Genomic DNA, 55290 nt, shown 5'->3' on the forward strand with positions numbered 1-55290 from the left:
CCGGGGGCCTGAATCTACTGCACAGGGTCAATTGCCCTTCGGGTGGACTCCTGCTCGCCCGGCATCAGGGTGTGGTCTCCCTGACCACAAGGATAAAGGTACAAGGGTGGACCTTCAGGTCCACCACCAACACCTGCCACCTCGGCCACCGGACTCAGTCGTCCGCCTCGTACCCCAGGTTCGGCGCCAGCCAGCTTTCCATCTCGCGCTTGGACATGCCCTTGCGCTTGGCGTAGTCCTCCACCTGATCCTGGTAGATGTTGCCCAGGCCGAAGTAGCGTGCCTCGGGGTGGCCGATGTAGATGCCGCTGACGGCCGCGGTGGGCACCATGGCCTTGCTCTCGGTCAGCTCCAGGCCGATACGCTGCTCCGGCTCCAGCAGTTCCCACAGCAGGTCCTTCTCGGTGTGGTCCGGGCAGGCCGGGTAGCCGGCGGCCGGGCGGATACCGGCGTACTTCTCCTTGATGAGGTCCTCGTTGGCCAGCTCCTCGTCCGGTTGGTAGCCCCAGTACTCCTTGCGCACCCGCTCGTGCAGATGCTCGGCAAAGGCCTCGGCGAGGCGGTCGGCCAGGGCCTTGACCATGATGCTGTTGTAGTCGTCATGGTCGGCCTCGAAGCGCTTGATGTGCTCGTCGATGCCGATGCCCGCGGTGCAGGCGAACGCGCCCATGTAGTCCGTCTTGCCGCTCTCCTTCGGCGCCACGTAGTCGGACAGCGCCTGGTTGGGTCGGCCTTCGGGCTTTTCGTTCTGCTGACGCAGGTGGTGCAGGGTGGCCAGTTCCTCGGTGCGCGAGTCGTCCGTGTACAGCACGGTGTCGTCGCCCACGGCGTTGGCCGGCCACAGGCCGAACACGGCGCGCGCGGTGACCCACTTCTCGTTGACCATCTGCTCCAGCATCGCCTTTGCGTCCTCGAAGAGTTTGCGGGCGTGCTCGCCCACTACCTCGTCCTCGAGGATCTTGGGATAGCTGCCGGCCAGTTCCCAGCTCTTGAAGAACGGCGTCCAGTCGATGTACTTCGTCAGCTCTTCCAGCGGGTAGTCGTCCAGGACCTGCACCCCGAGCTGCTTGGGCGCCACCGGTTCAAAGGCGTCCCAGTCCACCGGCGTACGGTTCTCCCGCGCCTTGTCGATGGAGATCCACTTCTGCTTCTTCTGCCGTGCGGCGTGCTGTTCCCGGACCTTGTCGTACTCTTCCTTGAGCTTGCCCACGAACTCCTTGCGCCGGGTTTCGCTGAGCAGGTTGGAGGCCACGCCCACGCCCCGCGAGGCGTCTTTCACGTAGATGACCTCGTTGGAGTACTGCGGATCGATCTTCACCGCTGTATGCACGCGCGAGGTGGTGGCGCCGCCGATGAGCAGGGGCTGCGTCATCTTGCGCCGCTCCATCTCCTTGGCCACATGCACCATCTGCTCCAGCGACGGCGTGATCAGGCCGGAGAGGCCGATGATGTCCACGTCTTCCTTCTCGGCGGTGTCCAGGATCACTTCCGCCGGCTGCATGACGCCGATGTCGGTGACCTTGAAGTTGTTGCACTGGAGCACGACACCGACGATGTTCTTGCCGATGTCGTGGACGTCGCCCTTCACCGTGGCCATGAGAATGTGCGCGGCGGGCTTGTCGCCTTCCTTCTTCTCGGCCTCAATGTAGGGCAGCAGCACCGCCACGGCCTTTTTCATGACGCGGGCGGACTTCACCACCTGCGGCAGGAACATCTTGCCGTCGCCGAACAGGTCGCCCACCACGTTCATGCCGTCCATGAGCGGCCCTTCGATCACCTCGATGGGACGGTCATAGGCCTGGCGGGCCTCTTCGGTGTCATCCTCGACGTAGTCGACGATGCCCTTGACCAGCGCGTGTTCCAGCCGTTTTTCCACGGGCTGCTCGCGCCAGGACAGGTCCTCTTCCTTCTTCTTGCCGCCCTGGTTCTTGTAGCTCTCGGCCAGGTCCAGCAGGCGCTCGGTGGCGTCTTCGCGGCGGTTGAGGATGACGTCCTCGACGTGCTCGAGCAGTTCCTTGTCGATGTCGTCGTAGACCTCGATCTGCCCGGCGTTGACGATCGCCATGTCCAGCCCCGCCTTGATGGCGTGGTACAGGAAGGCCGAGTGCATGGCCTCGCGCACGGCATTGTTGCCGCGGAACGAGAACGACAGGTTCGACAGCCCACAGGAAACCTTGGCGTGGGGCAGGTTCTCCTTGATCCAGCGGGTGGCCTCGATGAAGTCGATACCGTAGTTGTTGTGCTCCGGGATGCCGGTGGCCACCGGGAAGCAGTTCGGGTCGAAGATGATGTCTTCGGCCGGGAACTCGGCCTTTTCCACCAGCAGGTCGTAGGCGCGCTTGCAGATCTCGATGCGGCGATCCAGGGTGTCCGCCTGGCCTTCCTCGTCAAAGGCCATGACCACCACGGCAGCGCCGTAGTGCTTGAGCTTCTCGGCCTGTTCCAGGAACGGCTCTTCGCCTTCCTTCAGGGAGATGGAGTTCACCACCGGCTTGCCCTGGGTGCACTTCAGACCGGCTTCCAGCACCTCCCAGTTGGAGGCGTCGATCATCAGCGGCACCCGGGCGATGTCCGGCTCCGCAGCCACCAGCTTGAGGAAGTCTTCCATGGCCTGGACGGCGTCGATCATGCCCTCGTCCATGTTGACGTCGATGATCTGCGCGCCGCCGTCGACCTGGTCCTTGGCCACTTCCAGGGCGGTGTCGTAGTCGCCTTCCTTGATCAGCCGCTTGAAGCGCGCCGAGCCGGTGACGTTGGTGCGCTCGCCGATGTTGATGAACGAGGCGTCGGCGCCGGCGTTGAACGGTTCCAGCCCGGACAGGCGCATGGCGCGCTCGACTTCCGGCACCTTGCGCGGCGGCAGATCCTGGGTGGCCTCGCGCAGCGCCTTGATGTGCTCCGGCGTGGTGCCGCAGCAGCCGCCGATGATGTTGACGAAACCGCTCTCGGCGAAGTCCTTCACATACTTCGCCATCTCTTCCGGGGACTGGTCGTATTCGCCGAATTCGTTGGGCAGACCGGCGTTCGGGTAGATGGCGACGTAGGTGTCCGCCACTCGGGAGATCTCTTCCACGAACGGGCGCATCTGCTCGGCGCCTAGCGCGCAGTTCAGTCCCACCGTGAACGGGTTGGCGTGGCGCACGGAGTTCCAGAACGCCTCGGTGGTCTGGCCGGAGAGGGTGCGGCCGGAGGCGTCGGTGATGGTCCCGGAGATCATCACTGGCAGGCGGTAGCCGAGTTCCTCGAACAGCAGTTCGGTGGCGTACACCGCCGCCTTGGCATTGAGCGTGTCGAAGATGGTCTCGATGAGGATCATGTCCGCACCACCCTCGACCAGGCCACGCCCGGCTTCCAGGTAGGCGGTGCACAGCTCGTCGAAGGTGACGTTGCGGTAGCCGGGGTTGTTCACGTCCGGCGAAATGGAGCCGGTGCGGTTGGTCGGCCCCAGAGCGCCCGCCACGAACCGGGGCCAGCCGGGGTTCTCGGCTTCCGCGGCGTCGCAGGCCTCGCGGGCCAGGCGCGCGGATTCCACGTTCAGCTCATGGACCAGGTCTTCCAGGTGGTAGTCGGCCTGGGCGATGGTGGTGGAGCTGAAGGTGTTGGTCTCGACGATGTCGGCGCCGGCGGCGAGGTTGTCCGCGTGGATCTCGCGGATGATGTCCGGGCGCGTGAGCGACAGGAGGTCGTTGTTGCCCTGGAGGTCACCGGGGCGGTCCTTGAACCGCTCGCCGCGGAAGTCTTCCTCGGTCAGGGGATACTGCTGAATGCTCGTCCCCATGCCGCAATCCAGGAACAGAATTCGTTCGTTGATCGCCTGTTTGAGCTTATCGATTTGGGTAGTCATTCGGTCTCAAGTGGTTGCGATGGAAACTCATCTCAGCCGGGCATTATAACGTGAGACTTCGGAGTAACGAGAGGGTGGGTCGCGAAAGCCCCGCCATACGGGGGTTGAAGGGCTCGGGGAGGGCGCCGTGGGGCGGTTCTGGCGGTTATTGAATTCTATTCATAGTTTTGTTGAGAATTATTGGATTCCGCCCCGCCGTGTTCCGCGCAGACGACCAGATGACGGAAAAGTGCCCGCTGTTCGCGTTTCTGCGGAAGATATTCCGGATGCCACTGCACGCCCAGCATGAAGGGGGCGTCGGGGTGTTCGATGGCCTGCGTGATGCCGTTGTCCTCGTGGGCCACGGGCAGGAGCGAGTCGGCCGGGCTGCGGATGGCCTGTCGGTGGAGAGAGTTCACGTGACAGTAGGTCCGTCCCAGGGCTTTCGCCAGTTGGCTATGGGGGCGGATGCGCACGGCCTTCTGCGGCCAGATGGTCCAGAGGTTGGGCGTCTCACTGTAGTAGGCCCGCAGGTCCTGGTAGAGCGTGCCACCGCAGACCACGTTCAGCAGTTGCGCCCCGCGGCAGATGCCGAGCACGGGCAGCCCGCGGTCCAAAGCGCCCTTGAGCAGGCGGGTTTCCAGGTCGTCACGGTCGGTGTCGCCGCCCATGGCGGTCTTGGTGCTGAGCAGGCGTCGCAGCAGCCAGAACAGCGGGAACAGGGCCAGGGTGGCCAGAAAGCGCGGCAGACTGCGGCTGCTGTGACGCAGGCTACGCATCGAAGGCGTGGCTGGTTCCTCGCCGTACAGGCTCGGGTCCACGTCGGCGCCGCCGCCGATGATCACCGCATCCACCGCCTCCACGGCCATGGGATGGGCAGGCGTAATGCGCACGGCACGACCTCCGGCCATCCACACCGCGAAACGCGTACATAGCCAGGCGGCAGTGCCGCCCCGGTTGGGGCCTGTTACACCAACAACTGGCTTCATTCCGTCAGCCAGCCCGCTGTCTGCTGCGCCCAGTCCTGATCGACCCGGGCGATACTCGGCGGGCGGCGTTTGAGGTAGGCGACGCTCATGCGTGCCATGCGTTCGGGGCGCGCGGCCAGCCACTCCACCATGACCCAGCCGTTCCACTCGGCGGCCAGGGTCCACTGCTTCTCGTCCACCCGGCAGTTGGGGAGCCGGTAGTGGAAGGCCGGTCTCGGTTTGACAAGGGCGGCGTCAGGCACACCGCGAACGGCCCTGTCACCGAGCAGGTGGCGGAACAGCGGCAACATGTCCAGGACCCGGTTGCGGGTAGCGTTGTAGGTGAGGTAATCGTCAACCAGTTGCTCCAGGTCCGGCGTGTAGCCGGGGTCGAGCACCAGCCGCCGGTAGGGGTGGGGGAATTCGTTGATGTACGGCGTGATCCGGCGGCTCCAGTCGATCTCCCCCTGAACATGCAGCCAGTCGTACAGCAGGAAGAAGGCCCGCAGAATCGCCGTCAGGTGGTCCGTCTCCAGCGATGCCGCTTCGGGGTTCAGGTGCAGGCCGAATGCGTAGAACACGGATGCGCGCGTGCCGCGGGCGTCGCTGTCCTGCAGCGCAACGCGCAGGGCTTCCAGTTCGTGCACCTCTGGGAACGGTATCGGTGGCGTGACGATCTCGTGGGGCACGACGGTGCCAGCGACCCGGGCCAGCAGGTCGTCGACCCGGTCCCGGTGCAGGGGCTCGTCGAGATTGAAGCCGAGACCCTCAAGCAGTTGCAGGTAGCTGCCGTCCTTGAGCAGCGCCGTATCGATCTCGGTGGTGAAGGTGCCCCAGCGGGTGCCGGTGATCCGGTGCGAGAAACGGCTGTCGCGCACGATGTCGCCGCCGTAGAGCGCGGCGACCTTGGCGGAGATGGTTTCCAGGTCGAGGCCGGCGAACTCCAGTTCCACACCGAGACGGCGGATGTCGCCGCTGGCCGTGGTCAGCGCAGCGGGTAGCGGAAAACTCATGCCCGGCTCCTTGGCCTCGGGGTTGCGGGATGAACGAACAGGATGGATTCTGAACGCCTACACGATAACCCGATCCAATCCACTTCGGAACCGGCGCATGACGCGGCCGGGACGTGGTTGGTGCGCGCAGCCCAGGAGGCGACATGAAACTGGAAACACAGGCCATTCACTCTGGTTATTCCCCGGATCCCACCACGAAGGCGGTGGCCGTACCCATCTACCAGACCACGTCGTACGCGTTCGACGATACACAGCACGGTGCCGACCTCTTCGACCTCAAGGTGGAAGGAAACATCTACACCCGTATCATGAACCCCACCAACGCCGTGCTGGAGCAGCGCGTGGCCGAAATGGAAGGCGGCATCGCCGGTTTGGCGGTGAGCTCGGGCATGGCGGCCATCACCTACGCCATCGAGACCATCACCGAGGTCGGGGACAACATCGTCACCACCAGCCAACTCTACGGCGGCACCTACAACTTCTTCGCCCACGCGCTGCCGCGCCGTGGCGTGGAGGTGCGGTTCGTCTCCCATGACGACCTGGACGGCATGGCCGCACAGATCGACGACCGGACCAGGGCCGTCTTCTGCGAGAGCGTGGGCAACCCGTCGGGCAACGTCGTGGACGTGGAGCGCCTGGCCGCGCTGGCCCACGAGCGGGGCGTGCCGCTCATGGTGGACAACACTGTGCCGAGCCCCTACCTGTGGCGGCCCATCGAGCAGGGCGCGGATATCGTCATCCATTCGCTCACGAAGTACATGGGCGGGCATGGCACCACCGTGGCCGGCGTCATCGTGGACTCCGGCAACTTCCCCTGGGCGGATTACCCGAAGAAGTTCAGCATGCTGAATGAACCGGACCCGTCCTACCACGGTGTCGTTTACACCGAGGCGCTGGGGCCGGCGGCATACATCGGCCGTGCCCGGGTGGGGCCGCTGCGGAACACCGGTTCGGCGCTGTCGCCCATGAACGCGTTCCAGATTCTCCAGGGCATCGAAACGCTGCCCTTGCGCATGGATCGCCACTGCGAGAACGGCCTGAAGGTGGCGCAGCACCTGGAGGCGCAGGATCAGGTCACCTGGGTGAAGTACGCCGGCCTGGAGAGCAGTCCGGATCACCGTCTGGCGCAGAAGTACATGAACGGGCGTGCGGCCGGCATCCTCAGCTTCGGGGTCAAGGGCGGAGCCGAGGCGGGGGCGAAGTTCATCGATGCCCTGCAGCTCATCACCCGGCTGGTGAACATCGGTGACGCCAAGTCCCTGGCCTGTCATCCGGCCACCACCACCCACCGGCAGCTGAACGACGACGAGCTGGAGCGGGCGGGTGTGACCCGCGACATGGTGCGGCTGTCAGTGGGGTTGGAGCATATCGACGACATCATCGACGATATCGATCAGGCCCTGACCGCGGCGAAGTGATCGGGAAGACCGATCAGCTCGGGCGGGTCACGCCGTGACCCGCTCGAACTCGGTGGACTTGCAGCCCGGGCACGGGGGGATGTGTCCGGCTTTCTCGAAGTGCATGGTCTTGCCACAGCTCAGGCAACGCAGCTCCCCGGGGCTGGTTATTTCTCCGGTGTGGTAGCGGGCCTCCGCCTGCCACTGGCGGTTGAGCTCGATCCACTCGAGTCGGGTGCTGTCGGCGATGGTGCTGAAGCGGTCGTACAGCCAGGAGCCGATCAGCTGCATGTCCATGCGGAACCAGTCGCGCAGGTCGTCGCTCTTGTCGTCGCGGGTAAGAAAGCTCGCGGCGTCTTCCACGTCGCGCTTTAGGTAGTCGCTGATGCGCTCCGCTTCCTCGGCCGAGAGTTCACCGAACTCCACCGCCTTGCGGCGGGCGTGCTCCAGGGCCTGGCGCAGCCGGGGCCGGGCGTCCTCACCGGCCTGCTCGAGCGCATCCGTCACGCGCTGAAGCATCTTCTCATAGCCCTCGAGCTGGCGTTTGTCCTGCGGCTGCCTGTTGTCCGTCATGCCGGTCTCCTGCGTGTGAGTCTCTGCCTCCTAGATTGCAGGGCCGTGGCCGCTGTCACAAGTGCCGTCGGCCCCGGGCATCGGCAGTTGCACCCCGATTGCCGTATACTTCCGCCTTTCCCCGCGATCAAGCCGAAGACCACGAGCCACAACATGAGTATGGACGACGCCTACAAGCCGGAGATCATCGAAGCCGACGCGCAGCGTTTCTGGGACGAAAACCGGACGTTCCAGGTCACCGAGGAGCCGGGGCGCGAGACCTTCTACTGCCTCTCCATGTTCCCGTACCCCAGCGGCAAGCTGCACATGGGGCATGTGCGCAACTACACCATCGGCGACGTCATGACCCGCTACCAGCGCATGCAGGGGCGCAATGTGCTCCAGCCCATGGGCTGGGACGCCTTCGGCCTGCCTGCGGAGAACGCCGCCATGCAGAACAACGTGCCGCCGGCGCAGTGGACGCGGGAGAACATCGCTGCCATGCGTGGGCAGCTCAAGCAGCTCGGCTTCGGCTATGACTGGTCGCGAGAGTTCGCCACCTGTGACCCGTCCTACTACAAGTGGGAGCAGTGGCTGTTCACGCGTCTGTATCGCACGGGGCTCGCCTACCGTGCCGTGGCCACGGTGAACTGGGACCCGGTGGACCAGACCGTGCTCGCCAACGAACAGGTAGTGGACGGCAAGGGCTGGCGCTCCGGTGCCACCGTGGAGCGTCGCGAGATCCCGCAGTGGTTCCTGCGCATCACCGACTACGCGGACGAGCTGCTGGACGCGTTGGATGACATGCCCGGCTGGCCGGAGCAGGTGCGCGCCATGCAGCGCAACTGGATCGGCCGCTCCGAGGGCGTGGAGCTGGCGTTTGCCATCCACGGCCGCGAGGAGACCCTGAGCGTCTACACAACCCGGCCGGATACGCTGTTCGGCGTGAGCTACATGGGGCTTGCTCCGGAGCACCCGCTTACCCGCGAGCTGGCGGAGAGCAACCCGGAGATCGCCGCCTTTGTGGAGGAGTGCAACAAGGCCGGCGTCGCCGAGGCCACCGTCGCCACCATGGAGAAGAAGGGGCTGGATACCGGCCTGCGCGCTGTTCACCCGCTCACCGGCGAAGAGATCCCCGTGTGGATCGCCAACTTCGTGCTCATGACCTATGGGTCGGGGGCCATCATGGCCGTGCCCGCCCATGACCAGCGTGACTGGGAGTTCGCCACCAAGTACGGCCTGCCCATCCGCCCGGTGATTGCACCGGCCGACGGCGGCGAGCCGGACGTGAGCGCCGAGGCGTTCACCGACAAGGGCGTGCTGGTCAACTCCGGGGATTACACCGGCATGACCTCCGATGAGGCGTTCGAGGCCATCGCCGGCTGGCTGCAGCAGCGCGGCATTGGTGAGCGCCAGACCAACTACCGCCTGCGCGACTGGGGCGTCTCGCGCCAGCGCTACTGGGGCGCGCCCATCCCCATCATCAATTGCCCCACCTGCGGCCAGGTACCGGTGCCGGACGACCAGCTCCCAGTGGAGCTGCCGGAGGACGTGCAGTTCGACGGTGCCGGCTCGCCGCTCAAGCAGATGCCCGAGTGGTACCGCACTACCTGCCCGCAGTGCGGCGGCGCGGCGGAGCGTGAAACCGACACCTTCGATACCTTCATGGAGTCGTCCTGGTACTTCGCCCGCTTCGCCTGCGCGGACAACGACGGTGCCATGCTGGATGACCGCGCCGGCTACTGGCTGCCGGTGGATCAGTACATCGGTGGCATCGAGCACGCCATCCTGCATCTGCTCTATGCGCGTTTCTACCAGAAGGTGATGCGCGACGAAGGGCTGACCATCGCCGACGAGCCCTTCACCAACCTGCTGACGCAGGGCATGGTGCTGAAGGACGGCGCCAAGATGTCGAAGTCCAAGGGCAACACCGTGGACCCGCAGGCCCTGGTAGAGCGTTATGGCGCCGATACCGTGCGACTGTTCGCCATGTTTGCGGCACCGCCGGAGCAGTCTCTGGAATGGTCCGATTCCGGTGTGGAGGGCGGCTACCGCTTTCTCAAGCGCCTGTGGCATCTGGTGCGCAATCACACCGCCCAGGGGGCGGCCCCGGCGCTGGATGTGGCCGGCCTCACCGACGCGCAGCGGGATACCCGGCGCAAGGTGCACGAGACCATCCGCAAGGCCAGCGAGGACATCGGCCGCCGTTTCACCTTCAACACCGGTATCGCCGGGGTCATGGAGCTGGTGAACACCCTCTACAAGGCCATCGACGATGACAGCGAGCAGGGCCGCGCCGTGATGCAGGAGGGGCTGGAGGCGTCGGTGCTGATCCTCGCGCCCATCGTGCCGCACATCTGTCACCGGCTCTGGCAGGCGCTGGGCCACGACGATGCAGTGGTGGATGCCGCCTGGCCGCAGGTGGACGCGGATGCGCTCACCCAGGACACGCTGGAGATCGTGGTGCAGGTCAATGGCAAGCTGCGGGGCAACATCCAGGTGCCGGCAGACGCTGAGCGCGATGCCATCGAGACCGCCGCTCTGGACGAGCCCAACGTGCAGCGTTTCATCAGCGACAAGACGGTGCGCAAGGTGATCGTTGTCCCGGGTAAACTGGTGAACGTCGTCGCCAACTGACCCTCAATCGCGGAGGTTCCATGCGTAGCCTGCGGCGCATCCTGATCGTGATGCTCATCCTGGCGCTGGCCGGGTGCGGCTGGCATCTCCGTGGCTCCGCGCCGGGCACGGCATCCCTGGAAGGCGTGTCCGTGGTGGTGGACAGTCAGATCGGGCAGGGCGAGCTGATCCGGGAGCTTCGCCGCACGCTGGCGGCCGCCGGTGCGGATGTGCGCAACAGTGGCGACGGCCCGCGGCTGGTCATCGAAAGCGAAAGCCGTGACCGGCAGCAGCTCAGTGTTGCGGCCGGAGGCGACACGGAAGAGTACGAACTGCGCTATCGGGTGCGCTGGTCCATCCGCGACGGCGATGGCGAGACTCTTGCCGGTCCGGACACCTTCGAGCAGATCCGTGAATACCGTTTTGACCGCGCTGCCGTGCTCGGCAGTTCAGAGCGCGAGGAGGCGCTGCTGGAAGAGTTGCGCCGCGACGTCGCCTTTCTGCTGACCGAGCGCGTGCAGGCAACCCTGGGCGAATGAGATGCGTCTGAAGCCTGAGCAGGTCGCCGATACCCTGGAACGCAGCCTGCCGCTGGTCTGGCTGATCACCGGCGATGAGCCGTTGCTGGTCGGCGAGGCCATGGACGCGGTGCGCGTCGCAGCCCGGCAGGCCGGGCACACGGAGCGGGAGGTGCTCGAGGTGGAAGCGGGGTTCGACTGGCAGCGCCTGGCGGCCGCCGCGGACAACCTGTCCCTGTTTGGCGATCGCCGCATCATCGAACTGCGCATGCCCACCGGCAAGCCTGGTCAGGCGGGGGCGCGTGCGCTCAGTGACTACTGCGCCCGTGCGCCTGAGGACACGGTGCTCATGATCTCCGCGCCCCGGCTGGATGCAGGCACGCGCAAGGCCGCCTGGGTGAACGCCATCGACACCGCCGGCGCGGTGGTCCAGGTCTGGCCGCTGGAGCAGCGCCAGCTCCCCGGCTGGCTGGAGCAGCGGCTCCGTCAGGCCGGCCTGCAACCCACCCGCGAGGCTGTGCAGCTGCTCGCCGAGCGCAGTGAAGGCAACCTGCTGGCCGCGGTGCAGGAGATCGAAAAGCTCCGGCTGCTGGTCCCCAAGGGCGAGCTGGACGCCGACGCCGTGCGCCAGGCCGTCGCCGACAGCGCCCGTTTCGATGTCTTCGATCTCACCGCCGCGGCGCTCCAGGGCGAGGTGGCCCGGTGTGCCCGCATCGTCGGTGGCCTGCGCGAAGAGGGGGTGGAGCCGACGCTGGTGTTGTGGGCGCTGTCCCGGGAGGTCCGGCTGGTCTGTCAGCTCCAGGGGGCCCCGGGCCAGGCCGAGCAGGTCCTGAAGAAAAACGGTGCCTTCGGCCCGCGCAAGAACCAGCTGCAGCGTGCCGCCCAGCGCGGCGGCCCGCGACGCTGGCAGGCGCTGCTGATGCGCTGCGCCCGGGCGGACCGGGTCATCAAGGGCGTGGCACCGGGCCGCATCTGGGATGAATTGTTACAATTGAGTATTGCCATTGCCGGCGGCTACGGGAAGCGGCGGCGCCCCCAGCCGGCGCGCGCCTGAAGCCGGGGCCGGCGGGAGACGACAACAGGGCGAGCAACCATGAGCGCAACAGCTGAAAGCGTGCAGAACATCCAGGCCTACATGGCGGAACTCGGCCAGCAGGCCCGTGCAGCCGGCCGGGCCATGGCGCGGGCCGGGAGCGACGCCAAGAACCAGGCGCTGACCGCCATGGCCGACACCATCGATGCCCGCGCGGCGCAGCTGGTGGAAGAGAATGCCAGGGACATGGCCGCGGGCCGGGAGCGGGGGCTGGACGCCGCCCTGCTGGACCGCCTGGAACTGACCCCGGAGCGCATCGCCGGCATGGCCGATGGCCTGCGCCAGATCGCTGCGCTGCCCGACCCGGTGGGCGCCATCGACGACCTGCGCAGTCGCCCCTCCGGGATTCAGGTCGGCAAGATGCGCGTGCCCCTGGGCGTAATCGGCATCATCTACGAGTCGCGCCCGAACGTCACGGCCGATGCAGCCGGGCTTTGCCTGAAGTCCGGCAATGCCACGATCCTGCGCGGCGGCTCCGAAGCCATCCACTCCAACCGCGCCATCGCCGAGTGCATCCGCGCCGGGCTCGAGGCGGCCGGTCTGCCGAAGGACGCGGTACAGGTCGTCAACACCACCGACCGCGAGGCCGTGGGCCACCTGATCACCATGACCGGCGAGGTGGACGTCATCGTTCCGCGCGGCGGCAAGGGGCTGATCGAGCGGATCAGCCGCGATGCCAGCGTTCCGGTGATCAAGCATCTGGACGGCGTCTGCCACGTCTACATCGACGAGGCGGCCGATCTCGACAAGGCTGTGGCGGTGGCGTTCAACGCCAAGACCCAGCGTTACGGCACCTGCAACACCATGGAGACGCTGCTCGTGGCTGAGGGCATTGCGGCGCAGGTGCTGCCGCCGCTGGCCGAGCGGTTCACGGAGGCCGCGGTGGAGCTGCGTGGTTGCGAGGTCAGTCGGGGGCTCGTGCCGGCCATGACGGCGGCCACAGACGAGGACTGGGGGGCAGAGTACCTGGCCCCGGTGCTGGCCGTGCGGGTCGTTGCCGACCTGGACGCCGCCATGGAGCACATCAACGCATGGAGCTCCGGGCATACCGAGTCCATCGTGACCCAGGACTGGAGCCGCGCCCAGCGTTTCCTGCGCGAGGTGGACTCCAGCTCGGTCATGGTCAACGCCTCCACCCGCTTCGCGGACGGCTTCGAGTACGGTCTGGGGGCCGAAATCGGCATCAGCACCGACAAGCTGCACGCCCGCGGCCCGGTCGGGCTGGAAGGTCTGACCTCGCAGAAATGGATTGTCCTGGGGGACGGGCATGTGCGCGGCTGAGCGGCCCGGCCGGCGCCGGAGGTGTGGCGGGTGAAGGCCACGCCCCGGCCGCTGCGCGGCATGTTCGGCGGCACCTTTGATCCGGTGCACAACGCCCACCTCCGTGTCGCGCTGGATATCGTCGAGGCCGGCGCGCTGGAGCAGCTCCACCTCGTTCCCTGCCACGTGCCACCCCACCGCGGCGATCCCGAGGTCACCGCCGCGCAGCGGCTGGCGATGCTGGAGCTTGCCGCCCGCGGGGAGCTGCGCTTCCGGGTGGATGACCGGGAGCTCCGGCGTGACGGCCCCTCCTACACGGTGGATACCCTGCAGACACTGCGTCGGGATTTTCCCGGCGACCACCTCTGCCTGCTCCTCGGCAGCGACAGCTTCGTCAGCCTGCCGCGCTGGGATCGCTGGCAGGAGCTGGCGGTGTACGCACACATCGTGGTGATGCAGCGCCCCGATCACCCCCTGAAACTGTCGGGGCCTCTCACCGACTGGCTGCATGGCCGGGAGACGGCGGACTGGGCCGCGCTGCGGGACGAGCCCGCCGGGCGCGTGCTGTTCCAGGACGTCACACCCATGGCGGTCTCCGCCACCGACATCCGCGCCCGTCTGGCCGCCGGACGTTCAGGGCGCTATCTGTTGCCGGATGCGGTGTGGGACTATATACGGGACAATACCCTGTACGGGGCCGGTGGATACGCCGGCTGAGTGGAGAGCAAGTCGGCGGCAGCCTTGCCGTCGTGGAGGTGGATCATCAGCGCAGTGGATCATGTCGAAGCACTGGACTGGGCAGCACTGAGGGATGTGGTGCTAGCCTCCCTTGAGGACATGAAGGCCGTGGATCCCGTTGTGCTGGATGTGCGCGGCAAGACCGGTATCACCGACATCATGGTGGTGGCGTCCGGGAATTCCGGGCGGCACGTCAAGGCCATTGCCGACCGCGTGGTGGCGGACGCCCGCGAGCAGGGCGTGCGCGCGCTCGGGGTCGAAGGCGAGGACAGCGCCGAGTGGGTGCTCGTGGACCTGGGCGATGTGGTCGTCCACGTCATGGGCGCCAATACCCGGGAACTCTACCGCCTGGAGCGGATCTGGGGCATCGACGACGCGGATTCGGACGCGCCGTCCGCCGACAGCTCCCGGGCCTGAGTCGGTGCGGGTTCAGGTAACGGCCGTGGGGCAGAAGATGCCCCGCTGGGTGGCCCAGGGTTACCAGGAGTATGCCGGGCGCATGCCCCGCGAACTGCGGCTGGATCTGCGGGAGCTGGCGTCGGGCGATCGCGGCAAGGGCGCGAACCCGGCGAGGGCGCGCGAAGTGGAAGGGCAGCGACTGCTGCAGGCCGTGCCGAAAGGCGCCCGTGTCATCGCACTGGATGGTGGCGGGCGGCGCATCGACACGGAGGCGTTGGCAGAGGCCATGCGCGAGTGGCTGCAGGACGGCCGCGACGTGGCCCTGCTGATCGGCGGGCCGGACGGCCTGGATGACGGCTGCCTGAACGCGGCCGACCAGCGCTGGTCCCTCTCGCCGCTGACGTTGCCGCACATGCTGGTACGGGTCCTCGTGGCCGAACAGCTCTACCGCGCCTGGACGCTGATCACTGGACATCCGTACCACCGTTAGGGCCGATCACCGGAACGGCCACCAGAACCGATCACCGAGCAGCTTTCGAGGTACAACATGGCGTCCGAGACATCGTCCGAAATCTACCTGGCGTCGCGGTCAGCGCGCCGCCGGGAGCTGCTGCAGCAGATGGGGCTGCCTTTCACGCCACTGGATGTGGCCGTGGACGAGACCTTCGACCCGGAAGAAAGCGCGGAGGTCTTCGTCATCCGCCTCGCCCTGGAGAAGGCCCGGGCCGGCTGGGCCCAGGTGGAGGGGAGCCAGCCGTTGCCGGTGCTGGGTGCGGACACCGTGGTCGTCATGGACGACCAGGTCCTCGGCAAACCGGGCACCCGCGACGAGGCGGTCGCCATGCTGGAGATGCTCTCCGGCAACGAACACCGGGTCCTCACCGGGGTTGCGCTGGTGGACGACCGCGAAGCAACCCGGCTCAGCGTCAATCGCGTGCAGTTCCGTGAGCTGACGCCCGCGGATATCGATCGCTACTGGGCGTCCGGCGAACCCGAGGGCAAGGCGGGTGCCTACGCGATCCAGGGCCGCGGCGGCGTGTTCGCGGAGTACCTGGAGGGCAGCTACTCCGGCGTCATGGGGCTGCCGCTGTTCGAGACGGCGGATCTGCTGGACGAGTTCGATATCGACTACCGCCGGCACTGGTAATGAGCCAGGAAATTCTGATGAACTGCACGCCACAGGAAACCCGTGTGGCGGTGGTGGAGAATGGCGTTCTACAGGAAGTCTCCGTGGAGCGCACGCGGCGGCGCGGTCTGGTGGGCAACATCTACAAGGGGCGCGTCCAGCGCGTCCTCCCCGGCATGCAGGCGGCGTTCGTGGAAGTGGGCCTGGAACGCACAGCGTTCCTGCACGCCTCCGACGTCGCCGTGGCGCCGGACAGTGAAACCGGCGAGACCCGCCTGCGTCGGCCGGTGCCGGACATCCAGCAGCTGCTCCATGACGGTCAGGAGATCATCGTTCAGGTGATCAAGGATCCCATGGGTACCAAGGGCGCCCGGCTGACCACCCATCTGACCATCCCCTCACGGAACCTGGTGCTTTTGCCCCGCAGCCGCAACCTGGGGGTGTCCGGGCGGATCGAGGACGCCGCGGAGCGCGAACGGCTCCGCCAGATCGGCCAGCGCTTCCTGGACGAGGGCGATACCGGTGGCTACATCATCCGTACGGCCGCAGAGCAGGCGCCGGAAAGCGCGCTGGAGGCGGACCGCCGCTTCCTCTGCAAACTCTGGGAGAACGTGGCCGCGCGCGCCCGCGAAGCCAGGGCGGGGCAGTGCATTCACGAGGACCTGCCGCTGGTGCTGCGCTCCCTGCGCGACATCATGAGCAGCGAGGTGGAGCGCATCCGCATCGACTCCCGCGAGAACTTCCAGAAGGTCCAAGCGTTCTGCGAGCAGTTCTTCCCCGAAATGAACGCCCGGCTCGAAGCCTATCCCGGGGAGCGCCCGCTGTTCGACTTCTACGGTGTCGAGGAGGAGATCCAGCGTGCCCTGTCGCGCAAGGTGGAGCTGAAGTCCGGCGGTTATCTGATGATCGACCAGACCGAGGCCATGACCACCATCGACGTCAACACCGGCGCCTACGTGGGTAGGCGCAACCTCGAAGAAACCATCTTCAAGACCAACCTCGAGGCCGCCCAGGCCATTGCCCGTCAGGTGCGCCTGCGCAACCTGGGCGGCATCATCATCCTCGACTTCATCGACATGCAGGACGAGGAGCACAAGCGCCAGGTGCTGCGGGCACTGGAGAAGAGTCTGGAAAAGGACCACGCCAAGACCCAGATCAGCGGTGTCTCCGCCCTGGGTCTGGTGGAGATGACCCGCAAACGCACCCGCGAATCCCTGGAACATATCCTGTGTGCGCCGTGTCCAAGTTGCGATGGCCGCGGCTTCATGAAAACCCCCGAGACCGTCTGCTACGAAATCTTCCGGGAGCTGATGCGGGAAGCGCGCCAGTTCGAGGCGGAGCAGATGCTGGTGATCGCGTCACGCCCGGTGGTGGACCTCATGGTCGAGGACGAGAGCATGAGCGTGGCGGAACTGGAAGAGTTTATTGGGCGGCCCATCACATTTCAGGCAGAACCCTTGTATGCACAGGACCAGTTCGATGTCGTCCTGATGTAATCTAGTAGCTGAACGTCGCTGCTTGACCCCGGACGGGCCATGGATGCCTTGCTCGCCATGATTCATTCTCATTCACCGATGCCGCTCGCGGGATGCGCGCGGTGCGGAACGCCATGCTGACCCTGCTTACCCGGACCTTTCGCGTCGTCGTCGGGCTGCTGGCGGCGCTGCTCGTGCTGCTGGCGGTGGCGTTCGCCCTCGCGCGGCTCGGCGTGCACTACCTGCCCGAGTACCGGGCCCAGGTGGAAAACCGCCTGGGCGAGGCCGTCGGTCAGGATATCCGCATCGAGGGGCTGCAGGCGCACTGGGCGTGGAGAGAGCTGCGGCTGACGCTGGATGGCGTGCGCCTTGGCGACGGTGAAGACAGCCTCCAGCTGCCGCGCCTGGAGGTCAGCCTGGATCTGCTGGCCTCGCTGCAGGATCGCATGGTGCGCCTGGATGAGCTGGTGCTGGTGGAGCCTCGGCTCACGGTGCAGCGCGACTCCGATGGCGCTTTCCGCGTCGTGGGCGTGGGTATCGAACCGGGTGTCGCCGGCCTTGATGAGCTGGACGTCCTCATGGCGCAGCCCGGCCGTCTGCGGGTCCGGGATGGGCGCATGGACCTGCTGGACCTGGTCCACCAGGAGCGGTACCGCTTCGCCGATCTCAACGCCGCACTGGATGAGGTTGATGGCCAGCGCCGCCTTGCGGGGGCAGGGGCGCTACCCGATGGGTGGGGCGGCCGCGTGCGCTTCGCCGTCCACTGGCCGGTTGCCGCCGACCGTCCACTGACCGACGGGCCGGTGGAGGTGTACGCCGAGGGCCAGGACGTCAACGCACGGGTGATGGAACGCATGCTGGGCCGTCCCGGAGAGCCGCCCTACGCCGCGCTCAGTGGCTCCCTGGAGCTATGGGCCAGTTTCCGTGAAGGTCTGCCGCAGCCGGATGGCCGGCATCGCGAAGGGAATCTGCTGGTGCTTGCCCGGGACGGCGCGGCCGACATGCCCTACCTCTTCCGCGAACGCATCCCGTTCAGCGAGCTGGACGCCGAGGTGGCCTGGAGCCTGAACGACGACGGCTGGACGGTGAACGTGGGCCGCTCGCGGGTGCTCAATGACGACGGTGAAGTCCACGGGCGGGTTCGCGTCGACAAGCCGTGGGACAGTGCGCCATTCCTCGATATCCGCGCCAGTGTCGACGGTCGCCCCGGCAACGCCGCCAATACCGGGCGTTACCTGCCGGTGGCCATCATGATGCCGGCGTTGGTGGAATGGCTGGACGGCAGCATTCTCGCCGGCACCGCCCGCAACGCGGACGTGGTGTTCCACGGTCGTGCGGACCACTTCCCCTTCGACAATGGCACCGGACGCTTCCACGTGCGCGCCGATGTGGCCGACGTGACTCTTGCCTACCACCCGGAGTGGCCGGAGATCTCCGAACTGGATGGTGCTCTCCAGTTCGAGGGGCGCTCCATGGCAATCGACGCGACTGATGGTGTCATCAGCGGCGCGCGGATTCGGGAGGCCCGGGCCTCCATTGATGACCTCCAGCGCAGCCCGCTGCGGGTGGGCGGCGCGTTCTTCGGTTCCGGCGACGCCTATTTCGACTTTCTCTCCACCATGCCCGCCGGCGGCGACGTGCTTGCCGGGCCGCTGGGTGCGCTGCAGCTTGACGGGCAGCACGACCTGGAACTCGGGCTGGTCATCCCGTTCGACGGCGAGCCGGTCACCATCGACGGTACCGCCACTCTCAACGATGGTCGGCTGCGACTGCCCGACCGGGATCTGGCCATTGAAGGCCTGGACGGGCAGGTGCACTTCCACCGACGCGGCATCCACGCCGAGGGTGTCACCGGGCGTTTCCTGGACGGCCCGCTGACGCTGGCCGTCAGCACGGACGATACTGGTACGGCGAGTGATCGCATCCGTCTCGCCGTGGCGCTGGATGCGCTGGATGCGCAGCGCCTGGAGACGGCGCTCACCGGGCGAAGCGGGCTGCTCTCCGGCACCGGTGCCGCGCGGGTCGACGTGCGCTTCCCGGTCTTCGACGCCGACCCCGAGCAGCAGGATCTGGCGGTGGATGTCGCCATGGCGTCGGCGATGAACGGCATCGGTGTGGCCATGCCGGTGCCGCTGGGGAAGCCCGAGGCGGGCGAACGGCCGCTGGCGCTGTCGTTCCGCATCGGCGCCGAGGGCCTTGAGCCCGTGCGACTGGACTACGGTGACGACGTCAATGCAGCGATGGCGGTCGACCACGAGGCGGGGCTGCAGAGCGCGGCAGTGCGCTTTGGCGGCAACACGGCGCCGTTGCCGCCGGTGGGCAGCATCCGCGTCGACGGCCTGCTGCCGGCGCTGGATCTGCTTGCCTGGCACAGGTGGGCGGACCACTGGCTGCCGGAGGATGCTGGCGACGAGGAGGGCCCGGAGCTGGATGCTGTCGACCTGACGGTCGGCGCGCTCGACCTGGGTGACGGGCTGCGTTTCCGCCACCAGCGGATCCGCGGCGAGCGTGATGTCACCGGCTGGCTGTTTCGGCTGACAGGGGAAGACCTTGCCGGCGAGCTGCGCTGGCCCGAGTCTCCCAATCTCGCCGTGGAGGCGGATCTCGACCACCTGCGACTGCCAGTGCCGGACGAGCCGGACACCAGTGACGAACAGCCGGCGGGCGGCGACGCACCGCTCGCCGACGTCGATCCGGCAACGCTGCCGAGCCTGCGGGCGCAGGTCGACCGGCTGGAGCTGGACGGCCGCCTGCTGGGCAGCCTGCAGCTTCTGGGCGGCCCGGACGACAGCGGCTATCGCCTCAACAACGTCCTCCTGCGTGGCGAGCACCATACCCTCACCGGCACGGCAGGCTGGTTCCGGGACCCGGGCCACCGCACGGAGCTGGCCATTGATGTGCGCAGCGACGACATGGGCGGGCTCATGTCCGGCCTTGGTTACCAGGATATCATCCGCGGGGGCAGCGGCCGGGCGAGTTTCGACCTGCATGCCCGCTCTGTGCCAATGCCCCTGGATCTCGAGACATTATCCGGCGATGTCTCCCTGCGTCTGCGTGACGGCCATCTGACCCAGGTCGAACCGGGTGCCGGCCGGGTGTTCGGATTGCTCAGTGTCGCCAACCTGCCGCGCCGGCTCATGTTCAACTTCGGCGATGTCTTTGACGAGGGGTTCGCCTTTGATCGCATCGACGGCGAGTTTCTCATCGAGGACGGCATTGCCACCCCCGGGATGCTCGCCATGGACGGCCCGGCGGCCCGGGTCGAAGCCACCGGGCCCCTCGACCTGAAGGAGCGCACGTACGATCAGCTGGTCACGGTAACGCCGCGTGCCTCCGCGACGCTGCCCATTCTCGGCGGGGTGTTCGGCGGCCCCCCGGGGGCGGCAGCCATGCTGCTGGCGCAGCAGGTGTTCAGCGGCGGGGTGGATCGCGTCGCACAACTGCGGTATCAGGTCACCGGCCCGTGGGCCGACCCGGTGATCGAGCCCGTGCGGCGGGTTCAGCAACCGGCTGCCGCGCCGCTGGAGCCCGGGGTCGCACCCGGTAACGCCAACTGATGCGTGGTTGAAGAGACGACTCCCGCCCGTCCGGCGTACAATGCAGGAAACGGGGAGGAGCGGCGTGATGACGAATAACAGTCTACACTCCGGTACGCGTGTGGCGGCCGTGCAGATGGCGTCCGGCCCGCTGGTGGAAGGCAACCTCCACGAGGCAACGCGCCTGGTCGGAATGGCCGCAGAGGCCGGTGCCGAGTTCGTGGTTCTGCCCGAGAACGTCGCGATCATGGGCATGGATGAGTTCGCCAAGCTCAACCACGTGGAAACCGATGCGGGCGGCCCCATCCAGGACTGTTTCGCCGGTCTGGCGCGCCGGCACGGCGTCTGGCTGGTGGCGGGCACCATTCCCATGCGCGGTGACGACCCCCGTCGTGTCCGGGCTGCCTGTCTGGTCTACGACGATCGCGGCGAGCGGGTTGCCCGCTACGACAAGCTGCACCTATTCGACGTGGACGTGGACGGCGAGTCGGCCTACCGGGAATCCGCCACCTTCGAGCCCGGGGAACAGGTGGTGACGGTGGGGACGCCGTTCGGTTGTATGGGGGTTGCCGTCTGTTACGATCTGCGATTCCCCGAGCAGTTCCGGGCCATGGTGGACCGGGGCGCCGAGTTCTTCGTGCTGCCCTCCGCGTTCACCGCCCGCACCGGGGAAGCGCACTGGCGGCCGCTGCTGCAGGCGCGCGCCATCGAGAACCAGTGCCACATCATCGCGTCCGGCCAGGGTGGCTATCACGTCAACGGGCGTGAAACCCACGGCGACTCCCTGATCGTCGACCCCTGGGGGCGCATCCAGGACAGCCTGGCGCGGGGCTCGGGTGTCGTGCTCGGGGCGCTGGACCGCCAGCGCCTCGCCGACGTCCGCACGCGCTTCCCGTCTCTGCGCCATCGCCGACTCAGCTGTGCGGATGCCGTACAGGCTCCGGCGGCCGGATCCACCGCTGCCAAGGCAGCAAACAACGAGGCCTGAGATCACTATGGAACAGACGCTGTCGATTGCGACCGAGCGCCTGCTGGAGCCCGCCGGACTCGGCGATGCAGCCCTGGACGACGTGTTCGGCCGCCTGATGGGGCCGGGGGTTGATGCCGCCGACCTCTACTTCCAGGCGACCCGGCACGAGACCTGGATGCTGGAAGATGGCCTGGTCAAGCGCGGCAGCCACAGCATTGATCAGGGGGTTGGGGTCCGCGCCATTGCCGGCGAGAAGACCGGCTTTGCCTACTCCGATGAGATCGTGCTGCCCGCGCTGCTGGAAGCCTCCGGTGCCGCCCGCGCCATTGCGCGCTCCGGCCACGAGCGTCGGGTGCAGGCTTGGCGCCGGGGGACCGGTCTCAATCTCTATCAACCGGACAGCCCCCTCGAGTCCATGAGTGACGCGGACAAGGTCGATCTGCTGCGCCGCGTGGAGGCCGAGGCGCGGCGTCAGGATTCGCGGGTGGAGCAGGTCATGGTCAGCCTCTCCGGGTTGCAGGACACCGTTCTCGTCGCCGACCACGAGGGCCGGCTCACGGCCGACGTGCGGCCGCTGGTTCGTCTGAACGTCTCCGTGCTGGTGGAACACAAGGGCCGGCGCGAGAACGGCAGCGCTGGCGGCGGTGGCCGGCACGGCTACAGCGTGTTCGTGGATCAGGGCCAGGCGCTGGCCTATGCCCGGGAAGCCGTCCGCCTGGCGCTGGTCAATCTGGAGGCGGTGGACGCGCCTGCGGGCACCATGCCCGTGGTGCTCGGGCCCGGCTGGCCGGGCGTGCTGCTTCACGAGGCCGTGGGGCACGGCCTCGAGGGGGACTTCAACCGCAAGGGTACATCGGCCTTCGCTGGCCGCATCGGCGAGCAGGTGGCCTCCGAGTACTGCACCGTGGTGGACGATGGCACCCTGCCGGGCCGGCGCGGTTCGCTCAACGTCGATGACGAGGGCGTGCCCACCGAGAGCACCGTGCTGATCGAGAACGGCAGCCTCGCCGGTTACATGCAGGACCGCATGAACGCCCGCCTCATGGGCATGCAGCCCACGGGCAACGGCCGGCGCGAGTCCTACGCGCACCTGCCCATGCCGCGCATGACCAACACCTACATGCTTGCCGGGCCCCACGATCCGGAGGAGATCATCCGATCCGTCCAGGACGGCATCTATGCCGTCAACTTCGGCGGCGGCCAGGTAGACATCACCTCGGGCCGGTTCGTGTTCTCGGCGAACGAGGCGTATCTGATCGAGAATGGCCGGGTCACCCGGCCGGTCAAGGGGGCGACGCTGATTGGTAACGGCCCCGAGGTGCTGAAGCAGGTGAGCATGGTCGGCCACGACCTGAAACTGGATACCGGCATCGGCGTCTGCGGGAAGGAGGGCCAGAGCGTCCCCGTGGGCGTCGGGCAGCCAACACTGAAAGTGGACGCCCTGACCGTCGGCGGAACCGAAGCCTGACGGTACCAGGAATCAGCGAATCGCAGGTCAATCGCCTATCGCGCCGGACCGGTTGCCCCGGTTGCGGACCGTCATCGGCCATGGACGGCCGATGACGAGCCTACAGGGATGGACTCGCAGGCGTGTCCGCAACCGGGGCAACCGGTCCGGCGCCCCAGATGGCAAGGAACACATACGATGACATCACCAACCGTGACCGCCAGCGCCGCGCTCCCCTCGGAAGCCGATCTGGAGCGCATCGTCGAGCAGGTGCTGGCCGAGGCCAGCAAGCAGGGGGCCACCGGTGCCGAGGCGTCGGTGAGCGTGGGTACCGGGCTGTCCGTGCACGTGCGCCGCGGCGAAGTGGAGACCCTGGAGCATGAGCGCGATCGGGCCATTGCCGTGGCCGTCTACTTCGGCCACCGGCAGGGCACCGCCAGCTCCAGCGACTTCTCCGCCGACTCCGTGCGCGACACGGTCGCCGCCGCCTGCAGCATCGCCCGGTACACCTCCGACGACCCGGCGCAGGGGCTGGCCGACCCGGAGCGGATGGCCACAGAGCTGCCGGATCTGGATCTCGATCATCCCTGGGGCCTGAGCGCGGATGATGCCATCGAGCTGGCGCTGACCTGCGAAGCCGCTGCCCTGGATGCCGATCCGCGCATCAGCAACTCCGAAGGCGCCGGCGTCAGCACCGGTCGTTCGCTGCGGGTGTATGGCAACTCGCACGGGTTTCTCGGCAGCGTCACCGGGACCCGCCACGGCCTGAACTGTGTGGTCGTCGCCGGAGAAGGGGTCGGCATGCAGCGCGATTACTGGTATACCGTGGCCCGGGAGCCCGGGGCGCTGGAAGAGGCCGCCGCGGTGGGCCGGCGTGCCGCCGAGCGGGCGGTGCGCCGCCTCGGCAGCACCCAGGCGGAGACCGGGCGGATGCCGGTGCTCTACGTCCCCGAGACCGCGCGCGGGTTGATCGCGCATTTTCTCGGTGCCGTGCAGGGCAGTGCGCTCTATCGCAACTCGTCGTTCCTGCTCAACCACCTTGGCGAACAGATTTTCCCGGAGCACGTCACCATGGCCGAATACCCGCATCTGCCCAGGGCGCTGGGCAGCGCGGCGTTCGACGGCGAGGGGGTGGCAACCGCCGACCGCACACTGGTGGAGGCAGGCGTGCTGCGCGGATACGTGCTCGACAGCTACTCTGCGCGCAAGCTGGGCATGGCCACCACCGGCAACGCCGGGGGCGTGCACAACCTCACGGTCCAGCCGGGTTCGCTGGATTTCGACGGCCTGCTGCGGGAAATGGGCGACGGCCTGGTGGTCACCGAACTCATGGGGCAGGGCGCCAATACCGTGACCGGCGACTACTCCCGCGGGGCCGCGGGCTTTCTCGTCAGGAACGGGCAGCTCGACCAGCCCGTGGAGGAGATTACCGTTGCGGGCAATCTGAAGGACATGTTCCGTACTCTGCGTGCGGTGGGCTCGGATACGGACACCCGTGGCGCCATCCGAACCGGATCGATCCTGCTGGACGACGTCATGGTGGCGGGGCGGTAGTCCGCCGCCGCCCGGCCCCCGCGGTCAGGACGAACCCTGCTTGCGCTGCAGTCGCTCCAGGTGCTTGCGGGTGAGGGCGTTGAAGCGTGGTGTCGTGCCCGCGTCCTCGTAGATCGGATCGCCCTGGTCGTCCTCGGCAATGACCTGCTTGCCCTGGATATAGGGGAAACCGGCCTCCAGATCGTCCAGCGCAGCAGAGAGGAGATCCGTGATCAGGTCCTGTTCCGACCGTCCGGGGTACATCTCCCGCAGGGCGGCGAGTTTGGCTGCATCGTGGATGGGCAGGTGGACTGCGTAGGTTGCCACCGTGCGGCGTTCACCGGCTGATGTCTCCCAGGCTTCGATAAGTTGCTTGACCTTCATGGGCACCCCCTCCCTTGGTCCTGCCGGCACGCGGGACGCCGCCGGCAACTCGAAACCGGGCATGGCCCGTTGCCTTCAGTGTATCACCGCATGGACGGGAGGCACCGTGCCATGTTGCCTATTCCGCCTCCTCGAAGCGCGCGTTGATCAGCGTCTCCAGTGCGTCCAGGGCGTCGGAGGCATCCTCGCCGTCGGCCTCCAGCGTGAGCGTCGTTCCCCGCCCGGCGGCCAGCATCATCATGCCCATGATGCTCTTGCCGTTGACGGTCTTGCCGTCGCGGTGAACCTGAATTCCGGCCTGATAACGCCCTGCCATGGCGACGAACTTCGCCGCCGCGCGGGCGTGCAGGCCGAGCTTGTTGATGATCGTGACGTCGCGGGTTGGCACGCGTCTACTGCTCCTTTCTTGTTCTGAACCGTTCCACCAGCAGGACACCGTCCTGCCCGCCCGTGAGCGCCTTGTCGGCCAGTTCCGTCAGGCGCAGGCCCGGGTAATTGAAGATGCGCAGCAGCATCGGCAGGTTGACGCCGGCCACCACGGTGATGCGCTGGTCGCCGGCAAGACTGGCCGCCACGTTGCTTGGGGTCGAGCCGTAGGCGTCGGTGAGCACCAGCACGCCGTCGCCGTCGTCCAGTTCATCGACCATCTCCCGCGCGCGACGCATCATCTCCGCCGGATCCATGTCCTGGAGCACATCCAGGGTCTGCGTCTGCAGCGGGCAGAAGCCGAGGGTCTCCTTGGCGGTCTCCAGAAGCTCCCAGCCGATGCGGTTGTGGGTAACCAGCAGGATGCCGACGCTCATGACAGCTCCCGGTGTCTCACGCTGACGTCCTGGGTCCCGTCCCGGAAGTGTGTCGCCAGCCGGTCGCTCAGGTAGACGGAGCGGTGTTGCCCGCCGGTGCAGCCGATGGCCACTGTCAGGTAGCTGCGGTTCTCGCGCTTGAAGGCGGGAATCCAGCGCTCCAGGTAGTCGCGGATGTCCGCGAACATCGTCTCCACCTCGCCGTGGGACGACAGGTACCCCGCCACCGCGGCGTCCAGCCCCGTCAGCGGGCGCAGATGCGGCTCCCAGTGCGGGTTGGGGAGCACGCGCACGTCGAACACGAAATCCGCATCACTGGGAACACCGTGCTTGAAGCCGAACGACTGGAACAGCAGCGACAGTTGCCGGGAGTGGCCGATGAGCCGCTCGCGCACGAGCTCCCGCAGCTGGTGCAGCGTAGTCGCCGTGGTGTCGATGACCAGATCCGCGCGCGACTGGATGGGCACCAGCAGCCGGCGCTCCCGGTCGATGGCGTCGGCCAACGGGATGTCGCCGGTACTCAGGGGATGCCGGCGGCGGGTCTCCGAGAACCGCTTGATCAGTGTGTCGTCGTCGGCGGTGAGGAACAGGATCTCCGGGCGGATCCCGGTGACGGTCTCCAGCTCGGCGAGTATGCCGGAGAACGCCTCGAGGTCCGTCATGCGGTTGCGGGCGTCGACGCCGACGGCATAGTGATTGGCCGTGCCCGGTTCCAGGCTGGTGATGTGCTCGCCGAAGGACGACAGCATGGTCACGGGCAGGTTGTCGATGCAGTAGCAGCCGCTGTCTTCCAGTGTATGGAGCGCCACAGTTTTGCCGGAACCGGACAACCCGCTGACGATAATCAGGCGGGTGTGTTCGCTCATACCGTACCTCCTGTCAGTTGATCGCCAGCGTGTAGCCGGGCGACGACTTCGACCAGCAATGCCAGTGGACGTTCCGGAGATACGGGCAGTGTGATGCGTGGTACGGTCCGGCCGAGGAGCAGGGTGTCGTCGACGGTGGGTGCCAGCCGCGGCCAGTCGGCCCACGACCGGGGCGACGTCAGCCGGATCACCCGGTCCACGGGCGCGCGCTCCGCCACGGTGTGGCTGCCGAACAGGGTGGTGACAGGCTGGGGGCCGAGGCCGCGGATTTCCAGCCAGCCCGCCAGTGCAGAGGGAGCCCGGCCATACAGCACCCCGTCTTCCACGGACAGGGTGACGGCATCGTCGGCGATCAGCCGGTGTCCGCGCTCCAGCAGTCGCAATGCCGTGTCACTCTTGCCGGTACCGCTTTCGCCTGTGATGAGGAGCCCGCAGCCATTCACGCTGACCAGCACCCCGGGAACGGTGGTGCCCGTGTCACCGGTCACGCGATCACTCATGTGCTCCCCTGGGTGGCCTCCCAGTCCCTGAGCAGCTCATAGACGGCATCGGCATCGCGGGCGTCGCGGAGCCTACGGCACAGGGGCTGGTCGCTGAACATTTCGGCGAGCCGGGCGAGAATCTGGAGGTGTTCGTCGGTGAAGTGCTCGGGTACAACCAAGGCGAACAGGAGATCGACGGGTTCGTTGTCGAAGGCGTCGAAATCGATGGCCTCGCTGGTGCGGATGAAGGCGGCGGTGGCCGAGTCATTGCCGTCCATGCGGGCGTGGGGCAAGGCGACGCCGTGACCGAGCCCGGTACTGCCGAGTTTCTCGCGGCTGATCAGCTTGTCGAAGATGGCGTTGGCCGGCAGGGCGGAGTCGGAGTCGGCCACCATATCGCTGAGGAGTTCCAGGCCCCGCTTCTTGCTGGTCACCTGGATGTCGCAGGCGATGCGCTCCGGTGTGATTAGGTCGGCAATCTTGATCATGCTTGTCCACGCAGGGTCGTGTCTGCGGATTCGGAAGTCGGCGGCGGTCCCTCGCTGGCGACCGCCGCTCCGCGCTGTTCAGTCCTCGTCACCCTCTCCCTGGGCCTTGGCCTGGGCGCCTTCGTTGCGCCGGTGGTCAGTGACCTTCTCCTTGTGCTTCTTCACCTGCCGGTCGAGCTTGTCGATCAGTCCGTCGATGGCAGCATACATGTCTTCGGCGCTGGCATCAGCGTAGAGCTTGGCGCCGCTGAGCAGCATGGTGGCCTCCGCCTTCTGACGCAGCTTCTCCACCGTCAGAATCACGTGGACGTTCACCACGTTGTCGAAGTGGCGCTCCAGCTTGTCCATCTTGGAATGCACGTAGTCGCGCAGTGCTTCAGTGAGATCCACATGGTGCCCGGTGATGTCGATCTGCATAGAGACTCCTCCCGAATGAGAGCCGGAAACGGCGAACCCCTTGTTGCCTCAGGCAATCCTTTTTCGTTCGTTCGACGAGGCAATGGACATGGATTCACGATACTTTGCCACTGTCCTTCGCGCCACATCGATTCCTTCATTTTTCAGGATTTCGGCCAGTTTGCTGTCACTGAGGGGCTTGCGGGCGTCCTCTTCGGCGATCAGCCGGCGAATCCGGGCGCGGATAGAGGTCGCCGAGCACTCCTGTCCATCCACGGTATGCACGTGGCTGGAGAAGAAGTACTTGAACTCGAACGTGCCGCGCGGCGTGTACATGTACTTCTGCGTGGTGATCCGGGAGATGGTGGACTCGTGCATCTCCACCTCTTCCGCCACCTCGCGCAGCACCAGCGGCTTCATGGCTTCCTCGCCCTGCTCCAGGAATTCCTGCTGGTGATTGACGATGCAGGTCGCGACCTTAAGGAGAGTCTCGTTGCGGCTCTTCAGGCTCTTGATGAACCAGCGCGCCTCCTGCAGATGCTGACGCATGGTGGCATTGTCGTTGCCCTGGTCGCCGCGCCGGACCAGGCCCGCGTAGTAACTGTTGACGCGGATCTTCGGTGACGCCTCGGGGTTGAGCTCCACCCGCCAGGCACCGCGCTCCTTGCGCACATAGACGTCGGGGACCACGTACTCGGCTGTGGGCGTGCCGATCTGGGAGCCGGGCCGAGGGTCCAGGGTGCGGACCAACTCCAGCACCTGGCCGAACTCTTCCTGGGTGACCTTGAGCTTGCGGGTGAGAGGCCCGAGCTGGCGGCTGCCGAGGAGGTCCAGGTGCTTGTCCACCAGCAGACGCGCTTCGGCGAGCCAGGGGGTGTCGTCCGGGAACTGTTCCAGCTGCACCAGCAGTGCTTCGCGCGGGTCCAGGGAGGCCACGCCCAGGGGGTCGAACCGCTGGATCAGGTGGCGGACGGCCTCCACCTCGTCAGGTTCGACCGGTTCGTCGCCGTCGGTCACCGATTCGCAGATCTCGTCCACGGTGACGCCGAGGTAGCCGTCGTCGCGCACGCCGTCGATGATGGCCTCGGCGATGGCCATGTCGCGCTCACTGAAATGGGAGAGTTGTGCCTGCCACAACAGGTGGTCATGCAGGCCGCCGCCATCGCCGGCGGTGCGATTCTCCCACGCCTCGCGCTGCTCATCGTCCCCGCCGGGGGCGCTGTATGCGGTGCTGCCGTCGTAGATGTCGTTCCAGTCGGAGTCCAGGGGCAGGTCGTCTGGGATGTCGCTCTGGTCGCTGGCTGACTTGTCTTCGGCGCCGTCGTGATCGTCCACCGTGTCGGCCACGTCCGGCGCGGTGTCGGTGTCCGTGGTGTCGCTGCCGGCGGACTCGCCGTCGCTGGTCGCGGCTTCCCCGTCGTGCTGCTCGGAGCCGGCGTCGTTACCGTCATCGCTGCGGTCGGTTTCGGTGACCGCCTCGTCGCCCTCGTCAAGCTCGTCGGCGGGCTCCAGCATCAGGTTGGAATCCAGCGCCTGCTGGATTTCCGTGCGCAGCTCCAGGGTCGACAGCTGCAGCAGCTTGATGGCCTGCTGGAGCTGCGGCGTCATGGTGAGCTGCTGACCGAGACGTAGCTGCAGCGACTGTTTCATTGGCGATGCCTCTCTCCTGCCGCCCCTCGGGCCGCGGGTCAGGCCAGGCCTGCATACGAGTGGGTTGATAACCCTATCGTAACTGACTCTGTCGCTGGTTAGAACATTGGCCCGATACTTGCGTGGGCTGAGCGAAAGTGCTACGGAGCGTGGTCACAGGCGGAAGTGTTCACCCAGGTACACCTCGCGGACCTGCCTGTTCGCCAGGACTTCCTCCGAACTGCCGCGAGCGATGACCTCGCCCTGGGCAAGGATGTAGGCGCGCTGGCAGATGCCGAGCGTCTCGCGCACGTTGTGGTCGGTGATCAGCACGCCGATCTCCCGGTCCGCCAGGTGGCGGATGATTTCCTGGATATCGAGCACGGAGATCGGGTCGACGCCGGCAAAGGGCTCGTCCAGCAGGATGAACTGCGGGTTGGCGGCCAGTGCCCGGGCGATCTCGACACGCCGGCGTTCGCCGCCGGAGAGACTGATGCCGTTCTGGTCGTGGAGGTGGCCGACGTTGAATTCGTCCAGCAGCTCCCGGGCGCGCTCCCGGCGCTGCTTGCGATTCAGTTCGGGGCGGGTCTCGAGGATGGCCAGCAGGTTGTCCATTACGGTGAGCTTGCGGAAGATCGATGCTTCCTGGGGCAGATACCCGACGCCGCGGCGGGCACGTATGTGCATGGGCAGGTCGGTGATGTCGTTGCCGTCCAGCTCGATGCGCCCGCCGTCGGCCTGTACCAGGCCGACCACCATGTAGAAGCATGTGGTCTTGCCTGCGCCGTTGGGGCCGAGCAGCCCGACCACCTCGCCGCTGGAGACTTCCAGTGATGCGCCGTGGACGACGGTCTTGCGGCGGTAGGTCTTCACCAGGTTCTCGGTGCGCAGCAGGCTCACTCGTCGTCTCCGTTGTCCTCGTCGTCGGGGAACAGCCGGATCTGCACGCGACGTCCGGTCTCGGGCTCACCCCGTGCATGCACCAGGTCGGCAACCACTTCATACTCGATGCGCTCGCCGGTGAACGTGTTCCGCCCCTGGGTCAGCCGCGCGCCCTCCAGCAGGATGACCCGTTCGGGCCCGGTGGCGTAGTACTCCATGCGCGGCGCTTCGGCCTCGATGGCGCGGCGGTCATCGCCACCGCGCTGGTTGTAGACGGCGGGTTCACCTTCCACCACCACATGGTCCAGGGCCTGGTTGCCACCGTCATCTTCCCGCAGGTGGACGGTCATGCGGTCCCCGGTAATGCGCCTCGGGCCGCGGGTGAGCACCACGTTGCCGGTGTACACGCTGACGCCGCGGGCGTTGTCGATCTCGGCGTTGTCCGCGTCCAGGTCGATGGGCTCGGCCTGGGCGCTGCCAATGCCGAGCAGGAACAGCAGGGCCGCAAGGAGCAGTGCCGGCCGCGTCTGTCTCCTGTTGCGGGCTGCAGGGTTACTCGGGTACGTCATAACGACCTCTCACCTCGGACAGCAGTTCCACCAGTTCCCGGTCGAGATACGCGCGCACGCCGACACCCTCGATACGCGCGCCATCGCGCCAGTAGACGGCATGACGGTCCGTTTCCGCGTACCGGCGCTCGGGTTCCAGGTGAACCTCGCTGGTATCCACGTTGGCGGGCAGGTTGTCGCTGCCGCCGGCGCGCCGAATCTCCACCTCACCCTGAAGGTGGACGTTCTCGACGTTGTTCGTGGCCCGGCCACGTTCCGCGCGCAGATGCCACGGTTCGCCGGACTCGACGAAGTAGGTGATCTCCGGGCGGTCCATCAGCCAGAGGTCCCGGCCCTGGAAGTGTTCCATGCGCGGCGAGACGACCTGGTAGGTCGGTGTGCCCTCGTCACTGGTGGCATGCATGGTAAACGTTTCCATGAAGTAGTCCGGTCGCTGTTCGGCGTCCTCCGGATCCACCTCCAGTGGCTCGTGGGTATCCTCGTCGAGGACCCACCAGCCCACCGCGACCAGCAGGATCACGGCGACGATGCGGAACGTCCAGCGCTTATCCGGAAGCATAATCCGAGATCATCCCGTCCAGCGCGCCGCGCGCCGCCAGCAACAGCTCGGCCATCTCGCGGACCGCGCCGTGGCCGCCGCCCCGGCGTGTCACGTAATGGGCGGTCGCCTGGACCGCCGGATGAGCGTTGGCTACGGCGAATGCCAGGCCGGCGCGGCGCAGCACCCCCAGGTCGATTAGGTCGTCTCCGGCGAATGCGGCCTGGGCGGGCGGCAGCCCGGTGCGCTCCAGCAGTGACGCCCACGCCGCGGGCTTGTCGTGTTGGCCGAAGTAAGTGAAGCCAATCCCCAGATCGTCCGCGCGACGCTGCAGCGGTGCGGACTGGCGGGCGCTGATGATGGCGGTGTGAATGCCCGCACGCTCCAACAGGCGCAGGCCGAGGCCATCCATGATGTTGAAGGCTTTGAGGGTCTCGCCCTCGGCGCCGTAGTAGACGGTGCCGTCCGTGAGCACCCCGTCCACATCCAGGGCGAGCAGGCGGATGCCCGCGGCGCGCTCTCGCAGGGCATCATCCAGTTCTGGTGCCAGGGAGGGAGGAGCCATCATCAGACCACCCCCGCGCGCAACAGGTCGTGCATGTTCAGTGCGCCGACCACGCGGTCTTCGTTATCGAGAACGATGACCGCGTTGATCTTGTGCTCTTCCATGGTCTGGAGTGCCTCGGCGGCAAGGCTGCCAGCTTGGATGGTCTTGCACTGGCGGGTCATCACGTCGGCAACGGCCGTCTGGTGCAGGTCGATGCCCTGGTCCAGGCTGCGGCGCAGGTCGCCGTCGGTGAATATGCCCACCAGCCGCTGACTGTCGTCCATGACGGTGGTCATGCCCAGCCCCTTGCGGCTGACTTCCACCAGCGCGTCGCGAACCGATGCCGTGGGCGGCACCTGTGGCACGCCGTCGTCCTTGTGCATGATGTCGTCGATGAGCAGCAGCAGGCGTCGTCCCAGCTTGCCGCCGGGGTGGGAGCGGGCGAAGTCCTCACGGGTGAAGCCGCGCGCTTCCAGCAGCGAGACCGCCAGCGCGTCCCCCATGGCCAGGGCTGCGGTGGTGCTCGATGTGGGCGCCAGATTCAGGGGGCAGGCTTCCTGCTCCACGCCCACGTGAATGTTCACCGATGCCGCCTGCGCCAGGGTGGACTGCGGCTTGCCGGTCATGGTGATCAGCGGCACCCCGAGGCGCTTGATCAGCGGCAGGATGGTAATGATCTCGTCCGTCTCGCCGGAGTTCGACAATGCCAGCACCACGTCCCGCGGCGTGATCATGCCGAGGTCGCCGTGGCTGGCCTCGCCGGGGTGGACGAAGAACGCCGGTGACCCGGTGCTCGCCAGGGTGGCGGCGAGCTTGCCGGCGATATGCCCGGACTTGCCCATGCCCAGGACGACGATGCGCCCCTCGCAGCCGAGCATGTAGTGGCAGGCGCGGACGAAGTTGCCGTTGACCCGCGGCAGCAGATCGGCAATCGCCGCTGCCTCCGTTTCCAGAACCGCGCGGCCGAGCGCCTGCAGGCGCTCGTCCGTGACCTGGCTGGTCACCTGGTCCGTGTTTGCATTCATCGCGTGTGAGGCTCCGTCTTCAATCTTCGTAGTATGCCTTTGCGCAGGTCACCATAGATAGAGTGCCCCCTGGTAGCCGGCGTAGAGCGTGACCATGGCGACCCCGATGAGGCGGGCGCCGGTCATCCGTCCCGTGGCGAGCAGGATGAGCGGGATGGTCAGCAGGGCCATCAGAAAGCCGTCGCGCAGGAGCACCTCCGGTGACAGGGCAAATGGGCTGATGATCGCCGCCAGGCCGAGCACGGCCAGCAGGTTGAACAGGTTGGAGCCGATCAGGTTGCCATAGAGCAGCCCCAACTCCCGTCGGCGTGCGGCGGCAATGGCCGTGGCGAGCTCCGGTAGGCTGGTGCCGACCGCGACAATGCTGAGGCCGATCACCAGTTCACTGATGCCGGCGCGCTCTGCCAGCAGGACTGCCGCCCACACGAGGACCCGTGCGCTGGCCAGCAGGAGCAGCAGCGCGACCGCGATGGTGGCTGCGCTGCGCAGGCGGGACATGGCGGGCGCCTCTGGCTCCACGCCCACGGCCGGGGCGCCGCGCCGGCTGGTGTAGAGCAGCCAGGCGAAGCTGCCAAGCAGGCCGGTCATCAGCGCCGCGCCCTCGAGACGACCCAGATACAGGTCGGCAATCAGCAACAGTGTGACCGTGGTCGCCAGCGCTAGCAGAGTGACGGTCGCGCCTTGGCCGGCATGCTGACGCGCCAGCGGGAAGACTGCCAGGGTCAGCCCGAGAATCAGGCCGACGTTGGCGATATTGGAACCGACCGCATTCCCCAGTGCCAGTTCCGGTTCGCCGTCCAGGGCGGCGAGCGCGGAGACAAGCAGTTCCGGGGTTGAAGTGCCGAAGCCAATGATGAAAAGCCCGACCAGCAGCGGCGCCAGCCCCAGGTGCAGTGCCAGTGCCGAGGCGCCGCCCACGAGGCGGTCCGCGCTCCAGGCGAGCACGATAAAGCCGGCGACGAGCGTCAGCCAGGGGAGCAGGGCCTGCATGGACGGATCCTTGATGCGGACGAAACCGCGGCGATGATACCAGTCCGCAGGGCTGACCGCTCGGTCATTGACTCTCCGTGGGGCTTGCCGGATACTCGACCCGCTTCAAGCCCATCGCGCGCCGGACCCGAGTCTATGGCCGATCCAACTGCTGCAGGTGACGTGCTCGTCGAGATCCGGGACCTCCATTTCGCCCGGGGAGAGCGTGTGCTGTTCGACGGGGTGGATCTGCGCATCCGGCGCGGCGAGGTCACGGCCATCATGGGGCCGAGCGGCACCGGCAAGACCACGCTGCTGAAACTCATCGGCGGCCAGCTGCAGCCCGCCAGCGGCACCGTGCATGTAGACGGTGAGAACGTCCACGCCCTGTCTCTGGGCGACCTCTATGTCCTCCGCCGCCGCATGGGCATGCTGTTCCAGAGCGGCGCGCTGTTCACCGATCTCAACGTATTCGACAACGTCGCCTTTCCCCTGCACGAGCACACCGATCTGCCGGAGACCCTGGTCCGTGACCTGGTGCTTCTCAAGCTCCAGGCAGTGGGGCTGCGCGGTGCGCGCGACCTGATGCCGGCTCAGCTCTCCGGTGGTATGGCCCGGCGCGTTGCCCTGGCCCGTGCCATCGCTCTCGATCCGACCATGGTGATGTACGATGAACCCTTCACCGGGCAGGACCCCATTTCCATGGGCGTGCTGGTGGACCTCATCCGACGGCTCAATGATAGTCTGAACCTGACCAGCATCATCGTCTCGCACGACGTGGCCGAGACGGCGCGCATCGCCGATCGCATTCACGTGCTGTCCGGTGGCCGGATCGTCGAGTCCGGCACGCCGGAAGCACTGTATGCCTCAGAATCCGAGTGGGTGCGGCAGTTCATGCATGGCCTGCCGGACGGGCCGGTCCCATTTCATTATCCCGCCGCGGTGGGCTTTGATGATGACCTGCTGGGCGACGCGGGGAGCCGGCGCGCATCATGACCGATCTCCTGCAGCGCATCGGTGCAAGAACGCTGGGGATCGCCGAGCGCCTCGGTCGCGCTTTTCTGTTTCTGCTGCGTGCGCTCGCCGCCGTGCCGTCTCTCGTGTTGCGGCCGGGGCTGGTGGTGCAGCAGATCTACTCGGTGGGCGTGCTGTCTCTGGTGATCATCGTGGTCTCCGGGGTCTTCGTGGGGCTGGTGTTGGGCCTCCAGGGCCACACCACGCTGGTTAACTTCGGCGCCGAGCAGTCACTGGGCGTTCTGGTGGCGCTGTCCATCGTGAGAGAGCTCGGCCCGGTGGTGACCGCGCTGCTTTTCGCCGGCCGCGCCGGTTCCGCGCTGGCGGCGGAGATCGGGCTCATGAAGAGCACCGAGCAGCTCTCCGGCATGGAGATGATGGCGGTGGACCCGATGCGGCGGATCATCGCGCCGCGGCTGCTGGCCGGCTTCATTGCCATGCCCCTTCTGGCGGCGATTTTCAGTTTTCTTGCCATCTTTGGGTCATACGTCATCGGCGTGGGTCTGCTGGCGGTCGACGCTGGCGCATTCTGGGGGCAGATGCAGGACGCGGTGGACTTCCGCGAAGACATTCTCAACGGCGTCATCAAGAGCCTGGCGTTCGGCTTCGTGGCAAGCTGGATCGCCGTGTTCGAAGGCTATGATGCCGAGCCCACGTCCGCGGGCGTCAGCCGGGCCACCACGCGTGCCGTGGTGCACACCTCGCTGGCCGTCCTCGGGCTTGATTTCGTGCTCACTGCGCTGATGTTTGCATAACAAGGCAGGCGATTCGCCTGGTACCGGGAGCCGGCATGGGAAGGAACAGACGACTCATCGAGATCTGGGTAGGCGTTTTCGTGGCGCTGGGTTTTGCCGCGCTGTTCGGTCTCGCCATGCAGGTCAGCAACGTGCAGTTCTTCGACGCCCGCGAGGGTTACGAGGTGGAGCTGCGGTTCGAGAACATCGGTGGGCTGCGGGCCCGGGCGCCGGTGACCGTCGGCGGCGTGCGGGTTGGCCGTGTGGCCGAGGTTGGCCTGGACGCCAACACTTACGAGGCGGTGGTGCGCGTGCGCATCGACGACACCTATCAGTTGCCCGAGGACACCAGCGCCAGCATCTACACCTCCGGGCTTCTGGGTGAGCAGTACATCGCTCTGGATCCCGGTGGTCTGGATTTCTATCTTCAGGATGGGGACGAGATCACGCTGACCCAGTCCGCGCTGGTGCTCGAGCGCCTGATCGGCCAGTTCCTGTACCAGATGGGAGACAGCGATGACTGAGATGATGCGCGCCTGGCGCGGAATTCTGTTCCTTACAGCGTTGCTGTTGCTGCTTCCGGTCACCGCATTGGCGGATCACAAGAGCCCGGAGCAGATCGTGCGTGACACCACCGGCACGGTACTGGAGAAGCTGCGCAGCTACGACGGCGACCTCTCCGAGAGCCCGGAGTACGTCTACGGCGTGGTCCGTGAGGATGTGCTGCCCTATTTCAACTTCCAGCTCATCACCCGGTTTGCGCTGGGGCGCCACTGGAACGATGCCACCGAGGAGCAGCGCGAGCAGTTCACGGAGGAACTCAGGACCCTGCTCGTGCGCACCTATTCCCAGCCCCTGCTGGAGTACAACGGCGAGGAGGTGCGTTTCCGTTCTGAGCGGGTCGACGAGGAGCGGGGGCGGGCGTCCATGCAGATGGAAGTCCACCAGCGCGACGGCCCGGCGATTCCGCTGACCTACCAGTTCCGCAAGCACGATGAACATGGCTGGCAGGTCTACGATGTTGTCGTCGAGGGGATCAGCCTGGTTACCAACTATCGCGACACGTTCAACAGCGAGATCCGGCGCAACGGCATGGACGGGCTGATCGAGCGGTTGCGTGAGCGCAACCGCCGGGGAGAGACGGATCTGTGAGTGCGGGACGGCTGAGCCGGGTCGATGGCGGGCTGCGTCTGGAGGGTGAGCTCGGGTTCGCCACGGCGAGGTTGCTGTGGCAGGAGGCGGCCGAGCATCTGCCGGTCGCAGGTACCGTCACGGTTGACTTGGCGGGCGTGACGCGGGCGGACAGTGCCGGGGTTGCCCTGCTGATTCACTGGACCCGGATCCAGCGGGATCACGGTGGTGGCGTCGAGTTTGTTAACATACCTGCTCAGATGCGTTCCATCGCCCGGGTCAGCGGCGTCGACGGGATTCTGCCGTTGTCGGACCAGTAAGCCCGCGCTGCCTTCGCCGGGGGTGGATTGGTCGAACACTGCACACAGGAGTACCGGCTCGTCATGATGGAGCCCCAGGAAATCAAGAAGCTGATCGAGGACGGCCTGCCGGACTGTCACGCCACCGTTCAGGGCGACGGCCGCCATTTCCAGGCCGTGATCGTCAGCCCCGCGTTCGAGACAAAGGCGCCTCTCGCTCGGCATCGGCTCGTCTACGGTGTGCTGGAGCAGCACATCCACTCCGACGAGCTACACGCGTTGTCCATGCGCACCCTGACCCCCGAGCAGTGGGACCAGGAGCAGGGCTGACCCTCTCCCGGGGCCGTTCGCCCCGCTTGCATACCGGATTCGATCAATGGAGAAACTCACTATCAACGGCGGGGGGGCGCTGGACGGCAGCATCCGTATCTCCGGGGCCAAGAACGCGGCGTTGCCGATTCTCTCGGCGACTCTGCTGGCCGATGGCCCGATGACCATTGGCAACATCCCCCACCTGCACGACATCACCACCACCATGGAACTGCTGGGGCGCATGGGCGTTCGGCTGACGGTGGACGAGCGCATGAGCATTGAGGTGGATCCGACCACCATCGACAGCCTTTACGCGCCCTATGAGCTGGTGCGGACCATGCGTGCGTCCATACTCGTGCTGGGCCCGCTGCTGGCGCGCTACGGCCAGGCGGACGTCTCCCTGCCGGGTGGCTGCGCCATCGGTTCACGGCCGGTGAACCTGCACATTGACGGGCTGAGCGCCATGGGCGCGGACATCACCGTCGAGGGCGGCTACATCCGTGCCCGGGCAAGCCGGCTCAAGGGGGCGCGGATCGTGCTGGACCTGATCACCGTTACGGGGACGGAGAATCTCATGATGGCCGCGACCCTGGCGGAGGGCACGACGGTCATCGAGAACGCCGCTCGCGAGCCCGAGGTGGTGGATCTGGCAGACTGCCTCAATGCCATGGGCGCACGGGTCAGTGGCGCAGGTACGGATACCATTACCATCGAAGGGGTGGAGCGTCTCCATGGCACCGAATACCAAGTGCTCCCGGACCGCATCGAGACGGGCACCTACCTGGTGGCCGCAGCGATGACCGGCGGCCGCGTGCACCTGCGTGACACACGCGCCGGGCTGCTGGACGCGGTGCTGCAGAAGTTGCGCGAAACCGGAGCGGAGATCGACGTCACCGACGATGCCATCACCCTCGACATGCACGGGCGGCGGCCGAAGGCGGTGAGCCTGCGTACCGCCCCGTATCCCGCGTTTCCCACGGACATGCAGGCCCAGTTCTGCGCGCTCAATGCCGTGGCCGAAGGCGGCGCCACCGTCACCGAAACCGTCTTCGAGAACCGCTTCATGCACGTGCTGGAGATGCAGCGCATGGGGGCGGATATCCGGCTCGAGGGCAACACGGCCATCAGCCGCGGCGTCGACGCACTGAAGGGGGCGCCGGTCATGGCCACGGATCTGCGCGCCTCGGCCAGCCTGGTGCTGGCCGGGCTGGTGGCCGAGGGCGAGACCGAGGTCGATCGCATCTACCACATCGACCGCGGTTACGAATGCATTGAGGAGAAGCTGGCACAGCTTGGCGCCGAAATCCGCCGTGTGCCGGCCTGACGGCAGTTGGAGAGGCAACAAGTCATGGCGGATTCCCTGACCATCGCGCTGTCCAAGGGGCGCATCCTGGAGGACACGCTGCCGTTGCTGGCGCAGGCTGGCATTGAGCCCACGGACGATCCGGGCCGCAGTCGCAAGCTAGTGCTCGACACCACCGACCCGGTGGTGAAGCTGGTCATCCTGCGCGCCACGGATGTGCCCACCTACGTGGAGTACGGCGCGGCCGACGTGGGGGTTGCCGGCAAGGACGTGCTGCTGGAGCATGGAGGCGAGGGACTCTATGAGCCCCTGGATCTCGGTATCGCCCGTTGCCGCATGATGGTCGCCGGCTTTCCCGGTGCCAACGCGGGGCGGGGCAAAGTTCGGGTGGCCACCAAGTTCGTGAACATCGCCCGGCGCTACTTCGCCGAGCAGGGGCGTCAGGTGGAGACGGTGAAGCTGTACGGCTCCATGGAACTCGCGCCCATCGCCGGCCTGTCGGACCTCATCGTGGATCTGGTGGATACCGGGAATACACTGCGTGCCAACGGCCTGGAGCCGCTCGAGCATATCGCCGACATCAGCTCCCGGCTGATCGTCAACAAGGCGGCGATGAAGATGAAGCACCGCCGCATCAAGGCATTCACCGAACGCCTGGCCGACGCCGTCGGCGGACGTGCGGCCTGACAGGGGGATAGGGAGATGCTGGAGATCACCCGACTGAGCACCACCCAGCCCGATTTCTGGGAGTCCCTGGCCCGTCTGACCAGTGACGAGACCGAGACCGACACGGCCGTCGAGGATACCGTGACGGCCATTCTGGCCGCCGTCCGCAAGGAGGGCGATGCCGCGGTTTTGCGCTATACCAGCGAGCTCGATCGTCTGGATGCATCCACGGTGGCCGAGCTCGAGGTGGCGCCGGAGCGGCTGCGGGCGGCGTTCGAGAGCCTGGACGAGGAACAGCGTGCCGCGCTTACCCGGGCCGAGGAGCGTATCCGCGCCTATGCGGAACGCCAGCGCATGGAGTCGTGGGAGTACACCGAGGCCGACGGCACCATGCTCGGCCAGAAAGTGACCCCTCTGGATCGCGTCGGCCTCTACGTGCCCGGCGGCAAGGCGGCGTATCCGTCGTCCGTGCTCATGAACGCGGTACCCGCCTGCGTGGCCGGCGTGTCGGATATCGTCATGGTCGTGCCGGCGCCGGACGGCGAACTGGATCCTCTGGTGCTGGCGGCGGCCCATCTGGCCGGCGTCACCCGCGTCTACACCATCGGCGGCGCCCAGGCCATTGCCGCGCTCGCCTACGGCACGGCGACCATCCCGGCCGTGGACAAGATCGTGGGCCCAGGCAATGCTTACGTGGCGGCGGCGAAGCGGCGAGTTTTCGGCCGCGTCGGCATCGACATGATCGCGGGGCCGTCGGAGATCCTCATCATCTGTGATGGCCAGACCGATCCGGACTGGATCGCCATGGATCTGTTCTCCCAGGCGGAGCACGACGAGGTAGCGCGTGCGGTGCTGGTGTGTCCGGATGCGCTCTACTTGGACCAGGTCCAGCAGTCCATGGAGCGGCTGCTGCCGACCATGGAGCGCTCGGACATCATCCGTGCGGCCCTGGCGAACCGCGGTGCGCTGATCTGCGTGCGCGATCTGGTGGAGGCGGAAGAGGTGACCAACACCGTTGCGCCGGAGCACCTGGAACTGTCCGTGGCGCAGCCACAGAAGATGGCGGAGCGGATCCGGCACGCCGGCGCCATCTTCCTCGGGCGGCATACGCCGGAGGTTCTCGGTGACTACTGTGCCGGGCCGAACCACGTTCTGCCCACCTCGGGCACGGCGCGGTTTGCCTCGCCGCTGGGCGTCTACGACTTCCAGAAGCGCAGCAGCCTGATCCAGGCAACGCCGGCGGGTGCCGCCGAGCACGGGCGTGTCGCTGCGGTGCTCGCCCACGCGGAGGGGCTGACCGCCCACGCCGAATCCGCCGCCTACCGGGTGCGGGCGCATGAGCAGGAGTGACGACCGCAACGCCCGGATCACGCGCCTGGTGCGGCCGGCCGTGCAGGCCGTGCAGGCGTATCACGTGCCGCCGGCACAGGGCATGGTCAAGCTCGATGCCATGGAGAATCCCTACCCGTGGCCCGGCGAGCTACGGGACGACTGGCTTGCGGTGCTGGCGGACGTCACTGCCAACCGATACCCCGACCCTACGGCAGCGGCGCTCAAGGCGCAGCTCCGCCGGGATGGTGGTGTGCCCGATGCCGCCGGCCTGCTCCTGGGCAACGGCTCCGATGAACTGATCCAGCTCCTCGCACTCGCTCTGGGCGGTGAGGGGCGGGTGGTCATGGCGCCGGGGCCTGGATTCGCCATGTACCGGCTCATCGCCGCGTTCACGGGGCTGGAGTACCAGGAAGTGCCGCTGTCGGGCGACGATTTCGCGCTGGATCAGGGCGCCATGCTGGCGGCGATTGCCCGGCACCAGCCGGCGGTGATCTATCTGGCCTACCCGAACAACCCCACGGGCAACGCCTTCGATGCCGCCGCCATGGAGGCCGTGATCGAGGCTGCCCCCGGCGTGGTGGTCATTGACGAGGCGTACGAGCCGTTCTGCGGCCGCACCTGGATGTCTGCTCTGGAGCGCTACGACCACCTGCTGGTGATGCGCACCGTCTCCAAGATGGGGCTGGCCGGGCTGCGCCTGGGTTATCTGGCCGGCCATCCGGACTGGCTGGTGCAGCTGGAGAAGTGTCGTCTGCCGTACAACATCAACGTGCTCACCCAGGCCAGCGCGGCCTTTGCCCTGGAGCATGGTGACCGCCTGCGTGCCCAGACCGAGGCGTTGCGGGTAGAGCGGGAGCGGCTGTTCGAGGCGTTGTGTACCCGGCCGGGGCTACGGGTGTGGCCCAGCGAAGCGAATTTCATCACCTTCCGCGCACAACCCGGCCAGGCTGGCGGGATTCACGCGTCACTCCGGGAGAGTGGCGTATTGATCAAGAATCTCGATGGCAGCCACCCGCTGCTCTCGGACTGCCTGCGGGTCACCGTGGGCAGGGCCGAGGAGAATGCGCGCTTCCTCACGGCCCTGGACGCCGTCATCGGCTGACGGGCTCCGGGTTGCCGCTCACTGGCGGCGCAGCTCCCGGGCCGCCGGCCGTTCCTGCACGGTCAGTGCGCGTTCGAACTCCTCACCATCACGTTTCCCGACGATGGTGACCTCCGTGTCCGGCGAGCGCTCGGTGATCCGCATCAGCAGATCCTGGCTGTTGCGGAGCCGTTCGCCATCCACCGACAGCACGATGTCGCCCGGCTGCAGGCCCGCCGCGTCGGCCGGGCCGTCGCGCATGACGCCCGCGATCAGGACGCCGTCCTGGGAGTCGAGTTCGAACGACTCGGCCAGCGATCGCGTGATGTCCTGCACCTCGACGCCGGCCCAGCCCCGGATGACCCGGCCTTGCTCAATGATGCTCTCCATGACGCCCTGGGCCAGCATGGCGGGAATCGCGAACCCGATGCCGTGAGAGCCGCCCGAGCGGCTGAAGATGGCGGTGTTGATGCCGATCAGGTCACCGTGGGCGTTGATGAGCGCGCCCCCGGAGTTGCCCGGGTTGATGGCGGCATCCGTCTGAATGAAGTTCTCGAATGTGGTCAGCCCCAGGCGGCTCCTGCCCGTGGCGCTGACGATACCCTGGGTGACGGTCTGGCCGACACCGAACGGGTTACCGATGGCGAGCACCACGTCGCCCACCCGTAGCTCTTCCGAGCGGCCCACGGTGATGACCGGCAGATCGTCCATGTCAAGGGCAAGCACCGCCAGGTCCGTTTCCGGGTCGGTGCCGACGACCTGCGCCTCGCCCGCGCGGCCGTCGTTGAGGGAGACCTGGATGGCGTCCGCACCCTCGACGATGTGGTTGCTGGTGAGAATGAACCCGCTGTCGCTGATGATGACTCCGGAGCCCAGGTTGGTGTCCGTCTGCTCGTCGTCCCGGTCACGCTCGCCGAAGAACTCGCGAAATAGCGGATCGTCATACATGGAGTGTTCACCGCGTGCCACACGGGTGGCGGTGAAGATGTTCACCACCGCTGGTGCCGCCGCATCGACCGCATCGGCGTAGGACGCCGGGCCCTGTTCGCGCACTGGCCGTCCGTCGTCGTCCGCGGCCGTCTCGGGGGCCTGCTGAACGGTGATCGTCCTGAGCGGCTCCCCGGGCAGGCCTAGGACCCCGGGGAAGAACCAGATGATCATTGCGGCCGCCACCATGCCGAGCAGCGAGTAGGTCAGGAGAAAGCGCATTGCGCGTCGAGTCTGCATGTCTGTGTCCGGGGCCATCAGTGTAAAATCCGTCGAACATTGTAACGGCTTGGCCGCGAGGCGGAACCATCTGTCTGATCGAGATGTGAACCGGGAGGGAATCATGGAGCCGGAAAATCTTGCCGCCTATGCGGATCGACTGCTCGACGCACAGGCATTTCAGGACTACGCCCCCAACGGCATGCAGGTGCGGGGGCGGCGCCCCGTGCGCCGGCTGGTCTCCGGCGTGACCGCCTGTCAGGCCCTGCTTGATGAGGCGGTGCGGCTGGACGCCGATGCGGTGCTGGTGCATCACGGCTACTTCTGGAAGGGGGAGAGCCCGTGTATCAACGGGATGAAGGCCGAGCGGCTGCGCACGCTGCTCACGAATGACATGAGCCTGTTCGCCTACCATCTGCCTCTCGACGCCCACGCCGAACTGGGCAATAACGCCTGTCTTGCCGGTGATCTCGACCTGACGGTGACCGGCACATTCGAGACGGGCACGTATCGTCCGCTGGGCATGCTCGGCGCACCGCGCGAGCCGTTACCGTTGGACGCGTTCGCGGAGCGTGTGGCGGCGGCGCTGGGCCGGCAGCCTACCGTGGTAGCCGGCGGTGACCATCCCGTGCGCCGTGTCGCCTGGTGCAGCGGTGGCGCCCAGGGGTTCATCGATCATGTGGCAACGCTGGGCGTGGATCTCTACTTCTCGGGCGAGATTTCCGAGCCGACAGTCCATACTGCCCGGGAGTGTGGCCTGCATTACCTGGCTGCCGGGCACCACGCCACCGAGCGTGGCGGCGCGCGAGCGCTAGGTGAGCATCTGGCCGCGCGTTTCGATCTGGAGCACCACTTCATCGACATCGACAGCCCGGCATGATGCAGGTGCATGGCTCGAACGTGAAACAGCGCGCTGAACAACGCCTCGGAACGGTGTCAGAATAGGTAGATGAAGTGGGCGTGGGAGGGGCGTTGGCTTGACCCGGCAGGCCGGATGTCGGATCCTTGTGCGCCGTGCCAGCGGGGGTACATGGGGCGATTGTGCCTTCGATATGCGCTAGCGGCCTCCCGCAGGCGTTCTGTGCCCGGAAGGGCGATGGGATCCGGGGCGCGGCAACCCGCCACAACAGGCAGTTCGTTTTCGCAAGACACCATCGAGTCAGGTGGCTAAAACCCAGTAGGGGGCAGCAATGAATCAGGAAGGCGCGGACAAGAGCAGGCGCCGCTTTCTGACTGCGGCAACGTCCGTGGTCGGTGGAGCGGGCGCCGCGTTTCTCGCGGTACCGTTTATCAGCTACTGGCGTCCGAGTGCTCGGGCCCAGGCAGCCGGTGCCCCGGTCGAAGTGGATATTACTGGCCTGGAGCCGGGAGAGCTGATCAACGTCAAATGGCGTGGTGACCCCGTATGGCTGTTCCGCCGCACGGACGAGAACCTTGAGGATCTCGAGGGGATCCGGGATCGCCTGCGCGATCCGGACTCCGACGAGCCGCAGCAGCCCGAGTATGCGCGCAATACCCACCGGTCCATCGAGCCCGAGCTCATGGTGATGGTCGGGATCTGCACGCACCTGGGCTGTTCGCCGTTGTTCCGGCCAGATCAGACGCCGGAAGGCATGGACGGGGAATGGCCGGGGGGCTTTTTCTGTCCGTGTCATGGCTCCTATTTCGACCTCGCGGGGCGTGTGTTCCGCGGCGTCCCGGCGGACAAGAACATGGAGGTGCCGCCCTACTACTTCATGGATGACGACACCGTCCTGGTGGGCGAAGACGAAGAAGGAGACGCCTGATGAGCGAGACCAGATCGGGGGGGCTGGTCGGCTGGATCGATGACCGCTTCCCGCTCACCAAGATGTGGCGCGAGCACGTCTCGGAGTATTACGCGCCCAAGAACTTCAATTTCTGGTACTACTTCGGATCGCTGGCGCTGCTAACGCTGGTCATCCAGGTGGTGTCGGGCATCTTTCTGACCATGAACTACATCCCCTCCGGCGATCGCGCGTTCGAGTCGGTGGAGTACATCATGCGCGATGTGGAGTGGGGATGGCTGATTCGCTACATCCACACCACCGGCGCGTCCGCGTTCTTCGTCGTGGTCTATCTGCACATGTTCCGGGCGCTGATGTACGGCTCGTACCAGAAGCCGCGCGAACTGCTGTGGATCTTCGGCTGCCTGATCTTCGTGCTGCTCATGGCCGAGGCGTTCATGGGCTACATGTTGCCGTGGGGGCAGATGTCCTACTGGGGCGGCCAGGTGATCATCTCGCTGTTCGGCGCCATCCCTGTCATCGGGCCTGACCTGGCGCTTTGGATCCGGGGTGACTACGTCATCTCCGAGGCGACGCTGAACCGCTTCTTCGCCCTGCACGTGGTGGCGGTGCCGCTGGTGATCATCTTCCTGGTGGTGGCCCACATCCTCGCGCTGCACGAGGTGGGGTCGAACAACCCGGACGGCATCGACATCAAGAAGAACAAGGACGCCAACGGCATTCCGAAGGACGGGATTCCCTTCCACCCGTACTACACGGTGAAGGATCTTATCGGGGTCGGTGTCTACTTCATCCTGTTCTCGGTAGTGGTTTTCTACATCCCCGATTTCTGGGGGATGTTCATCGAGCACCCGAACTTCGAGGAAGCAAACCCGCAGGTGACGCCGGATCACATTGCGCCGGTCTGGTACTTCGCGGCCTATTACGCCATCCTGCGCGCCATCCCTGATACGTTCGGCGGCGTGCTGGCCATGGGCCTGGCCGTGATGATCCTGTTCGTGTTGCCCTGGCTCGACCGCGGCAAGGTGCGCTCGATCCGCTATCGTGGCCTGAGCTTCAAGATCGCCCTGGGCATCTTCGCTGTCGGCTTCATGCTGCTCACGTACTTGGGCACCCAGCCGGCAACCGGGCTGAACACGATGCTGTCGCGGCTGGGTACGGTGATCTATTTCGGCTACTTCATCTTCCTTTTCGTCTATACGGCCTTCGGGCTGGAAAGGACCAAGCCAGTTCCCGAGAGGGTGACGTCCTGATGAAAAAACTAATGCTAATGCTGACGCTCGTGTTGATGCCGCTGACGGCCTGGGGTGCCGTTGAAAGCAGAATGAGTGTCGACGTGGACCCCAACGACAAACCGTCACTGCAGCGCGGCGCCAAGTTGTTCGCCAACTACTGCATGGCCTGTCACGAGGCGTCGCTGATCCGCTACAATCGAATTGGTCAGGATCTCGGCATTGATGATGACTTGGTGGAGCAGTACCTCATCTTCAAGCCGGAGACGCAGATTCAGGAGCAGATGACCAACGCCATGTCCGAGAGCGACGCCGAGAACTGGTTCGGCGTGCCGGCGCCGGATCTGTCCCTGACTGCGCGCCGTCACGGTCCGGACTACATCTACACGTTCCTGAACAGGTTCTACGTCGACGAGGGCACCATCACCGGTTTCAACAACACGGTGATCGGCGGTACGGCCATGCCCCATGTACTGGAGACGCTCCAGGGACGGCAGCACCCGGTGTACGAAGAACGGGATGGCGAGGACGTACTGGTTGGCTTCGAGGTCGAAGAAGGGACCGGCACCATGGATGAATCCGAGTACCGGCAGGCGACTCGGGATTTGACCAACTTCCTGGACTATGTCGCCGAGCCGATCAAGGCGGAGCGCCAGCGTCTCGGGGTCTGGGTCCTGCTGTTCTTCGGTGTATTCACGGTGCTGGCGTACTTCCTCAAGAAGGAATACTGGAAGGACGTCCATTGATCCGAACGCCGCCGGGCATGTTGCCCGGCGGCGCGCAGCAACAGCCCACGGGAGTGCCGAATGGCCTCAGTGAACAAGCGTTCCGTAATGACTCTTTTCTCCGGGGCGACCTGCCCCTTCAGCCACCGGGTTCGCTTTGTTCTGGCCGAGAAAGGAATCCAGGCCGAGATCCATACCGTGGATGATAACGCCATCCCGGAGGATCTCATGGAACTTAATCCCTACGGGGGAGTGCCGACGCTGGTCGATCGGGACCTGTGCCTGTACGAGTCCAAGATCATCATCGAGTACCTCGACGAGCGGTTCCCGCATCCACCGCTGATGCCGGTGGATCCGGTGACGCGGGCGAAGGCGCGGCTGGTGCAGTACCGGATCGAGCGGGACTGGTACGGTCTGATGCAGCAGCTCGAATCGGGCACGGCCGAAGCGCCCGACCGAGTCGCGCAGGCGCTGCGTGAAGAGCTCACGGCTGCGGACGAACTTTTTGCTCAGGACGAGTGGTTCATGAGCGAAGAGCGCACTGTCATGGATGTGGCCCTGGCGCCGTTGCTCTGGCGTCTGCCCCGGTTGGGGGCCGACCCGGGCGACGCCGCCCCTGCGTTGCAGGCATACAGCGAGCGGTTGTTCGATCTCGAGGTTTTCAGGAACAGTCTGACCGAGGCCGAACGAACCATGCGTGGCTGACGGCGGTCGCGGCGGCCGCAACACGTGCACACGAACAATTCCGGGTTCGACCCGGGGAGTCTGATGGTGATGGATGCCCCGATGACGCCAAGTCGTCCTTATCTGATCCGTGCCCTGTACGACTGGATCATTGACAATGATCTGACCCCTTACCTGCTCGTGGACGCCACGCGGGACGGACTGCGTGCGCCCATGGAGTTTGCGGACAAGGGCAGGCTCGTACTGAACATCTCCGAACGCGCGGTGCGCGCCCTGGAGTTGGGCAACGAGCAGATCGCCTTCAGCGGCCGCTTCGGAGGTACGCCCCTGGATGTGGAGGTGCCGGTGCGTGCGGTGATGGCCATTTATGCCCGGGAGAACGGGCAGGGCATGCTGTTCAACGATACCGACGACGACCCGCCGCCTTCCGGTGACGGCGACGGCGAGCAGTCCACCGACAATCAGTCGCAGACCTCGCGCCGGCCAAATCTGCGCGTCGTCAAGTAGCCCGCACTCAATCCACGTATTCGAAGGCCCGGACCACCTCACGCACGCCGGCGATCGCGCGGACCTCTTCCGTGATCGCGTCGGCCTCCTCCTGCGTGACGCGGCCCATTAGGTAGATGCGGCCGCGGTTCGTGAACAGGTAGACCCGATCCCGGTTCAGGTCCGCGGGCTCGTCCAGGGATGACAGGCGCGTGGATGCCCGGGCACTGATGAAGCGGTCCCGACTGCGGGCGAACACGGAGCTCATATCCGCGATGACCAGTTCGTTGTGGACGTGCCGCGCGCCGCTGTCCTCGCGCGCCAGGCGGGCCATCCGCTGACCGACCTCCCGTGAGGGCACTTCCCCGGTAAGCAGCGCAATGCCCTCGAATACCGTGACGCGTATATTCGACTCGTGCCGTAGCTCGTCGTCGCTGAGAATCTCGGCTTGAATCCGAGAACGGATGCGCTGGTCCGACAGGCGTTCCATGAACGAGCGACTGTCCAGAGCGGCTTCTGCCTCGGCGTCCCCGTTCTCACCCGTGCCCGCGCAGCCGGCCATGGCCGCACCTGCCCCGAGCAGCAGGGCGATGATGGCAGCGCGGGAACGCTGGCTGATCATGCCTAGTCGCTACCGAACAACGACCGGTCGATGAGATCGCACAGGCAGTGGATCACCAGCAGGTGGACCTCCTGGATGCGCGCAGTAACGTTGGAGGGAACCCGGATCTCCACGTCGGTCGCCTTGAGAAGGCCGGCGATGGGGCCGCCGTCCTTGCCGGAGAAGGCCACGACATGTACGCCGCGCTCGTGGGCCGCACGGATGGCCGCAACCACGTTCGGTGACTGGCCGCTGGTGCTGATGGCGAGCAGCACGTCGCCACTCTGCCCGAGAGCGCGGACCTGTTTCGCGAAGACTTCCTCGTAGGCCTCGTCGTTGGCGATGGACGTCAGCGTGGAGCTGTCCGTGGTCAGCGCCAGCGCAGGGAGCCCGGGGCGCTCCATCTCGAAACGGTTCAGCAGTTCCGAGGAAAAGTGCTGGGCGTCCGCGGCCGAGCCACCGTTGCCGCAGCTGAGAATCTTGCCGTCCCGGCTGAGGCACCGGACCATGAGCTCTCCCGCGTCGACGATGGCCTGCGCCAGGGCGTCCATAGCCATCTGCTTCGTGCGGATGCTGTCGTGAAAATGCTGAATGATGCGGTCGTGGCTATCCATCGGGTATCTCTGTCTTGGGCCTGTTTGGCGGCGAATGTAGCACTGCCTGCGGCCTCCTGCATCCGCTCAGGTCGCGTCGAAGGCGTTGGCGACCCACTCCAGTGTTTCGCCGGTGATGGCGACCACGTCGAAGCGGCAGGGACGGTCCAGGCGGTGGCGCTGCAGGTAGGTGCTGGCCGCGTGGATCAGCCGTCGCTGCTTGGTTGCGCCAATGCTCTCCAGCGCACTGCCGTGGGCCGGGTCGCCGCGATAGCGCACCTCCACGAACACCAGGACGTCGCCGTCTTCCATGACCAGGTCGATCTCCCCGCGGCGGGCGCGGACGTTGCGGTCCAGCAGGCGCAGCCCCTGCGCTTCAAGGTGGCGACGGGCGGTGTCTTCGGCTGTCTGGCCGCTTTCCCTGCGGCTCGCTTCATTCACTCGTTGAAATCCGTCTCGTCCAGCCCGTTACGGGCATCGATACCATCCGCCTCGGCGGGGGCGCCGGCGCCGTTGGCGTCGTCGCCCGCGGTGTCCAGCCCAGGCAGTCGTGGTGTGTCGTCCTCCAGCTGCAGCCGCTCCACGCGGCCCCGGTGGAAGCGCGCCGGCATGACTTCCCGGTGGACTTCCCCGGCATCGCTGATCCGCAGCAGACCGGTCGCACCCTCCAGTCGCTCCCCGTCGTTGGCGCGCATGGTGGCCAGGTACGGGATCAGGCGGTAGGCGTCGGTTCCCAGGGCATACAGGGGGGCATGCTGCTGCACGCGGTCATCCCACGCAGTTGCCAGTGAGGTGCGGGTCGGGGGCAATCGGTCGCCCTCGCCGAGCATCCACGGCATGTCGAAGAAGACCACGCCGGCCATGTCCCGGTCCGACGCCACGTCGTCTCGTCCGTCCCAGGCGTGGGACGTAGCCATCACCGGCAGGTCCAGGGCGTGATGGAACCGGAGCTGCGGCCGGATCAGCCGCGCCTGGCGGGGAAACGCGCCCATGAATATGACGTCCACGTCCATGCGCCGCCGCGGCTCGAACTCCACCGAGCGGCCAATGGTGCTCTGCAGGCGCCGCTGGCGCTGGCCGCTCTCGTCCAGTGCGAGCATGCGGCGAATGGGGAGCGAGAAGTCCGTGCGGTCGCTCTCGTAGCGTTCGTGGGCGAGCACGGTGCCGCCGTTGTCCTCGTACTCCTCGGTGAATGCGGCGGCGACACGGCGCCCCCAGTCGTTGGAGGGCACCAGCATCACGGCGTGGCGCTGCCCGCCTGCCAGAGCATGCCGGGCCGCCTGGCGCGCCTCGTGCTCCGGTAACAGGCCGAAGCGGAAGAGGTTTCCGGGGACATCGTCGCGACCCCCGGCGCTGTTCAGCGCCAGCATGGGTACCGGGAGCGAACGGGTCTCGGCAAACACCGAGACTGCCGGGCGGGTCAGCGGCCCGATGACCAGGTCGGAGCCGCCCTGGACGGCATTCATGTAGGCGGCCCAGGGGTCGTCACCGTCGTCGCCAATGTCGTGGATGCGCACGTCCGGGCCGTCGTCGCCCTGCTGGAGGCGTGCGGCGAGGAAGCCATCTCTCACTGCGCGGCCGGAGTCGGCGAGGGATCCGGACAGCGGCAGCAAAAGGTCGACCCGCTCGGGGCGCAGCACTTCCTCCCGGTAGCGGGCCATGATGTTGTCGGCAATGGTTTCCGCAGCTGGATGATCCGGGAATCGCTCGCGCCAGAGTTCCACCGACTCCTCCATGCGGGGCGGGTCCAGCCGGTAGTTGCGGACCAGGAACGTGAGCTCCAGCCAGCCGCCATAGATATCCGGAGCCGGCGGCATGATCTCGCGCAGGCGGCTCATGGGGACTTCAGAAAGCGTGTCCTGCAGCCGCTGGCGATTGCGGTCGAGCCGGTCTCCGTCGGGCAGGAGTGCTTCCAGCCCGGCGCGGGTCTCGGCGCTGTCGAGCAGCCGTCCCAGTCGGTACTGGGCGTCGGCCCTGACTTCAACCAGGTCCGCCGCACGCCCGGTCTCGCTGGGCAGTCGCTCGGCGACCAGTTCGAGGCTGCGTTCGTAATCGCCATCGGCAAGGGCGGCCCGTGCGAGGACGACGTTACGGAAGTCGGTGACCGCGTCAGGGGTCTCTTCCGTGATCGGCACGTCGGCGGCCATTCGCTCCCCGCGCCCCGGCTCCCCGGAATCCACCAGGGCAGCGGCGGCCATCAGCGTGTACTCTTCCCGCAGCGGGGACTCCTCCGCTTCCGCCGCCTCCAGGAACGAGGCCACGGCGGTGTCGAAGTCGCCGCGGGACAGGGCGTCCTCCGCGGTCTCCACGGCCGGGTGGCGGTCCGGTTCGTCAGGCCGGGGGGCGCAGGCCGTCAGTATCGCCAGCAGCAGGATCATGGCGACGCGGGCGGTCCACCGCGGAAACTGGTCGTGCATCTGCATGGATGATCCGTCACTATCGGGTGGAAAATCGGGGTTGGCGGTCCGTGCCGGAGTCGCCACGATCGCAGTCTCAACCCTGCCGCGCATGCGGCCACAAGCTGTTGTACTGCAGGGTCTTCGAGTCTATCAGCAACGCTGACAGGGGGGAACGTGTCGCCGCAACCGGGCACCTTGTACGTCGTCGCCACGCCCATGGGGAATCTGCAGGACATGACGCCCCGTGCCGTCGAGGTCCTCGGGCAGGTGGATCTGGTGGCCGCGGAGGACACACGCCACAGTGGGCGCCTGCTGGCCCACTTCGGGGTGCGCGCGCGGCTGCTCAGCCTGCACGAGCACAACGAGGACGAGCGCGTCGACGCACTGATGACCCGGCTGCAGTCGGGTGAGTGCATCGCGCTGATCAGCGACGCCGGCACGCCGCTGATCAGCGACCCGGGCTTCCGCGTTGTACGTGCCGCTCACCGGGTTGGCATCCGGGTCGTGCCCATTCCAGGGGTCTCCAGCCCCGTTGCCGCTCTGTCGGTCTCCGGTTTGCCCACCGACCGGTTTTGCTTCGAGGGGTTTCTGCCGGGCCGCTCAGGGCCGCGCCGCCGTGCACTGGAGGGGTTGCGGGAGGAACCGCGCACGCTCGTGCTGCTGGAGTCGTCGCACCGGATCGAGGCTGCACTGCAGGATATGGTGGACGTATTCGGTCCGGCGCGTCAGGCGGTGGTCGCTCGGGAGCTGACCAAGACATTCGAGACTGTGCGCTCATTGCCGCTCGGCGAGCTGCTCGCGTGGTTGCAGGCGGACAGCAATCAGCGGCGAGGTGAGTTCGTCCTGGTGATTGAGGGGGCGCCGGCAGTGGACGCCGACCAGGCCGAGCAGGACCGTGTCCTGGCGTTGTTGTTGGCGGAGCTTCCTGTCAAGAAGGCGGCCGCGGTCGCCGCTTCCATTCTCGGGGCCCCCCGCAACGCCCTGTACCAGCGCGCGCTGGCCCTGCGCGAACACTGACCCGCAGCGGGCGTGGTACCATCAACGGTGGAGTTGGCCAGACAGTCGCTGCCAGCCGACGGCTGGTGGAGGAAAGTCCGGGCTCCACAGGGCAGGGTGCCAGGTAACGCCTGGGAGGCGCGAGCCTACGGAAAGTGCAGCAGAGAGCAGACCGCCGATGGCCCTTCGCGGGCACAGGCAAGGGTGAAACGGTGCGGTAAGAGCGCACCGCACGCGTGGTAACACGTCGTGGCACGGTAAACCCCACCCGGAGCAAGACCAAATAGGGGGGCGATGGTGTGGCCCGCACCGCTCCCGGGTAGGTCGCTTGAGGCGCGCGGTGACGCGCGTCCCAGAGGAATGACTGTCCACCGACAGAACCCGGCTTATCGGCCGACTCCGTTCCCATTCCCGCGCCCCGTACCCGCCGATCCGGCGGGTACGGGGCGCTTTCGTTTCACCCCTTCCTTCTGTAATTCCTGCGTTTGTCGCCAGTTAATGCCGCTTCCTTTTAGCCCTTCTCTTCAGAATCGGGTAACACGCTGATTTTCTGATTGTTCCTTCCTGTGCCAAATCGTCGTTCAGCGGCGACACGGCGTGTTTCTTAAGTCATTGTCATACAAGAAAGAATCACCTGCTTTAGCTTGACACGTGGGAGACGCGCTCCCTATAGTGTGGCGAAGTGGGATGAAGTGGCACAAAATGGATCAAAAGGGGGTCTCGGGGATAACGTGTTTCGGGTTCGGGGGGTTTCCAATCTCAATCTCGATACGAAGGGGCGCATGAGCTTTCCCAGTCGTTTCCGCGACAGGCTCATGAGCTTCTGCGAGGGCGAGGTCGTGGTAACGGCGGATCCCGAGCGTTGTCTGCTGGTCTACCCGCTGCCCGAATGGGAAGAGGTTGAGAACAAGCTCATGGCCTTGCCCACCCAGAACGCGCATGCGCGTTCCTTGCAGCGGCTCTACCTCGGCTACGCCACCGAGGCCCAGCTAGATGGCAGTGGACGCATTCTGTTGCCGCCCCCGCTGCGGGAGTTTGCCGGGCTGGATAAACACGTGGTCCTGGTCGGCCAGGGCAAGCGCTTCGAGCTATGGGACGAGAACGCCTGGAATGAACAGTTCGACAAATGGCTGTCGGCAGCTGCGGACAAGGAGGGGATGCCGGAAGAGCTCCAGCAGCTCTCTCTGTGATCCGCGCTGAGCCATGACTGCTGAACACGAACATCGGCCGGTGCTGCTGGCCGAAGCAGTGGAGGCGCTCAACGTGCGGCAGAGCGGTCTGTATGTCGACGGAACCTTTGGTCGGGGCGGTCACGCCGCCGCCGTGCTCGAGCGTCTCGGTCCCGACGGTCGGCTCTGGGCGCTGGACCGCGATCCGGAGGCGGTCGCCGCCGCTCGTGCCCGTTTTGGCGACGATGCCCGCCTCAGTGTTCATCATGGCCGGTTTGCCGAAATGGCGACTGTACTTGACCGTCATGGGGTCGCGACGGTGGACGGCATTCTGCTGGATCTCGGCGTCTCGTCACCGCAGCTGGACGACCCGGAGCGGGGTTTCAGTTTTCTGCATGATGGCCCGCTGGACATGCGCATGGATACCAGTCGCGGGCCTACCGCCCGAGACTGGCTGGCGTCGGTGGAGGAGCGGGAACTGGTCCGGGTACTCCGCGTGTACGGCGAGGAGCGCTTCGCAAAACGGATCGCGCGCGCGGTTGTCCGGGCGCGAGAGGCGGGGGAGTTGCCGGAGACAACAGCCGGGTTCGCGGCGCTGGTGAGCACGGCCGTGCCCTACCCGGATCGCCACAAGCATCCGGCGACACGGACATTTCAGGCGGTGCGGATTGCCGTCAACGGTGAGCTGGACGACCTGGAGGCGCTGCTCGATACCGTGTGTGATCGCCTCGCCCCCGGCGGGCGACTGGTGGTGATCAGCTTTCATTCGCTGGAGGACCGGATCGTCAAGCGCTTCATCCGCGGCGCCGGCGAGCAGCGGGATCTGCCGCCAGAGATCCCGGTGGTGCCCGAGGGGCTGAAGGCGCGCCTCAAGCCGGTCGGCAAAATGGTGCGTGCCTCCGAGGACGAGACGCGCACAAACCCGCGGGCGCGAAGCGCTGTCATGCGCATCGCGGAGCGGTTGCCGTGAACGGGTCCGTGCTCTGCGCGCTGTTGCTGGCCGCAGCCACGGCCGCATCGGCCGTGCTGGTGATCTACAGCCAGCACCAGAGCCGTCTGCTGTTCGCGGAGGTGCAGGAGCTCAATCGCGAGCGTGATGCCCTGGACGCGGAATGGGGCATGTTGCGGCTGGAACAGGGTGCCTGGGCGACGCACGGCCGTGTCGAGCGCCTGGCACGGGAAGAGCTGGATATGGTCATGCCCGGACCGGATGACGTCATCATCCTTCGGCGTACCGGACGGGAGCAGAACTGATGATCGCATACGAACGTGAAGGAGCCGCCGGTGGTCAGTAATTCGGCCAGGCAGACATACCAGCCACCGCACTGGCGCTACGTCGCCGTGCTGGTGGTGTTTGCGTTGCTGGCCGGCAGTGCGTTCGGGCGTGCCGTGGATCTGCAGGTGGTGCGCAAGGACTTCCTTCAGCATCAGGGAGATGCGCGCCACCTGCGCGTGATCTCCGATCCGGCTCACCGAGGCATGCTGACCGACCGTACAGGGGAGCCGCTTGCCATCAGCA

Annotated in this window: 58 protein-coding genes and 1 other RNA gene (1 of these 59 only partly in view); 36 read left to right on the plus strand and 23 right to left on the minus strand. The window is 66.5% G+C overall.

What is annotated here, in order from left to right; translation table 11 throughout:
• Positions 1–154: 154 nt before the first annotated feature.
• The 3 genes from metH to ACNSTU_RS12925 all read right to left on the minus strand — a co-directional run bounded on the left by metH (position 155) and on the right by ACNSTU_RS12925 (position 5804).
• On the minus strand, positions 155–3844 hold the full coding sequence (metH, locus tag ACNSTU_RS12915) for a methionine synthase (RefSeq protein WP_290633414.1): 3690 nt from the start codon (positions 3842–3844) through the stop codon (positions 155–157).
• Between the two features lie 155 nt (positions 3845–3999).
• On the minus strand, positions 4000–4812 hold the full coding sequence (locus ACNSTU_RS12920; protein ID WP_290637791.1) for a gamma-glutamyl-gamma-aminobutyrate hydrolase family protein: 813 nt from the start codon (positions 4810–4812) through the stop codon (positions 4000–4002).
• The gene (locus tag ACNSTU_RS12925) at positions 4809–5804 is read right to left on the minus strand and encodes an amidoligase family protein (RefSeq protein ID WP_290633410.1); all 996 of its coding nucleotides are present in this window, start codon (positions 5802–5804) and stop codon (positions 4809–4811) included. The genes ACNSTU_RS12920 and ACNSTU_RS12925 overlap by 4 nt, the downstream gene beginning before the upstream one ends.
• 143 nt (positions 5805–5947) lie before the next feature.
• Between ACNSTU_RS12925 and ACNSTU_RS12930 the strand changes: the two genes are divergently transcribed.
• On the plus strand, positions 5948–7222 hold the full coding sequence (locus ACNSTU_RS12930; protein WP_290633408.1) for an O-acetylhomoserine aminocarboxypropyltransferase/cysteine synthase family protein: 1275 nt from the start codon (positions 5948–5950) through the stop codon (positions 7220–7222).
• A 27-nt stretch (positions 7223–7249) separates the two neighbouring features.
• Here ACNSTU_RS12930 and ACNSTU_RS12935 read toward each other — a convergent pair whose 3' ends face one another.
• The gene (locus ACNSTU_RS12935; protein ID WP_290633406.1) at positions 7250–7774 is read right to left on the minus strand and encodes a zinc ribbon-containing protein; all 525 of its coding nucleotides are present in this window, start codon (positions 7772–7774) and stop codon (positions 7250–7252) included.
• Between the two features lie 159 nt (positions 7775–7933).
• On the opposite strand from ACNSTU_RS12935, the gene leuS reads away from it, so the two are divergent.
• The 13 genes from leuS (at position 7934) to pmbA (ending at position 24485) form a co-directional block, all read left to right on the plus strand.
• On the plus strand, positions 7934–10390 hold the full coding sequence (gene leuS / locus ACNSTU_RS12940) for a leucine--tRNA ligase (RefSeq protein WP_418212473.1): 2457 nt from the start codon (positions 7934–7936) through the stop codon (positions 10388–10390).
• Positions 10391–10410: 20 nt separating this feature from the next.
• On the plus strand, positions 10411–10908 hold the full coding sequence (lptE, locus tag ACNSTU_RS12945; RefSeq protein WP_290633404.1) for an LPS assembly lipoprotein LptE: 498 nt from the start codon (positions 10411–10413) through the stop codon (positions 10906–10908).
• A gap of 1 nt (position 10909) precedes the next feature.
• Positions 10910–11941 carry a DNA polymerase III subunit delta gene (gene holA / locus ACNSTU_RS12950; protein ID WP_290633403.1) on the plus strand — a complete coding sequence of 344 codons (1032 nt, stop codon included), beginning with the start codon at positions 10910–10912 and terminating at the stop codon, positions 11939–11941.
• 39 nt (positions 11942–11980) lie between these two features.
• Complete coding sequence (locus ACNSTU_RS12955) at positions 11981–13261, plus strand: glutamate-5-semialdehyde dehydrogenase (protein WP_290633401.1); 1281 nt, start codon at positions 11981–11983, stop codon at positions 13259–13261.
• Between the two features lie 60 nt (positions 13262–13321).
• Positions 13322–13957, plus strand: a complete 636-nt coding sequence (gene nadD, locus ACNSTU_RS12960; RefSeq protein ID WP_418212474.1) for a nicotinate-nucleotide adenylyltransferase — start codon at positions 13322–13324, stop codon at positions 13955–13957.
• Positions 13958–14077: 120 nt separating this feature from the next.
• Complete coding sequence (gene rsfS, locus ACNSTU_RS12965; protein ID WP_290633437.1) at positions 14078–14395, plus strand: ribosome silencing factor; 318 nt, start codon at positions 14078–14080, stop codon at positions 14393–14395.
• Positions 14396–14399: 4 nt separating this feature from the next.
• On the plus strand, positions 14400–14867 hold the full coding sequence (gene rlmH / locus ACNSTU_RS12970) for a 23S rRNA (pseudouridine(1915)-N(3))-methyltransferase RlmH (protein WP_290633399.1): 468 nt from the start codon (positions 14400–14402) through the stop codon (positions 14865–14867).
• A gap of 57 nt (positions 14868–14924) precedes the next feature.
• Positions 14925–15524: a Maf family protein gene (locus tag ACNSTU_RS12975; RefSeq protein WP_290633397.1), complete on the plus strand. Its 600-nt coding sequence runs from the start codon at positions 14925–14927 to the stop codon at positions 15522–15524.
• Positions 15524–16999, plus strand: coding sequence for a ribonuclease G (gene rng, locus ACNSTU_RS12980; protein ID WP_290637789.1), 1476 nt, complete (start codon positions 15524–15526; stop codon positions 16997–16999). Before ACNSTU_RS12975 ends, rng begins: the two co-directional genes overlap by 1 nt.
• Before the next feature lie 113 nt (positions 17000–17112).
• The gene (locus tag ACNSTU_RS12985; protein WP_418212451.1) at positions 17113–20535 is read left to right on the plus strand and encodes a YhdP family protein; all 3423 of its coding nucleotides are present in this window, start codon (positions 17113–17115) and stop codon (positions 20533–20535) included.
• Positions 20536–20602: 67 nt separating this feature from the next.
• A complete protein-coding gene (locus ACNSTU_RS12990) occupies positions 20603–21502 on the plus strand; it encodes a carbon-nitrogen hydrolase family protein (protein WP_290637787.1) in 900 nt (299 codons plus the stop codon).
• A 7-nt stretch (positions 21503–21509) separates the two neighbouring features.
• Positions 21510–22952, plus strand: coding sequence for a metalloprotease TldD (gene tldD, locus ACNSTU_RS12995; protein ID WP_290637786.1), 1443 nt, complete (start codon positions 21510–21512; stop codon positions 22950–22952).
• Between the two features lie 177 nt (positions 22953–23129).
• Positions 23130–24485, plus strand: a complete 1356-nt coding sequence (gene pmbA, locus ACNSTU_RS13000; RefSeq protein ID WP_290634460.1) for a metalloprotease PmbA — start codon at positions 23130–23132, stop codon at positions 24483–24485.
• Between the two features lie 24 nt (positions 24486–24509).
• Here the strand turns inward: pmbA and ACNSTU_RS13005 are convergent, their stop codons facing one another.
• From ACNSTU_RS13005 to ACNSTU_RS13070, 14 genes are all read right to left on the minus strand, one after another.
• Positions 24510–24848 carry a type 1 pili tip component gene (locus ACNSTU_RS13005; RefSeq protein ID WP_290636928.1) on the minus strand — a complete coding sequence of 113 codons (339 nt, stop codon included), beginning with the start codon at positions 24846–24848 and terminating at the stop codon, positions 24510–24512.
• 118 nt (positions 24849–24966) lie between these two features.
• Entirely contained in the window at positions 24967–25236 is a 270-nt protein-coding gene (locus ACNSTU_RS13010; protein ID WP_290636929.1) for an HPr family phosphocarrier protein, read from the minus strand.
• A 4-nt stretch (positions 25237–25240) separates the two neighbouring features.
• Positions 25241–25651, minus strand: a complete 411-nt coding sequence (locus tag ACNSTU_RS13015; protein ID WP_290634466.1) for a PTS sugar transporter subunit IIA — start codon at positions 25649–25651, stop codon at positions 25241–25243.
• The gene (gene rapZ / locus ACNSTU_RS13020) at positions 25648–26517 is read right to left on the minus strand and encodes an RNase adapter RapZ (RefSeq protein WP_290634468.1); all 870 of its coding nucleotides are present in this window, start codon (positions 26515–26517) and stop codon (positions 25648–25650) included. The genes ACNSTU_RS13015 and rapZ overlap by 4 nt, the downstream gene beginning before the upstream one ends.
• Positions 26514–27017 (minus strand): hypothetical protein, encoded by a 504-nt coding sequence (locus tag ACNSTU_RS13025; protein ID WP_290634470.1) that lies wholly within the window; start codon positions 27015–27017, stop codon positions 26514–26516. The genes rapZ and ACNSTU_RS13025 overlap by 4 nt, the downstream gene beginning before the upstream one ends.
• Complete coding sequence (gene ptsN / locus ACNSTU_RS13030; protein ID WP_366213900.1) at positions 27014–27487, minus strand: PTS IIA-like nitrogen regulatory protein PtsN; 474 nt, start codon at positions 27485–27487, stop codon at positions 27014–27016. The genes ACNSTU_RS13025 and ptsN overlap by 4 nt, the downstream gene beginning before the upstream one ends.
• Before the next feature lie 78 nt (positions 27488–27565).
• Positions 27566–27904 (minus strand): ribosome hibernation-promoting factor, HPF/YfiA family, encoded by a 339-nt coding sequence (gene hpf, locus ACNSTU_RS13035; RefSeq protein ID WP_290634472.1) that lies wholly within the window; start codon positions 27902–27904, stop codon positions 27566–27568.
• A 48-nt stretch (positions 27905–27952) separates the two neighbouring features.
• Positions 27953–29533, minus strand: a complete 1581-nt coding sequence (locus ACNSTU_RS13040) for an RNA polymerase factor sigma-54 (protein WP_418212452.1) — start codon at positions 29531–29533, stop codon at positions 27953–27955.
• 153 nt (positions 29534–29686) lie between these two features.
• Entirely contained in the window at positions 29687–30412 is a 726-nt protein-coding gene (gene lptB / locus ACNSTU_RS13045; RefSeq protein ID WP_418212453.1) for an LPS export ABC transporter ATP-binding protein, read from the minus strand.
• Complete coding sequence (lptA, locus tag ACNSTU_RS13050) at positions 30409–30963, minus strand: lipopolysaccharide transport periplasmic protein LptA (RefSeq protein ID WP_290634478.1); 555 nt, start codon at positions 30961–30963, stop codon at positions 30409–30411. The genes lptB and lptA overlap by 4 nt, the downstream gene beginning before the upstream one ends.
• Entirely contained in the window at positions 30947–31522 is a 576-nt protein-coding gene (lptC, locus tag ACNSTU_RS13055; protein WP_290634480.1) for an LPS export ABC transporter periplasmic protein LptC, read from the minus strand. Before lptC ends, lptA begins: the two co-directional genes overlap by 17 nt.
• Entirely contained in the window at positions 31509–32069 is a 561-nt protein-coding gene (locus ACNSTU_RS13060) for a KdsC family phosphatase (protein ID WP_366213904.1), read from the minus strand. The genes lptC and ACNSTU_RS13060 overlap by 14 nt, the downstream gene beginning before the upstream one ends.
• Positions 32069–33073: a KpsF/GutQ family sugar-phosphate isomerase gene (locus ACNSTU_RS13065; RefSeq protein ID WP_290634482.1), complete on the minus strand. Its 1005-nt coding sequence runs from the start codon at positions 33071–33073 to the stop codon at positions 32069–32071. Before ACNSTU_RS13065 ends, ACNSTU_RS13060 begins: the two co-directional genes overlap by 1 nt.
• A gap of 48 nt (positions 33074–33121) precedes the next feature.
• A complete protein-coding gene (locus tag ACNSTU_RS13070) occupies positions 33122–34063 on the minus strand; it encodes a sodium:calcium antiporter (protein WP_290634484.1) in 942 nt (313 codons plus the stop codon).
• Positions 34064–34198: 135 nt separating this feature from the next.
• Between ACNSTU_RS13070 and ACNSTU_RS13075 the strand changes: the two genes are divergently transcribed.
• The 10 genes from ACNSTU_RS13075 to hisC all read left to right on the plus strand — a co-directional run bounded on the left by ACNSTU_RS13075 (position 34199) and on the right by hisC (position 41935).
• Positions 34199–35038 carry an ABC transporter ATP-binding protein gene (locus tag ACNSTU_RS13075; protein WP_290634486.1) on the plus strand — a complete coding sequence of 280 codons (840 nt, stop codon included), beginning with the start codon at positions 34199–34201 and terminating at the stop codon, positions 35036–35038.
• Entirely contained in the window at positions 35035–35811 is a 777-nt protein-coding gene (gene mlaE / locus ACNSTU_RS13080; protein ID WP_290634488.1) for a lipid asymmetry maintenance ABC transporter permease subunit MlaE, read from the plus strand. The genes ACNSTU_RS13075 and mlaE overlap by 4 nt, the downstream gene beginning before the upstream one ends.
• Positions 35812–35846: 35 nt before the next feature.
• A complete protein-coding gene (mlaD, locus tag ACNSTU_RS13085; protein ID WP_290634490.1) occupies positions 35847–36314 on the plus strand; it encodes an outer membrane lipid asymmetry maintenance protein MlaD in 468 nt (155 codons plus the stop codon).
• On the plus strand, positions 36307–36942 hold the full coding sequence (locus tag ACNSTU_RS13090; RefSeq protein WP_290634492.1) for an MlaC/ttg2D family ABC transporter substrate-binding protein: 636 nt from the start codon (positions 36307–36309) through the stop codon (positions 36940–36942). The genes mlaD and ACNSTU_RS13090 overlap by 8 nt, the downstream gene beginning before the upstream one ends.
• Positions 36939–37241: an STAS domain-containing protein gene (locus ACNSTU_RS13095; protein ID WP_290634494.1), complete on the plus strand. Its 303-nt coding sequence runs from the start codon at positions 36939–36941 to the stop codon at positions 37239–37241. The genes ACNSTU_RS13090 and ACNSTU_RS13095 overlap by 4 nt, the downstream gene beginning before the upstream one ends.
• 63 nt (positions 37242–37304) lie before the next feature.
• Positions 37305–37550, plus strand: coding sequence for a BolA family protein (locus ACNSTU_RS13100; protein WP_290634496.1), 246 nt, complete (start codon positions 37305–37307; stop codon positions 37548–37550).
• 46 nt (positions 37551–37596) lie between these two features.
• Entirely contained in the window at positions 37597–38856 is a 1260-nt protein-coding gene (murA, locus tag ACNSTU_RS13105; protein WP_290634499.1) for a UDP-N-acetylglucosamine 1-carboxyvinyltransferase, read from the plus strand.
• A 24-nt stretch (positions 38857–38880) separates the two neighbouring features.
• The gene (gene hisG, locus ACNSTU_RS13110) at positions 38881–39522 is read left to right on the plus strand and encodes an ATP phosphoribosyltransferase (RefSeq protein ID WP_290634501.1); all 642 of its coding nucleotides are present in this window, start codon (positions 38881–38883) and stop codon (positions 39520–39522) included.
• 15 nt (positions 39523–39537) lie between these two features.
• Positions 39538–40851, plus strand: a complete 1314-nt coding sequence (hisD, locus tag ACNSTU_RS13115; RefSeq protein ID WP_290634503.1) for a histidinol dehydrogenase — start codon at positions 39538–39540, stop codon at positions 40849–40851.
• Positions 40838–41935 carry a histidinol-phosphate transaminase gene (hisC, locus tag ACNSTU_RS13120; RefSeq protein ID WP_290634505.1) on the plus strand — a complete coding sequence of 366 codons (1098 nt, stop codon included), beginning with the start codon at positions 40838–40840 and terminating at the stop codon, positions 41933–41935. Before hisD ends, hisC begins: the two co-directional genes overlap by 14 nt.
• Positions 41936–41953: 18 nt before the next feature.
• Here hisC and ACNSTU_RS13125 read toward each other — a convergent pair whose 3' ends face one another.
• Positions 41954–43141: a S1C family serine protease gene (locus ACNSTU_RS13125; protein ID WP_290636933.1), complete on the minus strand. Its 1188-nt coding sequence runs from the start codon at positions 43139–43141 to the stop codon at positions 41954–41956.
• A 103-nt stretch (positions 43142–43244) separates the two neighbouring features.
• Here ACNSTU_RS13125 and ACNSTU_RS13130 point away from each other — a divergent pair, with 103 nt between their 5' ends.
• From ACNSTU_RS13130 to ACNSTU_RS13155, 6 genes are all read left to right on the plus strand, one after another.
• On the plus strand, positions 43245–44000 hold the full coding sequence (locus ACNSTU_RS13130; protein WP_290634509.1) for a Nif3-like dinuclear metal center hexameric protein: 756 nt from the start codon (positions 43245–43247) through the stop codon (positions 43998–44000).
• 310 nt (positions 44001–44310) lie between these two features.
• A complete protein-coding gene (gene petA, locus ACNSTU_RS13135) occupies positions 44311–44907 on the plus strand; it encodes a ubiquinol-cytochrome c reductase iron-sulfur subunit (RefSeq protein WP_290634510.1) in 597 nt (198 codons plus the stop codon).
• Complete coding sequence (locus tag ACNSTU_RS13140) at positions 44907–46139, plus strand: cytochrome b (RefSeq protein ID WP_091641633.1); 1233 nt, start codon at positions 44907–44909, stop codon at positions 46137–46139. Before petA ends, ACNSTU_RS13140 begins: the two co-directional genes overlap by 1 nt.
• Entirely contained in the window at positions 46139–46864 is a 726-nt protein-coding gene (locus tag ACNSTU_RS13145; RefSeq protein WP_290634514.1) for a cytochrome c1, read from the plus strand. The genes ACNSTU_RS13140 and ACNSTU_RS13145 overlap by 1 nt, the downstream gene beginning before the upstream one ends.
• Before the next feature lie 60 nt (positions 46865–46924).
• Entirely contained in the window at positions 46925–47548 is a 624-nt protein-coding gene (locus ACNSTU_RS13150) for a glutathione S-transferase N-terminal domain-containing protein (RefSeq protein WP_290634516.1), read from the plus strand.
• Positions 47549–47629: 81 nt separating this feature from the next.
• The gene (locus tag ACNSTU_RS13155) at positions 47630–48034 is read left to right on the plus strand and encodes a ClpXP protease specificity-enhancing factor (protein ID WP_290634518.1); all 405 of its coding nucleotides are present in this window, start codon (positions 47630–47632) and stop codon (positions 48032–48034) included.
• A 7-nt stretch (positions 48035–48041) separates the two neighbouring features.
• On the opposite strand, the gene ACNSTU_RS13160 is transcribed toward ACNSTU_RS13155, so the two are convergent.
• From ACNSTU_RS13160 to ACNSTU_RS13175, 4 genes are all read right to left on the minus strand, one after another.
• Positions 48042–48635 carry a BON domain-containing protein gene (locus ACNSTU_RS13160; RefSeq protein WP_290634520.1) on the minus strand — a complete coding sequence of 198 codons (594 nt, stop codon included), beginning with the start codon at positions 48633–48635 and terminating at the stop codon, positions 48042–48044.
• Positions 48636–48637: 2 nt separating this feature from the next.
• On the minus strand, positions 48638–49228 hold the full coding sequence (locus tag ACNSTU_RS13165; RefSeq protein ID WP_418212454.1) for a phosphoheptose isomerase: 591 nt from the start codon (positions 49226–49228) through the stop codon (positions 48638–48640).
• Between the two features lie 66 nt (positions 49229–49294).
• A complete protein-coding gene (locus tag ACNSTU_RS13170) occupies positions 49295–49648 on the minus strand; it encodes a YraN family protein (RefSeq protein ID WP_290634524.1) in 354 nt (117 codons plus the stop codon).
• Entirely contained in the window at positions 49645–51630 is a 1986-nt protein-coding gene (locus ACNSTU_RS13175; protein ID WP_290634526.1) for a penicillin-binding protein activator, read from the minus strand. Before ACNSTU_RS13175 ends, ACNSTU_RS13170 begins: the two co-directional genes overlap by 4 nt.
• A gap of 150 nt (positions 51631–51780) precedes the next feature.
• Between ACNSTU_RS13175 and rsmI the strand changes: the two genes are divergently transcribed.
• The 6 genes from rsmI to ACNSTU_RS13205 all read left to right on the plus strand — a co-directional run.
• Positions 51781–52623, plus strand: a complete 843-nt coding sequence (gene rsmI, locus ACNSTU_RS13180) for a 16S rRNA (cytidine(1402)-2'-O)-methyltransferase (protein ID WP_290634529.1) — start codon at positions 51781–51783, stop codon at positions 52621–52623.
• Between the two features lie 29 nt (positions 52624–52652).
• Positions 52653–53007, plus strand: an RNA gene (rnpB, locus tag ACNSTU_RS13185) — RNase P RNA component class A.
• 326 nt (positions 53008–53333) lie between these two features.
• Complete coding sequence (gene mraZ / locus ACNSTU_RS13190) at positions 53334–53792, plus strand: division/cell wall cluster transcriptional repressor MraZ (RefSeq protein WP_290634531.1); 459 nt, start codon at positions 53334–53336, stop codon at positions 53790–53792.
• A 13-nt stretch (positions 53793–53805) separates the two neighbouring features.
• Entirely contained in the window at positions 53806–54741 is a 936-nt protein-coding gene (gene rsmH, locus ACNSTU_RS13195) for a 16S rRNA (cytosine(1402)-N(4))-methyltransferase RsmH (RefSeq protein WP_290634533.1), read from the plus strand.
• A complete protein-coding gene (gene ftsL / locus ACNSTU_RS13200) occupies positions 54738–55025 on the plus strand; it encodes a cell division protein FtsL (protein ID WP_290634535.1) in 288 nt (95 codons plus the stop codon). The genes rsmH and ftsL overlap by 4 nt, the downstream gene beginning before the upstream one ends.
• Before the next feature lie 30 nt (positions 55026–55055).
• On the plus strand, positions 55056–55290 hold the start of the coding sequence (locus tag ACNSTU_RS13205) for a peptidoglycan D,D-transpeptidase FtsI family protein (RefSeq protein WP_290634537.1). 1496 nt of this gene lie beyond the right edge of the window; 235 of the gene's 1731 nt are visible here — the first part of the coding sequence; it begins with the start codon at positions 55056–55058; its stop codon lies off the right edge, out of view.

The sequence above is a fragment of the Aquisalimonas sp. APHAB1-3 genome (assembly GCF_048323695.1).
Classification (GTDB): Bacteria; Pseudomonadota; Gammaproteobacteria; order Nitrococcales; family Aquisalimonadaceae; genus Aquisalimonas.

What these genes read in the sequence shown, in the direction of transcription:
- ACNSTU_RS13165 (WP_418212454.1), bottom strand. Translation starts at nt 49,228, where the DNA reads ATGGATAGCCACGACCGCATCATTCAGCATTTTCACGACAGCATCCGC.
- lptE (WP_290633404.1), top strand. Translation starts at nt 10,411, where the DNA reads ATGCGTAGCCTGCGGCGCATCCTGATCGTGATGCTCATCCTGGCGCTG.
- ACNSTU_RS13160 (WP_290634520.1), bottom strand. Translation starts at nt 48,635, where the DNA reads ATGATCAGCCAGCGTTCCCGCGCTGCCATCATCGCCCTGCTGCTCGGG.
- ACNSTU_RS13175 (WP_290634526.1), bottom strand. Translation starts at nt 51,630, where the DNA reads ATGCAGATGCACGACCAGTTTCCGCGGTGGACCGCCCGCGTCGCCATG.
- hisG (WP_290634501.1), top strand. Translation starts at nt 38,881, where the DNA reads ATGGCGGATTCCCTGACCATCGCGCTGTCCAAGGGGCGCATCCTGGAG.
- tldD (WP_290637786.1), top strand. Translation starts at nt 21,510, where the DNA reads ATGGAACAGACGCTGTCGATTGCGACCGAGCGCCTGCTGGAGCCCGCC.
- mlaD (WP_290634490.1), top strand. Translation starts at nt 35,847, where the DNA reads ATGGGAAGGAACAGACGACTCATCGAGATCTGGGTAGGCGTTTTCGTG.
- lptA (WP_290634478.1), bottom strand. Translation starts at nt 30,963, where the DNA reads ATGACGTACCCGAGTAACCCTGCAGCCCGCAACAGGAGACAGACGCGG.
- ACNSTU_RS12930 (WP_290633408.1), top strand. Translation starts at nt 5,948, where the DNA reads ATGAAACTGGAAACACAGGCCATTCACTCTGGTTATTCCCCGGATCCC.
- ptsN (WP_366213900.1), bottom strand. Translation starts at nt 27,487, where the DNA reads ATGATCAAGATTGCCGACCTAATCACACCGGAGCGCATCGCCTGCGAC.
- ACNSTU_RS12975 (WP_290633397.1), top strand. Translation starts at nt 14,925, where the DNA reads ATGGCGTCCGAGACATCGTCCGAAATCTACCTGGCGTCGCGGTCAGCG.
- ACNSTU_RS13090 (WP_290634492.1), top strand. Translation starts at nt 36,307, where the DNA reads ATGACTGAGATGATGCGCGCCTGGCGCGGAATTCTGTTCCTTACAGCG.
- rsmH (WP_290634533.1), top strand. Translation starts at nt 53,806, where the DNA reads ATGACTGCTGAACACGAACATCGGCCGGTGCTGCTGGCCGAAGCAGTG.
- ACNSTU_RS13155 (WP_290634518.1), top strand. Translation starts at nt 47,630, where the DNA reads ATGACGCCAAGTCGTCCTTATCTGATCCGTGCCCTGTACGACTGGATC.
- holA (WP_290633403.1), top strand. Translation starts at nt 10,910, where the DNA reads ATGCGTCTGAAGCCTGAGCAGGTCGCCGATACCCTGGAACGCAGCCTG.
- ACNSTU_RS13015 (WP_290634466.1), bottom strand. Translation starts at nt 25,651, where the DNA reads ATGAGCGTCGGCATCCTGCTGGTTACCCACAACCGCATCGGCTGGGAG.
- ACNSTU_RS13070 (WP_290634484.1), bottom strand. Translation starts at nt 34,063, where the DNA reads ATGCAGGCCCTGCTCCCCTGGCTGACGCTCGTCGCCGGCTTTATCGTG.
- ACNSTU_RS13040 (WP_418212452.1), bottom strand. Translation starts at nt 29,533, where the DNA reads ATGAAACAGTCGCTGCAGCTACGTCTCGGTCAGCAGCTCACCATGACG.
- ACNSTU_RS13100 (WP_290634496.1), top strand. Translation starts at nt 37,305, where the DNA reads ATGATGGAGCCCCAGGAAATCAAGAAGCTGATCGAGGACGGCCTGCCG.
- ACNSTU_RS12920 (WP_290637791.1), bottom strand. Translation starts at nt 4,812, where the DNA reads ATGAAGCCAGTTGTTGGTGTAACAGGCCCCAACCGGGGCGGCACTGCC.
- ACNSTU_RS13065 (WP_290634482.1), bottom strand. Translation starts at nt 33,073, where the DNA reads ATGAATGCAAACACGGACCAGGTGACCAGCCAGGTCACGGACGAGCGC.
- ACNSTU_RS13130 (WP_290634509.1), top strand. Translation starts at nt 43,245, where the DNA reads ATGGAGCCGGAAAATCTTGCCGCCTATGCGGATCGACTGCTCGACGCA.
- petA (WP_290634510.1), top strand. Translation starts at nt 44,311, where the DNA reads ATGAATCAGGAAGGCGCGGACAAGAGCAGGCGCCGCTTTCTGACTGCG.
- ACNSTU_RS13025 (WP_290634470.1), bottom strand. Translation starts at nt 27,017, where the DNA reads ATGAGTGATCGCGTGACCGGTGACACGGGCACCACCGTTCCCGGGGTG.
- ACNSTU_RS13005 (WP_290636928.1), bottom strand. Translation starts at nt 24,848, where the DNA reads ATGAAGGTCAAGCAACTTATCGAAGCCTGGGAGACATCAGCCGGTGAA.
- ACNSTU_RS13140 (WP_091641633.1), top strand. Translation starts at nt 44,907, where the DNA reads ATGAGCGAGACCAGATCGGGGGGGCTGGTCGGCTGGATCGATGACCGC.
- ACNSTU_RS12955 (WP_290633401.1), top strand. Translation starts at nt 11,981, where the DNA reads ATGAGCGCAACAGCTGAAAGCGTGCAGAACATCCAGGCCTACATGGCG.
- leuS (WP_418212473.1), top strand. Translation starts at nt 7,934, where the DNA reads ATGGACGACGCCTACAAGCCGGAGATCATCGAAGCCGACGCGCAGCGT.
- hisC (WP_290634505.1), top strand. Translation starts at nt 40,838, where the DNA reads ATGAGCAGGAGTGACGACCGCAACGCCCGGATCACGCGCCTGGTGCGG.
- mlaE (WP_290634488.1), top strand. Translation starts at nt 35,035, where the DNA reads ATGACCGATCTCCTGCAGCGCATCGGTGCAAGAACGCTGGGGATCGCC.
- murA (WP_290634499.1), top strand. Translation starts at nt 37,597, where the DNA reads ATGGAGAAACTCACTATCAACGGCGGGGGGGCGCTGGACGGCAGCATC.
- ACNSTU_RS13060 (WP_366213904.1), bottom strand. Translation starts at nt 32,069, where the DNA reads ATGATGGCTCCTCCCTCCCTGGCACCAGAACTGGATGATGCCCTGCGA.
- ACNSTU_RS12935 (WP_290633406.1), bottom strand. Translation starts at nt 7,774, where the DNA reads ATGACGGACAACAGGCAGCCGCAGGACAAACGCCAGCTCGAGGGCTAT.
- rng (WP_290637789.1), top strand. Translation starts at nt 15,524, where the DNA reads ATGAGCCAGGAAATTCTGATGAACTGCACGCCACAGGAAACCCGTGTG.
- ACNSTU_RS13150 (WP_290634516.1), top strand. Translation starts at nt 46,925, where the DNA reads ATGGCCTCAGTGAACAAGCGTTCCGTAATGACTCTTTTCTCCGGGGCG.
- pmbA (WP_290634460.1), top strand. Translation starts at nt 23,130, where the DNA reads ATGACATCACCAACCGTGACCGCCAGCGCCGCGCTCCCCTCGGAAGCC.
- ACNSTU_RS13075 (WP_290634486.1), top strand. Translation starts at nt 34,199, where the DNA reads ATGGCCGATCCAACTGCTGCAGGTGACGTGCTCGTCGAGATCCGGGAC.
- rsfS (WP_290633437.1), top strand. Translation starts at nt 14,078, where the DNA reads ATGAAGGCCGTGGATCCCGTTGTGCTGGATGTGCGCGGCAAGACCGGT.
- metH (WP_290633414.1), bottom strand. Translation starts at nt 3,844, where the DNA reads ATGACTACCCAAATCGATAAGCTCAAACAGGCGATCAACGAACGAATT.
- ACNSTU_RS12985 (WP_418212451.1), top strand. Translation starts at nt 17,113, where the DNA reads ATGCTGACCCTGCTTACCCGGACCTTTCGCGTCGTCGTCGGGCTGCTG.
- ACNSTU_RS12990 (WP_290637787.1), top strand. Translation starts at nt 20,603, where the DNA reads ATGACGAATAACAGTCTACACTCCGGTACGCGTGTGGCGGCCGTGCAG.
- nadD (WP_418212474.1), top strand. Translation starts at nt 13,322, where the DNA reads ATGTTCGGCGGCACCTTTGATCCGGTGCACAACGCCCACCTCCGTGTC.
- ACNSTU_RS13125 (WP_290636933.1), bottom strand. Translation starts at nt 43,141, where the DNA reads ATGCAGACTCGACGCGCAATGCGCTTTCTCCTGACCTACTCGCTGCTC.
- ACNSTU_RS13145 (WP_290634514.1), top strand. Translation starts at nt 46,139, where the DNA reads ATGAAAAAACTAATGCTAATGCTGACGCTCGTGTTGATGCCGCTGACG.
- hisD (WP_290634503.1), top strand. Translation starts at nt 39,538, where the DNA reads ATGCTGGAGATCACCCGACTGAGCACCACCCAGCCCGATTTCTGGGAG.
- rapZ (WP_290634468.1), bottom strand. Translation starts at nt 26,517, where the DNA reads ATGAGCGAACACACCCGCCTGATTATCGTCAGCGGGTTGTCCGGTTCC.
- lptC (WP_290634480.1), bottom strand. Translation starts at nt 31,522, where the DNA reads ATGCTTCCGGATAAGCGCTGGACGTTCCGCATCGTCGCCGTGATCCTG.
- ACNSTU_RS12925 (WP_290633410.1), bottom strand. Translation starts at nt 5,804, where the DNA reads ATGAGTTTTCCGCTACCCGCTGCGCTGACCACGGCCAGCGGCGACATC.
- hpf (WP_290634472.1), bottom strand. Translation starts at nt 27,904, where the DNA reads ATGCAGATCGACATCACCGGGCACCATGTGGATCTCACTGAAGCACTG.